Source organism: Burkholderia sp. BCC1999, from assembly GCF_905339975.1.
GTDB lineage: Bacteria > Pseudomonadota > Gammaproteobacteria > Burkholderiales > Burkholderiaceae > Burkholderia.
On the sequence record NZ_CAJPHP010000025.1, the window covers coordinates 55,731 to 112,316 of the forward strand.

Below are 56,586 nucleotides of genomic sequence, written 5' to 3' on the forward strand. Positions count from 1 at the left end.
GCGTCGCGTGCGCGGCCGGCGATGCAGAGCCGCCGCGCTGGGTGTTCAGCTTCCTGCAGAATCTCGCGCGCTACGTGTTCCAGAGCGGCAACGCATTCGACGACGGTCACTGGATGACGGCCAACGGCCCGATCGCGCTCGATACCGGCACGGCGCTCTGCTCGATGGGGTTCGTGTTCGATCCGGAACTGCCGGCGATCGACACGCCGTATGGCCGCCTCGCGTTCCTGCAGGTGGTCGGGCTGACGCTTGACGAAGAGCGTGCCGCGAAGCGCTGGCGCACGCGCGCGCTGCTCGACACGCTGGCGCCGCACATGCCGCTCTGGGTGACCGATCTGGGTCGCGCGTCGCTGCTCGAGCGCGCGGACGTGCGCGAGCAGGTCGACGCTGGCACGCAGCGCGACGGCTCGGCGAGCGGCTACCTGTTCACCGACGTGCTCGGATGGGACACGCGCAAGCGGCTGCTGCGCGCGCCCGTGATCGAGATCACCGTCGGCGCGCGGCAGGTCGAGGAACTCGTCGTGTTGCTGCCGTTGCGGCTGCCGTTCGACCGCCCGTTCCGCCTGGTCGGTCACGATGGCGCGGTGCGGTTCGTGCACGGCGACGCGAACGGCGTGACCGACGAAGACGGCACGCTGACGCTGCGCCTGACCGACGCGACGGTGCAGGCGCTGGCGCGCACGCTGAAGCCGCGCGCCGGCGAGTATGCGATCGACGGGCTCGACGGCGTGCGCTGGCGGGTCGAGAAGACGGTGATCCGCGACGCGAAGGGCAACCCGGTGCAGACGATCGGCTGAGCCGCGGCCGCGCCGTCGCGGGCGCGGCAGCGTCACGTATTCCGCACGAACCAGGTCCGCTTGGCGGTGCCGAGCAGCGCGCGATAGACGACCCACGACGCGACGAAGGTCGCCGGCGCCGACAGCGACGCGGCGAACCCGGTCGCCTGGTTCAGTGCGAGCCCCGCGAACGCGCCCGCGAACCACGCGGTCAGCCCGCCGGGATTGAACACCGGCACATGTGCGTCGCGGCATTCGACATCGTCGCCGACGAGCTGCCCGTAGCGCGCGGACAGAATGTGCGCGAGCGCGACACCGACCCACGCGACGACGAAGATGCCCTGGTACGCGAGCGCCTGCAGGATCCGCGAGAAGATGTCGGCCATCATCAGCGCATAGACGACCGCGCCGACCACGAGCGCCCACACGAACTTCGGCGCGCGCAGCCCGGCGACCTTCTGGAAGAACGCCTGCATGTTGACGGTCGCGAGGTAGTAGTTCGCGGTGTTGATGCGCGACTGCGTGACCCACACGAACAGCAGCCCCCACACGCCCATCAGCTTCAGCAGCGCGAGCACGACCGACACTTCCGACAGCGTGCCGAGCCCGGGAATCGTGCTGACGAGATAGATGCCGGCAGCGCCGTTGACGAGGAACGTGACGAGATAGAACGGCATCCCGAAGTTGAAGCGGCCGTGATAGCGGGCGTCCTCCTTGCGGCCGAAGCGCGCGTAGTCGAACGTGAACATCATCAGCACCCACACGCCCATGTAGTAGACGAAGCACTGCCACCAGCCGCCGGCCGGTGCGCCGCCCGCCGGCCCGAAATCGAGCCATGCGGCGTGATAGCCGTACTCGGCCGTCGCGAGCCCGACCGCCGCGAGCAGCCCGAGCAGGTAGAACGGCAGCAGCACGCCGTTGAACTTGTCGAGCCAGTGCTGCACGCTGCCGAACACGAGCGGCACGCTGTAGCAGACGACGATCAGCGCGGCCCACTTGTAGTCGAGCGACGGAAACTGGTGATGCGCGGCGACCGCGATCACCGAGCCCTCGAACACCGCGTAGTAGATCGCCGTCGCGAAGAAGATCAGCGTCGCGAGCGCGGCCCCCGCGCTGCCGAACAGCACGCGCGAGAACAGTGCGACCGACAGGCCGGTGCGCATCGCATAGCGGCTGATGATCGAATTGACGACGCCGTACGACACCACCGACAGCGCCATGCCGATCAGCGCGTTGCGTGCGCCGTAGGTGAGCGCGAGCGTCGCGCCGACGACGATGTAGAACACCGCGCTGCACACGGCCCACCACGCCATCGTCAGCGAGAAGGGCGGCATGCGCGCGTGATCGGGAATGGCGAGCGTCGACAGGTCGAGATCCTCGTCGGTGCGGGCCTGAGCCAGGTTGGCCATGAGCGTGCTCCTCGATGAGCAAAACAGCGGACGACGTCTGGGCCGCGGCAGGTGCGATCCGCGGGGTTGCCCCGACGTCGGGCGGGCAACCGGTCCGGCAGAAACGGCGCGCGAGCGTCCCCGCCGCGCCGCGCGCGGCCGCACGGGCGGGAAACGAAAGCGAAGGATGAAAGCGGCGGGCGCGAACGGCGCCCGGCACGGTGGCCGGGCGTCCGGCGCTCAGTCCTGCAGCACGGCGCGCAGCAGCGCGAGGCGACGCTGGTACTCGCGGCGCGCCGCGAGCGCATCGGCCATCGTCACGCGCACGAAGCGCGCGCGATGGTTCGGCTGCATCTGGCCGATCAGGTCCATGTCGGCGCTGATGACGGTGCCGATCGTCGCGTAGCCGCCGCCCGACACCGCGTCGCGATGCAGGATGATCGGCTCGAGCCCGGCCGGCACCTGGATCGAGCCGATCGGGTAACACGCGTCGACGATGTTCGACGGATCGGCGCCCGCACCGAACGGCTGTTCGCGCGGCCGGAACTGCAGCGCTCGCCCGTTCTTGTAGCGGTAGCCGATGCGGTCGGCTTCGGGCGCGACCGTCCATTCGTCGTCGAAGAACGTGTGTGCCGATGCGTCGGTGAGCCGGTAGTGGTACAGGCCCGTCAGCACGCGCAGTTCGACCTGGCTGTCGAGCGGCCGGACGACAGCCGCCGGCAGCTCGCGCCCTTCGCGATGCATGCCGCGCGCGGCGCCGATCGGCAGCCGGTCGCCCTTCTGCAGGCGCCGGCCTGCGTGGCCGCCGATCGCGCCGAGTGTGTAGGTCGAGCGGCTGCCGAGCACGACCGGCACGTCGATGCCGCCCGCGACGGCCACGTAGGCCCGTGCACCGCCCTTCACGTAGCTGAACGACAGCACGCTGCCCGCACGGATGCGCAGCGCGATGTTGCAGCACTGCCCGACGCCGTCGATCTTCGGCGTCATCTCGGCGCCCGTGACGGCGATGAGTGCGTCCGTATGGAACAGCAGCTCCGGGCCGAGCAGCGTGCATTCGAGCACGGCCGCCTGTTCGGGATTGCCGACCAGCAGGTTCGCCGCGCGCGACGCGTACTGGTCGAGCGAGCCCGACGGCGGGATGCCGACGTGGTAGTAGCCTTGCCGGCCCGTATCCTGGACCGACGTCGCGAGGCCGGGCTTGATGACCTCGATCAGGTTGTGCGCGTCAGCTGGCATGCAGCACCTCGACGAGAGAACGGTTGACCGCATCGGGATCGCGCAGGAACGCGTCGAGCGAGAATTTCACGGGGCGCACGCGCAGCGAGAACGTGCCCGCTTCGACGGCCGCCACCGCGGCGTCATAGGCGTCGCGATCGATGGGCTGGAACTTCACGATGTCGCCGGGCCGGAAGAACACCATGAAATCGCGCAGGTAGTCGAGCTGCTGCGCGGGATCGAAGATCGGCGCCGGCGTCACGCCGAACATCTGGTAGCCGCCCGCACCGCGTACCGAATAGATGCAGCCGAAGCAGCCGCCGTGGCCGACCGTCAGCTTCGGCGTGTCGGTGCGCGGGCGCAGGTATTTCGGCACTTCGAGCTGGCGTTCGCGCTCGACCATCTGGTACATGAACGGCAGGCCCGCGACGAAGCCGACCATCGACACGAACCACGGCGAACCAGAGTGCGCGGCGATGAAGTCGTCGATGTCGCGCTTGCCGTTGATCCGCGCCGCATATTCGAGATCGGTCGACGACGGGTCCTGGTGACGCTCGCGAAACCGCATCAGCGTCTCGTGTGTCCACGGGTCGTTGTAGAGCACCGGCACCTCGACGATGCGCGTGTCGAGTTCGAGCGGCGCGTCGCCGACCTCGGCCTCGATCGTCTTCAGCAGTGCGACGAGCGCGTCGGGCTCGATCACGTCCGGGTCGTAGCGCACCTGGTAGGACGCGTTCGCCGGGCAGATTTCGGTGATGCCCGGCACCGCGCGCCGCTGCAGCTCGCGCGTGATCGCCGTGCCCTTGAAGAAGGCGTCGAGCGACATCGCCTCGCTGATCTCGACGAACACGAATTCGTCGCCGCCGAACGTATAACGGGTCGTCACAGGGCCTCCCCGACGCGCGCGGCGTCCGCGGTTTCGGGCTGCCGGGCGGCGGCCGTCGCGGCCTCGCGCCATTGCGGCATCCATGCTTCGAGAAAATTCGTGTGATAGCGGCCCGCGCGCACGTCATCGTCCGCGAGCAGCGCGGCGTGCAGCGGCGCGGTGGTCTTCAGGCCGCCGACGTGCAGCTCGCCGAGCGCGCGCGACAGGCGCCGCAGCGCGGCGGCGCGGCTCTCGTCGTGCACGATCAGCTTCGCGAGCAGCGAATCGTAGAACGGCGGCACGACGTAACCCGGATAGAGCAGCGAATCGACGCGCACACCGGGGCCGGTCGGCCACACCAGCTCGTCGATCCGGCCGGGATTCGGGCGGAAATCCTGCAGCGGATCTTCCGCGTTGATCCGGCATTCGAGCGCCGCACCGCGCATCGCGATGTCCGGCTGCGCGAACCGCAGCGGTTCGCCGTCGGCGATGCGCAGCGTCTCGCGCACGAGATCGATGCCGGTGATCGCCTCGGTCACCGGATGCTCGACCTGGATGCGCGTGTTCATCTCGATGAAGTAGAACTCGCCGCGCGCGTCGTCGAACAGGTATTCGAGCGTGCCCGCGCTGCGGTAGCCGACTTCGCGCGCGAGGCGCGTGGCCGACGTGCACAGCGCGTCGCGCTGCGCCGGCGTGAGCGACGGCGACGGCGCTTCCTCGAGAATCTTCTGGCGGCGGCGCTGCAGCGAACATTCGCGCTCGAACAGATGGACGACGTTGCGGCCGTCGCCGAGCACCTGCACCTCGATGTGCCGGGCGCGCGCGATGAAGCGTTCGAGATAGACGCCGCCGTCGCCGAACGCGGCCTGCGCCTCGCGCTGCGCGAGCGGCAGCTCGGCGTCGAGCTGCGCGGCGTCGTGCGCGACGCGGATGCCGCGCCCGCCGCCGCCCGCGGCCGCCTTGATCATGATCGGATAGCCGATGCGCGCGGCGACTGCGCGAGCCTCGTCGAGCGACTGCACGACGCCGTCGCTGCCGGGCACCGTCGGCACGTTCGCACGCCGCGCGGTGTCACGGGCGCGCGCCTTGTCGCCCATCGTCGCGATGACCCGCGAGTCCGGCCCGACGAAGATCAGCCCGGCCGCCTCGACCTGCGCGGCGAACGCGGCATTTTCGGACAGGAAGCCGTAGCCGGGATGGATCGCGTCCGCGCCGCATTGCCGCGCGGCGTCGAGGATCGCGGCAGGATTCAGATAGCTTTTCGCCGCATGCGACGAGCCGATGTGGATCGCCTCGTCGGCCATGCGCGCGGCGAGGCTGTCGCGGTCGGCGTCGCTGACCACGGCGACCGCGCGCATGCCGAGTTCGCGCGCCGCGCGGATCACGCGCACCGCGATCTCGCCGCGATTCGCGACCAGCACGGTCTTGATCCGCGACGGGCGATAGAACGTGTCGGGGGAGGTTGCCGGCTTCATCGCGTCACCCCTCGATCCGCATCAGTACCTGGCCCGCGTCGACCGGTTCGCCGTCTTCGACGAGCAGCTCGACGACGCGGCCGGCCGCGTCGGCTTCGATCTCGGTGAACTGCTTCATCACTTCGACGAGGCCGACCACGGCGCCCGCGGCGACCGTCGCATCGACCGCGACGTAGTAGGCCGCATCGGGCGACGGGCGCCGGTAGAACGTGCCCGGCAACGGGCTGACGATATCGTGCAATGCCATCTGGCGTCTCCTTGAATCGGGTTCAGTGATGGGCGGCGAGCGGTCGCGGGCCCGCGGTCCGGATGCCTTCGCGGACCAGCGCATCGCGCGTCGCGCGGACGAGATCGAGCGCGCCCGGCGTGTCGCTGTGGATGCAGACCGAATCGAAATCGATGTCGATGTCGTCGCCGTCGATCGTGCGCACCTTGCCGTCGATGCACGCGCGCAGCACCTTGTCGGCTATCTGCTGCGGGTCGAGGCGGCCGACGCGGCGCGTGAACACGATCGAGCCGCTGCGGTCGTAGTCGCGGTCGGCGTAGAACTCGCGGATCACCGGCTGTTCGTACTCCATTGCCACGCGATAGGTGACCGATGCTTCCATGCAGTAGAGCCACAGGCCGGGGTCGACGCGCTGCAGTGTCTCGATCAGCAGCCGCGAGAACGCTTCGTTGGATGCCGCATGCATGTAGAGCGCGCCGTGCGGCTTGACGTGCTGCAGGCTCACGCCGTTCAGGCGCGCGAACTCGCGCAGCGCGCCGAGCTGGTACAGGATGTCGTGGACGAGCGCCTGCGGCGTTTCGGCGATCGCGCGGCGGCCGAAGCCGACCAGATCGCGAAAGCCCGGATGCGCGCCGATCCCGACGCCGGCGTCGCGCGCGAGCTGCACCGTGCGCGCCATGATGTTCGGATCGCCGGCATGAAAACCGGTGGCGATGTTCGCCGAGCTGATGAGCGGCATGATCTGCTCGTCGACGCCGTCGCCGATCGTCCACGGGCCGAAACCTTCGCCCATGTCGGAATTCAGGTCGACACTGTGCTTCCTCATACGGTTCGTTCCTCCAGGTTCTCCGGTCTCGTTTGCGCCGGGGCGCGGGCCGAAACCGTGTTGAACGCAGGTTAGCCGTGCGGGGTGCGTCAAAATAGTTCTATTTTTATATGCGACCGTATCGATTTTTCAGATACTGTGCGAATCGGCCGCGCAGCGCCGCCACAGGCCGGTGCGCGCGGGTCGGGCGGCCACCGATTGCCGCCGGCGGGGCGGTTGATATGATGTTTGCCGTGTGCCCATCAGTTTTCCACCGGACATGGCCCTGACTCTCAGACAGCTCAAGTACTTCGTCGCGACCGCCGAGCTCGGACAGATCTCGCAGGCCGCGATCCAGCTCACGATCTCGCAGTCGGCCGTGACGAGCGCCATCAAGGAGCTGGAGGACAGCCTCGGCACGCAGCTGTTCCTGCGCACGTCGGCGGGCGTGACGCTCACGGATACCGGGCGGCGCTTTCTCAATCATGCGTACACGATCCTGTCGTCGGTCGACGAGGCGATGCGGATCCCGAACCTCGAAAGCACGCTGACCGGCACGCTCGCGATCGCCGCGAGCTACACGGTGCTCGGCTACTTCCTGCCGCATCACGTGTTGCGGTTGAAGACGCTCTATCCGCGCCTGACGATCCATCTGCATGAACTGAACCGCGAGTCGATCGAGGAAGGGCTGATCGCCGGCCGCTACGACATGGCCGTGCTGCTCACGTCGAACGTGTCGAATCCCGAGCTCGTGCTGGAGCCGGTGATCCATTCGGTGCGCCGGCTGTGGGTCGGCGCGCATCATCCGCTGCTCAGGCGCGAGAGCGTCACGTTCGCGGAGGTCGCACACGAGCCGTTCGTGATGCTGACGGTCGACGAGGCCGGACAGACGGCGCTGCGCTACTGGAACGAGACGCCGTACCGGCCGAACGTGATCCTGCGCACGTCGTCGGTCGAGGCCGTGCGCAGCATGGTCGCGAACGGCAGCGGCGTCGCGATCCTGTCCGACATGGTGTATCGCCCGTGGTCGCTCGAAGGGCGGCGTATCGAGACGATCGTGCTGCGCGACCCGGTGCCGCCGATGAGCGTCGGCCTCGCGTGGCGCAAGAACATCGAGTTGAGCCCCGCGATGCATGCGGTGCGCGACTATTTCCGGCACACGTTCATGGAGCCGCGCGCGCTGGGCGGCGCGACCTGAATGCGCGGCGAATCCGCATGAAAAAAAGCCGGGACGCATCCCGGCTTTGTTGTGTGGCGGACGAATCCGCCGTGCGTTGCGCTTACGCGCTGGCCGACATCGCGTCCGCGTCGCTCGCGCGGATGCCGAGGCGTTCGAACAGCGCGCGATCCTTCTGCGATTGCGGGTTGCTGGTCGTCAGCAGCTGGTCGCCGTAGAACATCGAGTTCGCGCCGGCGAGGAAGCACATCGCCTGCAGCCCGTCGTCGAGCTGCTCGCGGCCGGCCGACAGGCGCACGACGGCCTTCGGCATCGTGATGCGCGCAACGGCGATCGTGCGCACGAACTCGAACGGGTCGAGCGGCGCGGTGCCTTCGAGCGGCGTGCCTTCGATCGCGACGAGGTTGTTGATCGGCACCGAATCCGGATACGGGTTCAGGTTCGCGAGCTGCGAGATCAGGCCCGCGCGTTCGCGGCGCGATTCGCCCATCCCGATGATGCCGCCGCAGCACACGTTGATGCCGGCGTCACGCACGCGGTCGAGCGTGTCGAGGCGGTCCTGGTACGTACGCGTCGAGATCACCTGGCCGTAGAACTCCGGCGACGTGTCGAGGTTGTGGTTGTAGTAGTCGAGGCCCGCGGTCGCGAGCTGCTGCGCTTGTTCGTCCTCGAGCATGCCGAGCGTCATGCAGGTTTCGAGGCCGAGTTCCTTCACGCCGCGCACCATCTCGGTCAGCGCCGGCATGTGACGCTCCTTCGGGTTGCGCCACGCGGCGCCCATGCAGAAGCGGCTCGCGCCGTTCGCCTTCGCCGCGCGCGCGGCGTCGAGCACCGCGTCGACGTCCATCAGCTTCTCGGCCTTCAGGCCCGTGTCGTGATGCGACGACTGCGAGCAGTAGCCGCAATCTTCCTCGCAGCCGCCCGTCTTGATCGACAGCAGCGTCGACAGCTGCACCGCGTTCGCGTCGAAGTGCTCGCGATGCACCTGCTGCGCGCGGAACAGCAGGTCGTTGAACGGCAGTGCGAACAGCGCGACGACGTCGGCGACGCGCCAGCGCTGCGAGGCCGGTGCAGCCACGGGAATCGCGTCGGGTTGCACGGCGGCGGTCTGGGCTTGGGTCATTTCGGTTTCCTGTCCTGGGCGGGATTGGGGGGTCGGTTGGGTCAATGCTGCGCAGCGCGCAGCGTTTCGACGAGCGCGGCGATGTCGAGCATCGCCGCTGCGGATTCGGGGGTGGCCGGGCTCATGTGCGGAATGCGGCCGAGCAGCGGCGCGCCGTGCTCGCGCGCGAGCCAGTCGCGCATCGTCGCGACGTTCTCGTCGGGGAACGACATGGCCGGGTCGACGTGGTTCGCGACCCAGCCCGCGAGCGTGAGGCCGCGTTGGCGAATCGCGTCGGCGGTGAGCAGCGCGTGGTTGATGCAGCCGAGCCGCACGCCGACCACGAGCACGACCGGCAGGCCGAGCGCGACCGCGAGATCGGCCATGTCCTGCGTGTCGTTCATCGGTACGCGCAAGCCGCCGGCGCCTTCGACGACGACGATATCCGCGCGCGTCAGCGCTTCACGATGGCACCTGACGATCGTGTCGATGTCGAGCGTCACGCCTTCCCGCGCGGCGACGATATGCGGCGCGGCCGGTGCCTTCAGCAGGAACGGTGTGCGCAGCTCCGGCGGCAGCACGACGTTCGCGGCCGCGTCGAGCTGGTCGGCGTCCTCGTTGCGCCAGACGCCGTCGCGTTCGTACGCGCCGGCCGCGACGGGTTTCAGCGCGGCCGCGCGCAGGCCGTGCCGCGCGAAGCCGTGCAGCATCGCGGCCGAGACGAAGGTCTTGCCGATTTCGGTGTCGGTGCCGGTGACGAACAGGGAGAGCGGGGCGGCGTTCATGCTGCGGCCTCGCTGGCTTCGATCAATGCGGCTTCGAGCCGTGCGAGATCGTCGAACGAATGCGCGGCCGACAGCGACACGCGCAGCCGCGACGTGCCGGCGGGCACCGTCGGCGGCCGGATCGCGGGCACCCACAGGCCGTGCGCGTCGAGCGCGCGCATCGCCGTGAGCGTTGCGTCGTTGCTGCCGATCACGAGCGGCTGCACGGCCGTGTGCGAATCGACCGGCTGCCAGCGCGTGTTGCGCAGCAGCGCGCGCGTGCGCTCGATCAGCGCGGCGAGATGCGTGCGGCGCGCGTCGCCTTCGTCGCCGGCGATCACCTTCAGGCTTGCTGACACCGCATGCGCGACGGCTGGCGGTGCGGCCGTCGTGAAGATGTAGCTGCGCGCGCGCTGGATCAGCCATTCGATCACGGTTTCATGCGCGATCACGAATGCACCCGCGACGCCGGCCGCCTTGCCGAGCGTGCCGACGTACACGAGATTCGGCGAACGCAGCGTGGCGGCCGCGAGCGCGCCGCGGCCCTGCGGGCCGAGCACGCCGAAGCCGTGCGCATCGTCGACGACGAGCCACGCACCGTGGCGTTCGGCCAGTGCGACGAGCTCGGCGAGCGGCGCGACATCGCCATCCATGCTGAACACGGTGTCGCTGACGATCAGTTTCGTTTCGGCGTCCGATGCGTCGAGCAGCGCGGCGAGCGCGGCCGTATCCGCGTGCGGATAGACCTGCACGTTCGCGCGCGACAGGCGCATGCCGTCGATCAGCGACGCGTGGTTCAGCGCGTCGGAGAAGATCGTCGCGCCTTTGCCGGCGAGCGCCGTCATTGCGGCGAGGTTCGCCATGTAGCCGGTGCTGAAGTACAGCGCGCGCGGGGCATCGGAGAAGCCGCCCGCGAAGCCCGCGAGTTCGTCCTCGAGCGTGGCGTGCGCGCGCGAATGGCCGCCGAGCAGGTGCGAGCCGCCGCTGCCGGAGCCGTAGCGCTGCGCGCCTTCGGCGAAGGCGGCGACGAGCGCCGGATGCGCGGCGAGGCCGAGGTAGTCGTTGCTGGCGAAGCCGATGATCTCGCGGCCGTTCACGGTCATGCGTGCGTCGCACGCGGTGTCGGCGATGCGGCGCACGCGGCGCAGTCCCTGGGCGTCGAGATCGGCGAGGCCGCGTTGCAGGGTGTCGAGCAGGCTCATCGGCCGATTTCCTCCAGCGTGGCGTCGAGCGTGTCGCGCGTGCGCTGCGCGAGCCATGCGATGTCGTCGTCGCTCATCACGTACGGCGGCATCAGGTACACGGTCGTGCCGATCGGGCGCAGCAGCAGCTCGCGCTCCAGCGCGCGTTCGAAGAAGCGCCGCGAGAAGCCGCGTGCCGCGTCGCTGTCGAGTGCGACGTCGAATGCGAACAGCGTGCCGCGTTCGCGCAGGTGGCGCACCTGTGGATGCGCATCGAGGGAGCCAAGCGCGGCGCGCATCGTTGCCGATTTGCGCGCGTTGCTCGCGAGCACGTCGTCGCGCGCGAACAGGTCGAGCGTCGCGACCGCCGCGCGGCACGCGAGCGGGTTGCCCGTGTACGAATGCGAGTGCAGGAAGCCGCGCGTCGTGTCGTCGTCGTAGAACGCCGCGTACACGTCGTCGCGCGTGAGCACGAGCGACAGCGGCAGGTAGCCGCCGCTGATGCCTTTCGACAGGCACATGAAATCGGGCCAGACGCCGGCCTGCTCGCACGCGAAGAAGGTGCCCGTGCGGCCGCAGCCGACCGCGATCTCGTCGGCGATCAGGTGCACGCCGAATTCGTCGCACAGCGCGCGCAGCCCGCGCACGTACGACGGATCGTGCATCGCCATGCCGGCCGCGCACTGCACGAGCGGCTCGACGATCAGCGCGGCGATCCGGTCGCCGCGTTCGATGAACAGGCGCCGCACATCCTCGAGCGCGCGGCCCGCGACGTCGGCGGCCGTCTCGCCCGGCAGCGCGCCGCGCGCATCGGGCGACGCGACGACGTGCGCGTGGCGGATCAGCGGGTCGTACGCATCCTTGAACAGCGCGACGTCGGTCACGCCGAGCGCGCCGATCGTCTCGCCGTGATAGCTGTTCGCGACGCAGACGAATTCCTGCTTGTTCGCGCGGCCGCGGTTGCGCCACGCGTGGAAGCTCATCTTCAGCGCGATCTCGACGGCCGACGCGCCGTCCGATGCGAAGAACGCGTGGCCGAGCGTGCGCGCGGTGAGTGCGTGCAGCCGCTCGGCGAGCTCGATCGCGGGCTCGTGCGTGCAGCCGGCGAGCATCGCGTGCTCGAGCGTGTCGAGCTGGTCCTTCAGCGCCGCATTGATGTCCGGGTTCGCATGGCCGAACAGGTTGACCCACCACGAGCTGATCGCGTCGAAGTAGCGGCGGCCGTCACGGTCGTACAGCCACACGCCCGCGCCGCGCGCGACGGGGACGAGCGGCAGGCGCTCGTGATGCTTCATCTGGGTGCAGGGATGCCAGACCGCGCGCAGGCTGCGCGCGACCCAGTCGTCGGTGGCTGGCGTACTCAAGGCGACTCCGGGGGGTAAAACGACCGCGCGGCATCGAAGGGATGCCGCGCGGCGGGACACGAAACGCGCTGAGATTAGCGTGTTCCGCGGGACGTTGCACTAGCGGTTACAAACCCCGCGAAGCCTTGCTGGACGGGAGTTCGGTGCAGTTCGGGGGTGCTCGGAACCGAACGCGGCGGATGCGGGGAAATGACCGTAGTTGACGACGTTCGAGTGAGCCCCCCTGACAGAAAAAAATCGCGGGCCGCGCGCCGGCAAGACCGGGAAAAACGGGGATCGAAGGCGGGCGCGGTGGTGCGGGGTGACGTCACACCCGCAAGGCAGCGGCCGAATGGTCTACGGAATCAGGGGCGAAAACGGGCGGCCGGAACGGCAGGCGAGACGGCGCGTGGCGTGGCCGCAAGCGGAAGAAAAGTGGAAGAAGAAACCGGATCGGACGGAAAGTGGCGCAGCGGAGGCCCCGCCGCGCGTCAGCGCGAAGCCAGTGCGTGCATATCGGTGTCGCGGGTGTCGCGCGTGCTGGCGTCGCCGTTGTCGGCCGTCTGCGTCGTGTTCCACACCACACGGTCGTTGACCGCGTACAGCCGGCACGCGCCCGCGCCTTGCTTCGCGCAGTTGTCGAGTGCGAGTGCCATCGGATCGTCGCCGCCTTCAGCCCACGACCAGGCGCCTTCGGACGACACCGCGAACGCGCGGCTCGGATGCTGGTTCAGGAAGCGGCGATAGCCTTCGCGGCCGGCTTCGTCGACATACGGCACCGCGCTGACCGCATCGATCGACGCGTAGCCGGTGGCCTTCGGTTCGTGCGGATTTGCGACCGCATAGTGCACCGAGGTCGGCAGGTTCAGTTGCGCGAGGAACGCGCTGACGGCCGGCCACCACACGGGCACGCCGTCGCGATCGACGATCAGCCGGTGCGCGTCGTCCTTGTAGCGGCCGAAATCGATGAACTGCGCCTGCGTGCCGTGCGACACGTACGCGTCGTGCATTTGTGCGACGAGTGCGGGCGTCCAGACCGAATCGTTGTCGCCGTACAGCCACAGCGACCGCACGGCCGTGTGCGCGCCGTACTGGTCGAACGCATCGACGAGATTGCGCTGCCAGCCGTCGCACAGGTCCTGGCGCAGCCCGCCGGAGAAATTGATGATGCCGCGCACGCCCGGTGCGGCTTCGGTGCCGTACGCGACCGATGCGAGGCCGCCGTGCGACGTGCCGGCGACGACGATGCGCGACGCATCGACGTACGGCTGGTGCGACATGTAGCGTACCGTCGCGTCGACGTCGGCCGCCTGCGCGAGGCCGTTCTTGCCGACGTTGCAGCCTTCTTGCTGGTAGGTGCCGCCCGAGCCGGCGAAGCCCTGGCGGTTCGGCGCGATCACCGCATAGCCGCGACGCACGAATTCGCGCGCGAACGCGAGCGGCCGGCTGCGCGGCTGCAGATGGAGATCGCCGGTGTTCTTGCCGTGATTGAAGACGACGAGCGGGAACGGGCCGGGGCCGTCCGGCTTGAAGAGCGTCGCCTCGAGCGTGATGGAGCCCGAAGCATCGGCCGGGATGCGGAGAATCTGTTCGTTGAGGTCGGCCGCGACCTGCGGCAGGTTCGAGTCGCCGTAATCGAAGCGCTCGGCATGGGCGAGCGACCCGCTGGTGCCCGCACCCGTATTTGCGTTCGGCAGCGTACCGGCCTGAGCGGCCGACAGCGCACAGGCCGCCATCCATCCCACCAATACCTTGCTGAACGCCATTCGTAAGCCCTGCCATGCAACATGACCAATTCGAGGTCATCGTAGCCCGACAAAATCGGGTTGTGCAATGCGGGAATTACCCGGCGTCTGACACAGCAACTATTTGTCAGCGTTCACTTACTTCGCCGTCGACATAGCGCCAGAAACCGTGCTCGTCGCGCTCGAAACGGCTCGTCTCGTGGAGCCGGTAAGCGCGTCCGCCGACCTTGTAGCGGGCCACGAATTCGACCTCCGCGTGGCGTTCGTCGAGCGGCGCATGGCGTTTGACCGCGAGGCCGAGCCAGCGCGGCGCGTCGGGTGCTTCGGGGTCGGTATCGAGATCGGGCGGGCAGGTGCGCGCCGCCCAGGTCGCGCGCAGGTAGTCGGTCGCGCCGAGCACGTACGCGCTGTACCGCGAACGCATCAACTCGAGCGCGGTGGGCGCGGTTTCGCCGCCGTCGATGAAGCGGCCGCAGCAGGCCGCATAGCGCGGCGTCGGCGCTTTGCCGGCGGGCGAGGGGGACGCGCCGCCGCACGGGCACGCGTCAGGTCGGTTCAAGATCATGCGAAACGGGAATTAACGACGATCGGTTGTCGGTTCGGCTCACCAGCTCAGCTCGATGCCGTCGTACTGGAAGAAGCGGCCATTGGCCTGCGACACGTCCGAGCCGGACTCGGCGATCACGCGGCGCATGCCGGTCACGCTGGTTTCCGGGTCGATCGCGGCCTGCGCGCCGCCCATGTCGGTGCGCACCCAGCCGGGATGCAGCGAGATGCACGCGGCATGGCGCGTCTGCAGCGACGCGATGCGCAGCGCGTCGTTCAGCGCGGCCTTGCTCGCGCGGTACAGCCAGCCGGTCGTGCCGGTCGCCTCGGCGATGCTGCCCATCCGGCTCGACACGACGGCCAGCACGCCGCGTGCGTCCTCGACGAGCGGCAGCAGGATCGGCAGCAGCTGCATCGGCCCGCGCACGTTCGTATGCATCACCGCGTCGAAATCCTCGGCGGTGATCGTCTCGACGCCTTCGGTGCGCGGCCCGTACACGCCCGACACGAGCACGGCCGCATCGAGCCGTTCGCCATCGAGCTTCCAGCCGAGCGCCGCGATCTGCTCGGGCTGCGCGATGTCGAGCGCATGCGCCTGTGCACCGAGCGCGCGCAGCGCGTCGAGCGAGGCTTCGTCGCGCGCGGTCGCGATGACGTTCCAGCCGTCGCGCCGGTATTGCCGGACGAATTCGCGGCCGAGGCCGCGCGATGCGCCGACGATCAGTACGGTTTTCATGCCCGTCGCTCCTTTCCGTGGCGCCGCCCTGGCGGTGCCGGTGTCAGATCCGTTCGATGCGTGTCGCGGCCGCATGGCGACGGCCGCCCGCCGGCTTTCGCATTACTTCGCGTCGTCGCACGGCTTCAGCGTGGCGGCGACGGCCTGCGCGACGCCTTCGAGCCGCGCGGCGTCCGCCGCGATCATGTCGTTGTCCGGCGCATGTTCGCCGCCGGCGGTGAGGGCGGCCACGCAGCGCTTGTAGGTCTCGTCGAGCGCTTCGAAGTTCGACACGGCCATCCCGAGGTTGCGCATCCGGCCGTCGTGCACGCCGTACACGAGCCCGTGCACGGTGAGCGACTGGCCGCGGGCCCATGCGTCGTTGACGATCGTCGTGCGGCACACGTTGACGACCTGCTCGATCGCGTTCAGCTCGATCAGGCGGCGATAACGCGCTTCGCCGACCGGCCAGTCGTCGAGCAGCGCCGCGTGGCGCTCGCGCACGTCCTGTACGTGATGCAGCCAGTTGTCCGCGAGGCCGACACGGCGGTTGAGCAGCGCCGCGTTCACGCCCGAGCAGCCGTAGTGGCCGACGACCATGATGTGCTTCACGCGCAGGATGTCGACCGCGAACTGGATCACCGACAGGCAGTTCAGGTCGCTGTGCACCACGACGTTCGCGATGTTGCGGTGCACGAATACTTCACCCGGCGGCAGGCCGATGATCTGGTTCGCGGGCACGCGCGAATCCGAGCAGCCGATCCACAGGTATTCCGGCGCCTGCTGGTCGGCGAGGCGCGCGAAGAACTGCGGATCGTCCTCGAGCTTGCGCTTGACCCAGGCTTCGTTGTTGTCGAACAGATGTGAAAGCGGATTGTCTTGGGTGTTCATCGGTGTGGCTTCCGTTGGCGGAAATCGGGTCTGTATCTGATTCGGTGTCACCGGCGTCAGGCAGCGCGCTGCGCGTCGCCTTCGCCGTCGTTCTGGTCCGTCGCGCCGAAGCGCGCGGGGTAGCGCACGCTGAAGCGCAGCGATGCGTCGTACGGGTAGAAATCGGGCAATTCGCCCTGCAGCAGCTTGTCCTTGCTCGCCTGCCACAGCGCGGGATCGAAAAAGTCCGCGTGATGCTTCATGAACACGCCGCGCACGCGCGGGTCGCCGAGCAGGAACGGTCCGTAGGTCTCCGGAAAGATGTCGTGCGGGCCGACGGTATACCACGGTTCGCCGGACAGCTCGTCTTCCTCGTTGCGCGGCGGCGGCACGCGGCGCACGTTGCAGTCGGTCAGGTACTCGATCTCGTCGTAGTCGTAGAACACGACGCGGCCGTGGCGCGTGACGCCGAAGTTCTTGTACAGCATGTCGCCGGGGAAGATGTTCGCCTTCATCAGCTCCTTCACCGCGTTGCCGTATTCCTTCACGCCATGCTCGACGTCCGCGTCGCTGCCGTTCTGCAGGTACAGGTTGAGCGGCGTCATCCGGCGCTCGATGTACAGGTGCTTGATCACGAGATTGCCGTCCTCGTACTCGAGCAGCGACGGCACTTCCTTCTCGAGCTCGCGCACGAGCGCGTGGTCGAGGCGCGCGAGCGGCAGCGCGACGCTCGAATACTCGAGCGTGTCGGCCATCCGCCCGAGACGGTCGTGGCGTTTCACGAGCTGGTACTTCTCCATGATCTGCGCGCGCGTCGTTTCCTTCGGCGGCGGGAAGTAATCCTTGATGATCTTGAACACGTACGGGAACGACGGCAGCGTGAACACGAGCATCACGAGGCCCTTGATCCCGGGCGCGATGATGAAGCGGTCGCTCGAATGCGACAGGTGGTGCAGCAGGTCGCGATAGAACAGGTTCTTGCCCTGCTTCTGCAGGCCGACCGACGTGTAGATCTCGGCCTTCGGCTTGCCCGGCATGATCGTGCACAGGAAGTCGACGTACGCCGACGGCACGCCCATGTCGACGAGGAAGTACGAGTGCGAGAAGCTGAAGATGATCTGCAGCAGGTCGCGGCGCAGCAGCACCGTGTCGAGCGCGAGCAGGCCCGGCCGCACGTGGCGGATCGGCACCGCGAACGGCAGCACGCGATCGGCATTGATGATGCGGCCGATGATGTACGCGCTCTTGTTGCGGAAGAACAGCGACGACAGCACGTGGATCTGGAAATTCGGCGCTTCGTCGAAGCGGCCGAATTCGTCGTCGATCGCCTGCATCACGCAGCCGATGTCGCGCGGGAGATCCTCGAACGCCGGCTCGAGCTGGAAGTTCGTGACGATGCGCTCGAGCGTGGCGGCGAGCCCGTCGGTGCCCGGATAGTACGCACGGTAGGTCGGCTTCGCGGCCGGCTCGTCGTTCTCCAGATACTCGGTCGAGATCGCCGGGCGCACGAAGATGAAATCGTTGCTGAAGTACGAGCGGTGCAGGATCTTGCAGCACACCGAATTGAAGAAGGTCTCCGCGCACTCGGGCTGGCGGTGCGACGTGAGCAGGCCGATGTAGTGCAGCTTGATCTGTTGCCACACTTCGTCGTCGATGTTCTCCGCGTCGTATTCGTCTTCCAGCACCTCGACGCATTCCTGCACGCGATCGTCGTACGACGTGATCCGCTCGCGCGCGAGCCGCTGCAGCCCGTGCCAGTCGCAATGCTCGTACAGTGTCTTCGCCTCGACCGCCGCTTCGCGGAAGATCCGGTAATGGCGATCGAAGTATTCGAGCATCGTCTGCGCGACGTCGAAACCGATCTGCGACGACAGCAGTTTGGGGAAGTGATTCATTGCGTGCAGGCTCGTTCGGGAGGGGCTGTAAGCACTCGCCATTTTAGCGCCCAAGTCGGCGTTTCAATGACTTTCGGGGTGACGCGCCGGTGGCCGTCAATCGGCGCGTTGTTCGCCGTTGCGTGCGGATCGGTGCATCTTCGCGTAAAGATACGGGTACGGAACCGATTCTGGCACGAACTTTTTTTGACCGCTCGGCCGCCGCCGGGCACGCGTTTCGCGCGACGGCGATAGAATCGACGCAACGCCCGCCGTGCCTGCCGCCGGCGTGCATCCGCACCGATAACGACGAGACGCCCCACCGATGAACGCACTGGAACACCAACTCGATTACCCCTTCGCCGACACGCTGCCCGCCGCGGGCGACACGTTCGAGGTCGCGCCCGGCGTGCGCTGGCTGCGCATGCCGCTGCCGTTCTCGCTCGACCACATCAACCTCTGGCTCCTGCGCGACGAGATCGACGGGCAGGCCGGCTGGACGATCGTCGATTGCGGGATCTCGTCGGACGCGATCCGCACGCACTGGGAACAGATCTTCGACACGCATCTCGACGGCCTGCCCGTGCTGCGCGTGCTCGTCACGCACTGCCACCCCGATCACTTCGGCCTCGCGAACTGGCTGTGCGAAGGCGGTGACCAGGGCCGCTGGAACGTGCGGCTGTGGATGACGCTCGGCGAATACATGTTCGGCTGCCTGATGGCGGCCGGCAACGGCTCGAACGCGGGCGGCGCCGCAGCCGCCGATCACTTCGCGCGCCACGGGCTCACCGATCCGGCCGCGCTCGACAAGCTGCGCAACCGCCGCAACTACTACTCGGATCTCGTGCCGGCCGTGCCGCCGCGCTACCGGCGCCTGCGCGAAGGCGATGCGGTGACGATCGGCGCGCGCACGTGGCGCGTCGTCACGGGCTTCGGCCATTCGCCTGAACATTGCGCGCTCCACAGCGAAGCGGATGGTGTGCTGATCTCCGGCGACATGGTGCTGCCGCGAATCTCGACGAACGTGTCCGTGTTCGACCTCGAGCCGGAAGGAAACCCGCTCGCGCTGTACCTGCAGTCGCTCGGCCGCTACGAGACGATGGCGCCCGATACGCTCGTGCTGCCGTCGCACGGCAAGCCGTTCCGCGGCGTGCGCACGCGCATCGCCCAACTGCGCGAACACCATGACGCGCGGCTCGCGGAAGTGCGCGTCGCGTGCGCGGAGAAGCCGATGAGCGCAGCGGACGTCGTGCCGATCATGTTCCGCCGCCGCGAGCTCGACATCCACCAGATGACGTTCGCGCTCGGCGAGGCGCTCGCGCACCTGAACCTGCTGTGGCTCGCGGGCGAACTCGTGCGCGAGCAGGGCGACGACGGCGTGCTGCGGTTCCGCACGGCCGGCTGACACCGCTTCGTTCTCCTCATGCGACGGGTTCGTAGCGCCACCCGTCGCGATGCCATTGCATCGTGTGCGTCGGGTCGAGCGCCGCGAGAAACGCGGTGTCGTGCGATGCGATCACGATCGCACCGGGGAAGCCGGCCAAGGCGGCTTCGATCGCACGCACCGATTCGAGATCGAGGTGGTTGGTCGGCTCGTCGAGCAGCAGCAGTTGCGCGGGCGTGCCGCGCCACAACGCGCATGCGAGCGCGGCCTTCAGCCGTTCGCCGCCGCTCAGTTGTCGCGTCTGCTGCGTCGCGCGCGCCGCGTCGAGCTGCAGCAGCGCGAGCCGGCTGCGCAGGTCGCCTTCGGCGAGCGGCGTATCGAGCAGCCCCAGTTGCTCGACGATCGAGCGCTCCGGATCGAGCAGTGCGAGCCGCTGGTCGAGATACGCAGCGCGCACGTGCGTCGTGCAGGCGCCCGAGCGCGGCGCGAGCTCGCCTGCGAGCATCCGCAGCAGCGTCGATTTCCCGCAGCCGTTGGGGCCCGTCAGCGCAATGCGCACGGGGCCGCTCGCCGACCACGTGATCGCATCGGCCGCGCCGGCGATGCGCCATGGCAGTTGCGCGCGTTCGAGCGTGAACAGCTGGCGGCGCGCGCTGACCTCGGTGCCCGGCAGCGACACCAGCACGGGCGCATCGGCTTCGACGCGCGCGGCCGCCTGCTGCACGCGTTCGTCGAGCGTTACCTTGAATTCGTTCTGGTGGCGCCGGACCTGCCCCATGATGTTGCGCGCCGCGCCCTTGCGGCTCTGTTTTGCCATCGACGACAGGTTGGCCGTCTTCGCATCGCGCAGCGACGCGGCCGCGTGGCGCTGGATCGTGTCATGTTCCTGTTCGAGCCTGCGCCTGACGCGTCCGCGTTCGGCTCGCGCGTTGTCGAGCGCCGCTTGCGCGGCATCCTGATCCGCGTCGCGCTGCGCGCGGTAGAACGCGTAGTTGCCGCCATACGAGCGCACGCCTTGCGGCGTCAGCTCGACGATGCGCTGCACACCGGCGAGCAGCGCACGATCGTGGCTCACGATGACGAGGCCGCCGCGCCAGCCGTCGAGCGCCGCGCGCAACCATGCACGGCCCGGTGCATCGAGATGGTTGGTCGGTTCGTCGAGCACGAGCAGCCCGGCACCGGACAGCAACGCGCCGATCAGCGCGACGCGCGCGAGCTGGCCGCCGCTCAGTGCGCGTGCGGGCGTGTCGGGTCGGACGTCGTGCAGGCCGGCCGCGTCGAGCGCCGTGCGCAGTCGTTCCGCGAGATCCCAGCGATCGCCGATCAGGTCGAAGTCGTGCGGTTCCGCGCGGCCTTCCGCGAGACGCGCGAGCGCGCCGAGCGGCGCATCGAGCGCGGCGATCTGCGAGACGGTTCGCGGGTTTGCCTTCGCGTTGACGTCGTCGTGCTGCTGCGCGACGTAGACGACGGGCGTGTGCCGCTCGATCGTCCCCGTGCCCGGTGCGCGGCGACCCGCGATCAGTTGCGCGAGCAGGCTCTTGCCGATGCCGTTGCGGCCGACGATGCCGGTCGGCGTGCGATCGACGGACAGGTCGAACGAATCGAACAGCGTGATGCCGTCGTCGAAGCGGAAGGAAACGTGATGAAGCGCGACGAGCGCGCCGGTGGGCGTGGCTGCAGCCATAAGCACCTCCAAAAATGCGTGAAGACCTTCGCGCGCGGCGTGCGTGGCACGGGCGGCGAAAACATTTCGGGAAGGCTTAGTTGTTCACTTTGGCTGGCGTCCGGTATGAGGAATAGGCGCGCAGTGTAGCAAGCGAAACGCGCGGGCTGCAAGCGAGCGGCGCGAACGCCGTCGCTTGCGCGCCACGTGCGGTTACTGTACGGCGACCGTCGTGAAGTTCTGGCGTCCGAACGGACTCACGTGATAGCCGCTCACGTTCGTGCGCGTCAGTGCCGCGGCGGTCGGGTAGCCGAGCGGGATCCACAGCGCCTGGTCGTGGATGATCTTCTGCGCCGATTCGTACAGCTTCGCGCGCTTGGCCTGGTCGGCGGTCGACTTGCCGTCGGCGATCAGCTTGTCGAGTTGCGCATCGCAGAAGCGCGCGAAGTTGATGCCCGACTTCACCGCGTTGCAGCTGAACAGCGGCGACAGGTAGTTGTCCGGATCACCGTTGTCGCCGGCCCAGCCCATGAACAGCATGTCATGCTGGCCGAGCTTCGCCTGCTTGATCAGTTCGCCCCATTCGATCACTTTCACTTCCGCCTTCACGCCGATCTTCGCGAGGTCGGCCTGCAGCAGTTCCGCGCCGACCTTCGGGTTCGGGTTCAGCACGCTGCCGGTCGGGCGCGTCCAGATCGTCGTCGAAAAGCCGTTCGGGAAGCCGGCCTGCGCGAGCAGCTGCTTCGCCTTCGCGGGATCGTACGCATACGGCGAGACGTCCTTTGCGTAGCTCCACGTGTTCGGCGGATACGGGTTGTTCGCGGCCGTCGCGGTGTTGTCGAACACGACCTTCAGGTAGGTCGCGCGGTCGAACGCGAGGTTCAGCGCCTCGCGCACCTTGTCGTTGTCGAGCGGCTTCTTCTGCGTGTTCAGCGCGACGAACGCGGTCATGAACGCGGGCGTCTGCACGACCTTCAGCGCGCTTTCGCCCTTCGCGGCGAGCACATCCTGCGGCTTCGGCGACAACGCGATCTGGCATTCGCCGGCCTTCACCTTCTGCAGGCGCACCGACGGGTCGGGCGTGATCGCGTAGATCAGCCGGTCGACCTTCGGCTTCGCGCCCCAGTACGCCGGATTCACGTCGTAGCGGATCAGCGCGTCCTTCGTATAGCTCTTCAGCACGAACGGGCCCGTGCCGACCGGCTTCGCGTTCAGGTCGGCCTGCTTGCCGGCCTTCAGCAGCTGGTCCGCGTATTCGGCCGAGTAGATCGAGGCGAAGCCCATCGTCAGGATCGGCACGAACGTCGCGTTCGGCTCGTTCAGCACGAACTTCACCGTGCTGTCGTCGACCTTCGTGACCGATTTGACGAGCTTCACGAGGCCCATCGACTGCGCGTGCGGGAAGCCGCTCGCGCCGGCCACCTTGTGCCACGGGTTCGAATCGTCGAGCATCCGCGTGAACGTGAACACGACGTCGTCCGCATTCAGCGTGCGGCCCGGCTTGAAATAGTCGGTGGTCTGGAACGCGACGTTCGGGCGCAGGTGGAACGTGTACGTGAGGCCGTCGGCGCTCGCTTCCCATTTGTCGGCGAGCGCGGGTACGACCTTCTTCGCGGCTTCGTCGTAGGACACGAGCGTGTTGAAGATCACGTCGGCCGACGCGTTGGTCGTGACGAGCGAGTTGTACTGCACGACGTCGAAGCCGTCCGGGCTCGATTCCGTGCAGACGGTGAGCGGCTTGGCGGCGGCGAGGCCGGGGGCGGCGAGGGCGGCGGCGAGCGTGGCCGCGGCGAACAGCTTGACCTGCATAGGATCTCCCACGTGGCTTGTGTTTTTTGCTGGGTGACGGGATGCGGGCGCGGCCCGGAAACGGGTGGGGCCGGCGCGGCTGGCGAATAGCATACCGTCAAAGCGCGCGGCGCGTGAAAAAAGGCGACGGAACGCGGGTAATTGACCGAAAAACGGCTGCGTTCGCGACGGAATGGGTGTTCGGGCGGCGAGCGGGGGTAGGCGGCGGTGAGCGCAGGCGCATCGGCGCCGGGGGCGCCGGACAGCAGCGCGGCGGGGAGAGCGCGGGAGCGGCGCGGGCGTGCCGCGAATCGAAGTGTCGAAGCCGTCAGGCGTCGGTGAGGAGAAGCCGGGAAGCGGCCCGCGATGCTTCGCGCGGGCCGGTTGGCCGATCAGTGCGCGCCGGCCTTCGGCTTGCGCGGCGCCTTCTCGAACAGGCGATCGTACAGCCAGCGCGGCAGCACGTGCAGCACCTTCGCGACGACGCCCATCTGCCACGGAATCACGCGGAACGCGTGCTGCCGCGCGATTGCGCGCGCCGCGCGTGCGGCGAAGCGGTCGGCGTCCATCAGGAACGGCATCCGGTACGGGTTGTGCGCGGTCATCGGCGTGCGGATGTAGCCGGGCGCGATCGTCACGACGCCGACGCCGGCCGGGCGCAGCTCGACGCGCAGCGCTTCGAGATACCTGATCGCGGCCGATTTCGACGCGCTGTACGCGCCGGAGCCCGGCAGGCCGCGCACGCCGGCGACACTCGCGACGCCGACCAGCGTGCCGTGGCGCGCGGCCGTCATCGGGCCGACGAACGGCTCGAACGTCGCGACCATCCCGTAGTAGTTGATGTCCATCACGTCGCGGAACGTCGCGAGATCGCCCTGGCCCGTGACGGCGCCCTGGCTGATGCCCGCGTTCGCGATCACGACGTCGGGGCAGCCGTGCGTCGCGATGAACGACGCGGCGGCCGTCGCGAGCGCGTCGGCATCGCGCACGTCGGCGGAATAGACGGAGATGGACAGCTTGGGGAATCGCCGCGCGAACGCATCGAGTGCATCGGTGCGTCGCGCGACGAGGGCGAGCGTGGCGCCCTGGCGGGCGTATTCCTCGGCCATCGCGAGGCCGAGGCCGCTCGACGCACCGGTGATGAAGACTTTCAGCGGAGTAGTCATGCCGGTGCGCGGACGGGGATCAGAGCTTCTTGTCCTGAACCTGCTTCACGAGGAAGTCGAGCACCTGGGCCGTGCCGGGGATGCTGTTCGTGTAAGCGGGGCCCGTCTTGTACTTGCCGTTGACGACGACCGTCGGCACGCCGTCGATCGCGTAGTCCTTCAGCAGCTTGGCCGACTGGTTCACCTCGCCCTGCACGCTGAACGAGTTGTACGCGTCCATGAACTGCTTCTTGTCGACGCCCTGCGTGGCCAGGAAGTCGGCCTGCGCCTGCGGCGTCAGCAGGTAGTTCTTCTGCTTGTGGATCGCGTTGAAGATCGCCGGCGTGACCTTCTCGGAGATGCCGAGCGCGGACACCGCGTAGTACAGCTTCGAGTGCGGGACGAAATCGTCGCGGAAGGCGACCGGCACGCGCTTGAAGTCGATGTTGTTGCCCTGCTTCTTCACCCAGGCCTCGATCGTCGGCTCGAATTCGTAGCAGTGCGGGCAGCCGTACCAGAAGAACTCGATCACCTCGACCTTGCCGGCCGGTGCGGACACCGGCTGCGGCGACTTCATCACCTCGAAGTCCTTGCCGGCGACCGGTGCGGCGGGCGAAGCCTGGGCCAGGCCGGCAGCCAGGCCCAGGGACAGAAGGAGCGTGCTAAGCAGTTTTTTCATGTTGTGAACGTCGAATCAGTTGCTCGGGTTACGGAACGTAACGGGTTCTGCGTGGGCTCGGCCGGTTGGCTTACTGCTTCGTGAAGCGGATCACCGCCGTGTCGACACCTGCATCGGACAGGCGCTGACGGGCCGAGTTCATCTCCTCGAACTTCGAGAACGGGCCGACACGCACGCGGAAATAGGTCACGCCGCTGACGTCGCGCTTCGATACCTTCGACTCGAAGCCCTGGAAGCCGAGGCGCGCGCGCTGCTGCTCGGCGTCGCCTTCGGTCTTGTAAGCGCCCACCTGCAGGAAGTAGCCGGTGTTCGCGTCGTTCGCGGTCGGCGGCTTCGCTGCTGCCGCGGCAGCCGACGACGTCGGCTTCGGCGTGTTCGCGGCCAGCTGCTGCTGTTGCTGCTTTTGCGCGGCAGCCTGCTGCGCCTGCTTCTGCGCGGCGAAGCGTGCGAGATCGTCCTCGCCGCCTTGCTGCTGTTGCTGCTGTTGCTGCGCCTGTTGCGTCTTCTTCGGCGGCGGCGTGGTGTCGGCCGGCTTCGGTGCGACGGCGACGCCGTTGCCCGACGACGTATTGTTCGACGCGGTCGTGTTGCTCGAGCTGCCGGTGTTGTTCGAGCCGCTCGACCCGTTGGCCGACGGCGGCACTTCGACGATCTGCGGCTCGGGCAGCAGGCCGCCCTGGGTCTGGTTCGCGGCCTGGCCGGGCGCGGTGTTCGGCGGCGCGGGCTGCGCGGCCTGCGGCACCGGCTGGCCGGGCGTCTTGCCCTGCAGCGCGCGGTTCGGGTCGAACTGCTGCGGCTGGCTCGCGCCGTTGTCGGCCGGCGGCGGCGCGACCTTCGACACGAACGGCGACGGCGAGCGCGTGATGTAGAGCGCCACCACCACGGCGATCGCGAGGCCGACAATCAGGCCCAGCACGATTCCAAGAAATGTCCCTCCGGCTTGTTTCGATTGCTTCGAAGTTCGGCGTGGTTGTGCCATTGCTTGAGTTACCTGCAAAAAGAATCGTGAAAGGGCCGCGGCGGGCGCGCCTGTGGCGGGCGCTGCCGCGGCCATTCGCTGCCCGGATCGGGCCGCTTACATCGTTACATCTTGGCGGGCGCGGATACGCCGAGCACCGCCAGACCGTTCTCGAGCACCTGCCGGGTCGCGGCGAGGAGCGCGGCGCGCGCATTGCGCGGCGCTTCGTCGTCGACCAGCACGCGCTCCGCATTGTAGAACGAGTGGAATTCGCCAGCGAGGTCGCGCAGGTAGAACGCGACCGCGTGCGGCGCCAGCTCGTTCGCTGCGTGCGTGAGCATGTCCGGATACTCGGCCAGCTTCTGCATCAGCGACGTCGCCTGCGCGCTCGTCAGCTGCGACAGGTCGGCGCCCGGCAGCTGCGCGACGTCGACGTTGTAGCGCGACTTCAGTTCGTTGAGCACCGAGCAGATCCGCGCATGCGCGTACTGGACGTAATAGACCGGGTTTTCGTCGTTCTGTTTCAGCGCGAGGTCGATGTCGAACACGAACTCGGTATCGGCCTTGCGCGAGATCAGGAAGAACCGCACCGCGTCACGGCCGCGCGTGATGGTCGCCTCGTCGATCAGGTCGGGTGCCGCTTCCTGGCCCGCCGCCGCGCCGCCCGACCATTCGATCAGGTCGCGCACCGTCACGTAGCTGCCCGCGCGCTTCGAGATCTTTACTTCCTGGCCGTCGCGCATCACGGTGACCATCTTGTGCAGCACGTAGTCGGGGTAGCCCTTCGGAATCCCGATGTGCAGCCCCTGCAGGCCGGCGCGCACGCGCGCGATCGTGCCGTGGTGGTCCGAGCCCTGGATGTTGATCACCTTCGTGAAGCCGCGCTCCCACTTGGTTACGTGGTATGCGACGTCCGGCACGAAGTACGTGTACGTGCCGTCCGACTTGCGCATCACGCGATCCTTGTCGTCGCCTTCGTCGGTCGTGCGCAGCCACAGCGCGCCGTCCTGTTCGTAGGTCATGCCGGCCTTGACCAGCGCGTCGACCGTCTTCTCGACACGGCCTTCGCTGTACAGCGACGACTCGAGGTAGTACTGGTCGAACTTCACGCCGAACGCCTGCAGGTCCATGTCCTGCTCGCGACGCAGGTAGGTAACCGCGAACTTGCGGATCGCGTCGAGATCCTCGACGTCGCCCGTGCCCTTGACCGGCTCGCCGTCCGATGCGGCGACCGTTTCGCCGGCCAGGAAGTCGCGCGCGATGTCGGCGATGTATTCGCCGTTGTACGCGGCTTCCGGCCAGCCCGCGTCGCCCGGCTTCAGGCCGCGTGCGCGGGCCTGCGTCGAGATCGCGAGGTTGCCGATCTGCACGCCCGCGTCGTTGTAGTAGAACTCGCGGTGCACCGCGTAGCCCTGGCTCGCGATCACGTTCGCGAGCACGTCGCCGAGCGCGGCCTGGCGGCCGTGGCCGACGTGCAGCGGGCCGGTCGGGTTCGCCGACACGAATTCGAGCAGCACCTGCTTGCCTTTCTCGCGATCCGACGTGCCGAACGCGCGGCCCTGGTCGAACACGGCGGCGATCACCGCCTGCTTCGCGGCGGCCGACAGGCGCAGGTTGATGAAGCCGGGGCCGGCGATCTCGGCGGCTTCGACGAGGCCTTGCGCGCCCGGCTGGGCGGTGAGCGCCGCGACGATCTGCTCGGCGAGCTGGCGCGGGTTCGTGCCGAGCGGCTTGGCGAGCTGCATCGCGACGTTGCACGCGACGTCGCCGTGCGCGGCGACTTTCGGGCGCTCCAGCGTGATGGTCGGGGCGACGGACGCCGCGTCGGCGCCTTTCAGCGCGTGTGCGACCTGCTTGACGCTATCCGCGAGCAGGGCTTCGAGGGTCTGTTTGTGTGCTGGCAGCATGCTGGTAGAAGGCTTCGTTGGTGGCGGCCGGAAACGCCGGCCCGCCGGCGCGCTTTTTAAGCGCGCGTTTCAGGGATCGCAGAATTTTAACAGGTGCTAATATGCCGCTCAGGCGGCCCGCGTCCGCGAGGCCGGACGCCGGTCTGCCGGCGTTCCCCAACCGCGCCGCGCAGGCACAACAAGATGAAAAGGGAATTGTCATGATTACGTTCAAGAGCAAGGCGGCACAGGATCTCGACGTGCTGAAGGATTTCGCCGTGTATGTGCTGGGTCTCGTCGGCAAGCAGCTGGGCGAGCGCGGTGTGATTACGCACGACGAGCTGGACCACGCGATCGCCAAGCTGGAAGGCGCCGTTGCGCAGGCGAAGCAGGAACGCGCCGAGCATGCCGGCCATTTCCACGAGGACGAAGCCGACCACGCGCATCACGAAGTGCCGCCGAGCCTGGCACAGCGCGTCGCACCGTTCCTCACGATGCTGCGCGAAGCGAAGGCCGGCGAGGCCGACGTGCACTGGGGCTTCTGAGCTTCCTTGCCTAGCAGTTCGAGAGATTGGTAGGACAAGAAAAAGCCCGCTTCCGAGCGGGCTTTTATTTTGTCTGACAAAACAGTGGCGGCGAACGATCATGGGTCCGATAACGAGCCGTCCGCAGCTCGCCCGCATTGACGGAAAGAGCAGAATTTCCTTATAATTCAACGCAAGACTATGTGAAAGCGGGTGCGAAAACATAGCGCCGCCCGAGTTCTCGGGCCCCACCTGGAGTGGGTACTCCGTCGAGAGGCGGAAAGAGAATCCCGCATGCGACGGCTGCCGAGAGGCAGCCGTTGGTTTTTCTACGCCCGGATCTTGCGGCCTTCCAGGCTCGCGCGCAGCAGCGTGCGCAATGTCACCTTCCGGGCTTCCCGCTGGCGTCTCGTCAGGTCGCCATCCAGCATGTACGCAGACTGCACCCGCAGGATGAGCCGGCGTTTTCTGGCGCGGTCCTTCGAAACCTCGAAGAACACCGCGTACACGCGTGGCATACCGTCCGACGACACTGCCTCCACCGTCACGAAATTGGGTTGCCGTTCGTTCGCAACGACGATCCGTCGCGTCGCCAGCCCGGTAATCACGTCACGCAACAGTTGCCGCGATGCCCGATACCGATCCGCGCAGAGCACGCGCACTTCGCGGCCGTCGTCGTAGATCTCGTCGGCCGGAATGGCGTCGCGGGTACGCGGGTCCCACTTGAAGCTGCGCGTGAAGCAGTGGCAGGAGAACAGGACAAGGACCGTCACGTCGAATCCGGTTTCCAGGTCGCACGTGAAGGTCAACGGACGCAAGTGGCTCAGATCCCAGCGTTCGCCACGGTAGCGCATCGGCGGGAATGGAACGGTCTCGTCGATTGGTGTTTCGGTGATCCGGATCTCGAAGGTCTGCATGGCGGGGCGAGGTTCGGGCTGGGGACGCAGCATCGATGCGTCCGCGCTAGAGAGCCCGACGCTTCTGCGGTGACGATGCCGATTATTGAGATTAGTTATCCTGATTGATTGTCGTGTTGTGCAACACGCCCCATGACCGGGGCGCGTTGTGGTGGGGGGCGGCGCAGGCGCCGCGGTTCCGTCGGTTACAGCTGCGGCGCGAGCGCGCGGCGCGCGTCGTCGAGCGACAGCGCCATGCGCTGCGCGTAGTCCTCGAGCTGATCCTGCCCGATTTTGCCGACCGAGAAGTACGTGCTGTCCGGATGCGCGAGGTAGAAGCCCGACACGCTTGCGGCCGGCAGCATCGCCAGCGAATCGGTCACGCTCATGCCGATCTCGTCCGCGTGCAGCACGTCGAACATGTCGCGCTTTACGAGGTGGTCGGGGCAGGCCGGGTAGCCGGGCGCCGGGCGGACGCCCGCGTACTTTTCCGCGATCAGCGCGTCGTTGTCGAGCGTCTCGCCGCTCGCGTAGCCCCACAGCTCGCGGCGCACGCGTGCGTGCATCGCTTCGGCGAACGCTTCCGCGAAGCGGTCGGCGAGCGCCTTCAGCATGATCGCGCTGTAGTCGTCGTGATCGGCTTCGAACTGCTTTTCCTTTACGTCGACACCCAGGCCGGCCGTCACCGCGAACATCCCGATGTAGTCGGCGACGCCCGATTCCTTCGGCGCGATGAAGTCGGCGAGCGAGCGGTTCGGCCGCATCACGCCGTCGACCACCGGGCGCACGCTCTGCTGGCGCAGGTTGCGCCACGTCATCAGCACTTCCGAGCGCGATTCGTCGCTGTAGATCTCGATGTCGTCGTCGTTGACGGTGTTCGCCGGCAGCAGCGAGATCACGCCGTTCGCGGTCAGCCAGCGGCCCTGGATCAGGCGCGCGAGCATCGATTTCGCGTCGGAGAACACGCGTCGCGCCGATTCGCCGACGATCTCGTCGTTCAGGATCGCCGGGTACGGGCCCGCGAGATCCCAGGTCTGGAAGAACGGGCTCCAGTCGATGTAGTTCGCGAGTTCGTTCAGGTCGTAGTTCTTGAACACGCGGCGGCCGATGAACTTCGGCTTCACGGGCCGGTAGCCCGCCCAGTCGACCTTCGTCTTGTTCGCGCGCGCCTGCTCGAGCGTGACCATTGGCTGCGCCTTGCGGTTCGCGTGCTGGTCGCGGATGCGTTCGTAGTCGGACTTCAGCTCGTCGAGGTACTTCGCCGCGCCTTCGTCGGACAGCAGGTTCGACGCGACCGACACCGAGCGCGATGCGTCGGGTACGTAGACGACCGGGCCTTCGTAGTGCGGCGCGATCTTCACGGCCGTGTGCACGCGCGACGTCGTCGCGCCGCCGATCAGCAGCGGAATCTTCTTCACGCGGAAGTAGTCGTCGCGCTGCATTTCGGATGCCACGTACGCCATTTCCTCGAGGCTCGGCGTGATGAGGCCCGACAGCCCGATAATGTCCGCGCCCTCGACCTTCGCCTTCGCGAGGATCTCGTTGCACGGGACCATCACGCCCATGTTGACGACTTCGAAGTTGTTGCACTGGAGCACGACCGACACGATGTTCTTGCCGATGTCGTGCACGTCGCCCTTCACGGTCGCGATGACGATCTTGCCCTTCGCGCGCACGTCGCCGCCCGCTTCCGCGAGCAGGCGCTTTTCTTCCTCGATGAACGGGATCAGGTGCGCGACGGCCTGCTTCATCACGCGCGCCGATTTCACCACCTGCGGCAGGAACATCTTGCCCTGGCCGAACAGGTCGCCGACGATGTTCATCCCGTCCATCAGCGGGCCTTCGATCACGTTGATCGGACGGCCGCCGGCCGCGTCGATCTTCGCGCGCACTTCTTCGGTGTCCTCGACGATGAAGGTCGTGATGCCGTGCACCAGCGCATGCGAGAGCCGCTTCTCGACCGGCTGGTTGCGCCACTCGAGGTTCTCTTCCTTCTTCGCGCCGCCCGCCTTGAACTTGTCGGCGATCTCGAGCAGGCGGTCGGTGGAATCCTCGCGACGGTTCAGGATCACGTCCTCGACGCGCTCGCGCAGTTCGGCGTCGAGATCGGCGTACACGCCGAGCTGGCCCGCGTTCACGATGCCCATGTCCATCCCGGCCTGGATCGCGTGATACAGGAACACGGTGTGGATCGCCTCGCGCACCGGGTCGTTGCCGCGGAACGAGAACGACACGTTCGACACGCCGCCGCTCACCTTCGCGTACGGCAGGTTCTGCTTGATCCAGCGGGTCGCCTCGATGAAGTCGACAGCGTAGTTGTTGTGCTCCTCGATGCCCGTCGCGACCGCGAAGATGTTCGGGTCGAAGATGATGTCTTCCGGCGGGAAGCCGACTTCGTTCACGAGGAAGTCGTACGAGCGCTTGCAGATTTCGGTCTTGCGTTCGTAGGTATCGGCCTGGCCGGTCTCGTCGAACGCCATCACGACGGCGGCCGCGCCGTAGCGGCGGATCAGGTTCGCGTGGTGGCGGAACGCTTCCTCGCCTTCCTTCAGCGAGATCGAGTTCACGATCGCCTTGCCCTGCACGCACTTGAGGCCGGCCTCGATCACGTCCCACTTCGACGAGTCGATCATGATCGGCACGCGCGCGATGTCCGGCTCCGATGCGATCAGGTTCAGGAAGCGCACCATCGCCGCCTTCGAATCGAGCATCGCCTCGTCCATGTTGATGTCGATCACCTGCGCGCCGTTCTCGACCTGCTGGCGCGCGACGGCGAGCGCCTCGTCGAACTGGCCGTTGAGGATCATCCGTGCGAACGCCTTCGAGCCGGTGACGTTGGTGCGTTCACCGACGTTGATGAAGAGCGTCCCGGACGTGACGTTGAACGGCTCGAGGCCGGCAAGGCGCATCATGTGATCGGTCATGGCGGTGCGAATTCTTTTGATGAAGGACGTGGGGCGGTCGGGTCAGGCGTTGTCGCTGTACTGGTTCGGCCAGCGGCGCGGCTTCACGTCGGCGAGCGCCTTCGCGATTTCGGCGATGTGTTCGGGGGTCGTGCCGCAGCAGCCGCCCGCGAGGTTCACGAGCCCGGCCTGCGCGAATTCCTTCAGCAGGCCCGACGTGACGTCCGGCGTTTCGTCGAAGCCCGTGTCGCTCATCGGGTTCGGCAGGCCCGCGTTCGGGTAGCACGACACGTAGGTGTCGCACAGTTTCGCGAGCTCGGCGATGTACGGGCGCATCAGCGCCGCGCCGAGTGCGCAGTTCAGGCCGAACGTGAGCGGCTTCGCATGGCGCAGCGAATTCCAGAACGCCTCGACCGTCTGGCCCGACAGGATCCGGCCCGATGCGTCGGTGACGGTGCCCGAGATCATGATCGGCAGGCGCTCGCCGGTGTCCTCGAACAGCTCGTCGAGCGCGAACAGCGCGGCCTTCGCGTTCAGCGTGTCGAAGATCGTCTCGACGAGGAACAGGTCGACCCCGCCGTCGAGCAGCGCCTTCGCCTGCTGGTAGTACGACGTGCGCAGCTCGTCGAACGTGACGTTGCGCGCGCCCGGATCGTTGACGTCCGGCGAGATGCTGGCCGTCTTCGGCGTCGGCCCGATCGCGCCCGCGACGAAGCGCGGCTTGTCCGGCGTCGCGTATTTCGCGGCCGATTCGCGCGCGAGCTTCGCCGATTCGACGTTCATCTCGACGACGAGATCTTCCATCCCGTAGTCGGCCTGCGCGACGGTCGTCGCGCCGAACGTGTTGGTCTCGACGATGTCGGCGCCGGCCGCGAAGTACTGATCGTGGATCTCGCGGATGATCTGCGGCTGCGTGATCGACAGCAGTTCGTTGTTGCCCTTGATGTCGCGCGGGAAATCCTTGAAGCGCTCGCCGCGATACGCGGCTTCGTCGAGCTTGTAGCGCTGGATCATCGTGCCCATCGCGCCGTCGAGGATCAGGATGCGCGATTTCAGCAGCGCGGGCAGGGCGGCGCCGCGCGTGTAGGGCGCGTCGAGCGGGGCGGAAGCGGCGAGAGGAGTCGCAGACATGGGCGAAGGACCGGCGAAGACGGGAAAACCGCCATTGTAGCCGGTGCGCCTGGGTGCCGCCCGGCCTTGCGCGGCGCCAGCCCGCCCGCCAAATGAAAACCCCCGCCGGCGGACCGGGCGGGGGTGTGATCGGAGTGCTCGCGGCGCCGCGTCGGTGCGCGGCGAAAGGCCCGGCCGCACGAGGCGCCGGGCAACGGGTCGTCAGTGCAGCACGACGGGCATCATCATCAGGCTGTCGAATTGTCCGAGGAATTCGTCGACTTCGTCGAGCGACGGCTCATCCTCGATCAGCTGTTTCACGTGCGCGCGGAATCGTTCGGCAAGTTCGCCGTCGATGAAGATCTCGCGCTGCGCGTTCTTGTCGACGATTTCGTATCCGCCGGCATTCATCAGGTGATGACCGGCCTGCGGCGCAAATTCGACGACGCAGTAGTTGGGGCTGTTGTAGATCATTTGCATGGCGGCACTCCTCTTCGCAGTGGCATCTGGCCTTGTTGTCCCCTAGGTGGGGCGAGCCTTGCCGGTTTCAAGGGGCTTGCGCTGCACACCCCGTTCCCGTTTGCGTGGGGTGTATCGGTTAGAAGCCGATGTCTATGAAACGTTTCTCATTGTCTGCCGGTGGACGGAAATAGTTGTTAAAGAGTGTCATCGGCCATTTCAAGGAAATCTGTAGTCGGTCGAAATTGCCGAATCGTGCGCGTTCACGCGCGAGTTCACTGTGTGACAGTCGAAGATGCCGGCGGTGCAGCCGGTTGTGCAGTTGGTTGTGCGGGCGGTTGCACGGCGGCCGGCGGCGCGGGTTGTGCCGGTTCCGCGGCCGGTGCGGCCGATGCATCGGCCGCCGGTGCGCCGGCGGGCGCGTTCGTTGCGCCGCCTGCAGGCGCGACGTCGGCAGGCACGTTCGGCGCCGCCAGGCGGCCATGCCACACCAGTTCGATCTGCGCGCCGCTCGGCTCGGTCTGCATGAGTCGCGCGGGCAGCCAGCCCAGCGAGGGTGCGAGCCACATGTCGATGCGGCGCGTGTCGCCGTCGCGGCGCGGCAGGCGCATGAAGTGCCGTGCGTCGATGATGCCGGCCTGCGTCTGCACCTGCTCGTCGCCGATCACCGCGATCGGCCAGGTCTCGCCGCTGTTGTTGTCGATCACGAAAAACTGCTGCGTGACGCCCGGCTTGTACGCGGACGGATTGCCGCGTACGAGCCCCGACAGCTGCATCAGCATGCTGAAGCGGTCCTGCACGCCGTCGGGCAGCGGCGCGTTGTTCGGCGTGCGCGTGAACACGACCTGCCGGATCTCGCGGTTGAAGATCGCGATGTCTTCCGGCCGCTTGCCGCGCTTCTCGACGTAACGGTCGGGCGCGACGCCGAATGCGTCGATGCGGCCTTCGCTGCGATAGGTGAACGGGCCGACGAACGGCACGGGCATCGACACCGACAGGTCGTACGTATGCCCGTCCGTGCGCCAGCGGATCGTGCCGATCGTGTTCTGCATGCCGTTGTAGAACGTGTCGTACTGCAGGTCGCCGGACGGCGGCGCGGCGAATTTCACGCCGCTCGTCGCGGGGCCGGGCGTGGCGGCGCTGCTGGCGCCGGCGGCCGACGCGGCGTGCGCACCCGATGCGCCGGTTGCGCCCGATACGCCGCTCGCGGCGGAGGCGGCAGCCGGCGGTTCGCCGTGCTCGGCCGTCTGCGTCGACGTGAGGACCGGCTCGGGCTTCGGTTCGGGCTTTGGCGCGGCGGCCTTGGGGGCGGCCGGCGCAGGTGCGGCCGGATGCTCGACCGGCTTGGGAGCAGGCGGCGCGGGCTGGCGCTCGATCGGTTGCGCTTTCAGCAGTTCGATCTGGACGGGGATCTCGGCCGGCGGCGGCGTGAATGCATCGCGGTTGCGCATCAGCCAGAACGCGGCAAGTGCGTGCAGCACCAGCACGACGACGAGCGCGACGGCCACGCGCAGCCAGCGGCGGGGCAGGGCGTGACTCGGGCGGATGTCGGCAGGCGGCATGGGCATCGGAACAGGATCGGGGCGGTCGCGTGACGTCGGGCGCACGGCGCGCCACAGGAATCGGACCGCCGGATGCGCCGCGCGTTCGCGCTGCTTGACGTGGGGCGAGTCGGTGGGGCGAATCCGGTGCGTCAGGCGTCGCGTGCGTCGGGACTATAGCCGAGTTCGTAAGACAGTTTTTGCGCGCATGCGCGCAGCGCGGTGTCGATCTCTCCGCCCCACGCGATGTCGAACGAGCCTTCCTGGCCGAGCGCGACGATCGCGAGCGCGAGTTCGCCGACCGCATCGAACACGGGCATGCAGAACGCGTGGATCGTCGGCAGCAGCATCCCTTCGACGCGTGCGGCCTCGTGCTTGCGCACGTCGGCAAGCACCGCGTCGACCTCGTCGAGCGTGCGCGGGCCGCCGTGGTGCGGCGAGCGGCGCGTGTCGGCGAGTTCGCGCTCGAGCATCGCGGCGGTCTTGCTGCGCGGCAGGTACGCGGCGAACAGCAGGCCGGTTGCCGAGCCGAGCAGCGGCATCACGTCGCCGAGCTTCAGCGACGCCTTCGCCGGGTGGCTCGACTCCATCCAGTGCACGATCGTCGGCCCCTGGTTGCCCCACACCGCGATGCCGACCGTCTGGTCGAGGCGGTCGCGGAATTCGGTCAGCGCGATCCGCGCGAGCTTCACGCCGTCGACGCGAGCGAGTCGCGCGAGCCCCATCTGCAAGGCGAAGCCGCCGAGCTCGTAGCGCCCGGAAACGGGGTCTTGCGACACGACGCCGAGCCGCGAGAAGCTGACGAGGTAGCGGTGCGCCTTCGCGGGACTCATGCCCGCGCGCTGCGCGAGATCGCGCAGCATCATCGCGCGCGGCTCGCTCGTCAGCACGTCGAGCAGGCGAAAGCCGACCTCGATCGACTGAATGCCGGAACGGACCTTCTCGCCGTTCTCGCCGGAGGTGGCGTCGTCGGTGTCGGAGTCGGCGAGATCGTCGTCGGGAAGCGGGTTGGCGGGCATGGGCAGCGGGTGCGCGAGAATGCGGCAGGAATCGGGGTGAAAACGGCAGGCGCGATCGTCGCGCGCCGCATGGATTCACCATCGTAAAATAGATTCCCTCCATCGTCACTACAACGCCAGAGTCCCCCTATGAAACTTGCTTCGCTGAAGGACGGCACGCGCGACGGCCAGCTGATCGTCGTGTCGCGCGACCTGCACACCGCGGCGATCGCCGATGCGATTGCGCCGACGCTGCAGCGCGTCCTCGACGACTGGGCGTTCTACGCGCCGCAGCTGCGCGAACTGTACGACGCGCTGAACCACGGCCGCGCGCGCAATGCATTCGCGTTCGATCCGGCCAACTGCATGGCGCCGCTGCCGCGCGCGTTCCAGTGGGCCGACGGCTCCGCGTACGTGAACCACGTCGAGCTCGTGCGCCGTGCGCGCGGCGCGGAGATGCCGCCCGAGTTCTGGACCGACCCGCTGATGTACCAGGGCGGCAGCGACGATTTCCTGGGGCCGCGCGACGACGTCGTGTGCCCGTCGGAGGAATGGGGCATCGATTTCGAGGCGGAAGTCGCGGTGATCACCGGCGACGTGCCGATGAGCACCTCGCCCGACGCCGCGCTGAAGGCCGTGCGCCTCGTCACGCTCGTGAACGACGTGTCGCTGCGCAACCTGATTCCGGCCGAACTCGCGAAGGGCTTCGGCTTCTTCCAGAGCAAGCCGGCCACCGCATTCGCACCGGTCGCCGTGACGCCCGACGAGCTCGGCGACGAATGGCGCGAAGGCCGCGTACACCGGCCGATGATCGTCCACTGGAACGGCAAGAAAGTCGGCCAGCCCGATGCGGGCACCGACATGGTGTTCCACTTCGGCCAGCTGGTCGCGCACGCGGCGAAGACGCGCAACCTGCGTGCCGGCTCGATCGTCGGCTCGGGCACGGTGTCGAACAAGGACGCGAAGCGCGGCTACTGCTGCATCGCCGAGAAGCGCTGCCTCGAGACGATCGAGCACGGTGCGCCGCAGACCGAATTCATGCGCTACGGCGACACCGTGCGCATCGAGATGTTCGACGCGGCCGGCAAGTCGATCTTCGGCGCGATCGAGCAGTCGGTCGCCCCGCCCGACGGCACGGCGTAAGCCGCGCGGCGCACGCGACGTACCGCGAAACCCGGCTTCGGCCCGCGCGCCGGGTTTCGCCTGATGTTTGGCCGCGCGGGCTTGGCTACACTCGACTCGAGAGCCTCGAACAAGGAGCGGCACATGGCCGATCTCGCCGCGTACGGCGGTTACGAAGCATTGAAGGTGACGCGCCGCGACCACGGCGTGCTCGACATCGTGATGAGCGGCGAGGGCGCGAACCGTAGCGGCCTCGCGACCGCGAACGCGCGCATGCATCGTGAGCTCGCCGATATCTGGCGCGACGTCGATCGCGATCCCGACACGCGCGTCGCGGTGATCCGCGGCGAAGGCAAGGGCTTTTCGGCGGGTGGCGATCTCGCGCTCGTCGAGGACATGGCGAACGACTTCGACGTGCGCGCCCGCGTGTGGCGCGAGGCGCGCGACCTCGTCTACAACGTGATCAACTGCAGCAAGCCGATCGTGTCGGCGATGCATGGCCCGGCCGTCGGCGCGGGGCTCGTCGCCGGGTTGCTCGCCGACATCTCGATCGCCGCGCAGGACGCGCGCATCATCGACGGCCATACGCGGCTCGGCGTCGCGGCCGGCGACCACGCGGCGATCGTGTGGCCGCTGCTGTGCGGGATGGCGAAGGCGAAGTACTACCTGCTGCTGTGCGAGCCCGTGAGCGGCGCGGAGGCCGAACGGATCGGGCTGGTCTCGCTTGCGGTCGAGCCGGCCGACCTGCTGCCGAAGGCGTACGAGGTGGCCGAGCGGCTCGCGCACGGTTCGCAGTCGGCGATCCGCTGGACCAAGTACGCGCTGAACAACTGGCTGCGTTCGGCCGGGCCGACCTTCGATACGTCGCTCGCGCTCGAATTCATGGGCTTCGCGGGGCCCGACGTGCAGGAAGGCATCCGTTCGCTGCGCGAGCGGCGCCCGCCCGCGTTCCCCGGCGACGCGCCGTTCTGACGCGCGCTATGATCGAACCACGCGCGGCTGCGCGACGCATGGCGGCCGCCTCGCTCCCCCAGTCAACCAGGATGCCCGTATGACGACCGATGCCTCCGGCGCCAACCCTTTCGCCGGTTTTGCCGGCTTCAAGCCCGCCGACATGATGGACCGCATGTGGGACATGGTCCGGATGTCGCCGTTCGGCGGGATGACGCCGTTCCCGGGCGCCACGCAAGGGCTGCCGCCGTCGCTGTCGAGCATGTCCGACATGATGTCGCCGCTCACGAACGTCGAGGAGCTCGACAAGCGGATCACCGATCTGCGCGCGGTCGAGCAGTGGCTGAAGCTCAACCTCGGGATGCTGCAGTCCGCGATCCAGGCGCTCGAGGTGCAGCGTGCGACGCTCGCGACGCTGCGTGCGTTCGGCGCGTTCGCGCAAAGCTCGATGTCGGCGGCCGAGGAAGCGGCCGTTGCCGCCGCGCAGGCGGCGAAGGCCGCGCCGTCCGGCGACGCGTCGCCGGCGCCGGATGCCACCGATGCGTCCGCGGGCGACGCCACGCAGCAGGCGTTCGACCCGGCCGGCTGGTGGAACCTGTTGCAGTCGCAGTTCAACCAGCTCGCGAGCCTCGCGATGGCGCAGCCGGGCATGCAGCCTGCGGCGCCGGGCGACGCGCAGCCGGACGCGGCCGCCGCACCGGAGCCGGCCGCGAAGCCGGCGCCGGCCGCCGCCGCGCCGCGCAAGCCCGCCGCGAAGCGCGCGAAGCCGTCCGGTTCGGCCGCCGCGCGCGCAGCCGCCGCTTCGTCGCCCGAAACGCGTCCGCCGAAGCGCTCGACGTGACGCGGCGCAGGTAGCAGGTCGATCATGCGGCTCGCGCTCGTTCTGATGGGGGGCGGTGCGCGTGCCGCCTACCAGGTCGGCGTGCTGAAGGCGCTGGCCGAGATCGCACGCGAAGCCGATCCGCAGCGGCACACGCTGCCGTTCGCGGTTGTTTGCGGCTCGTCGGCCGGCGCGATCAACGCGACGTCGCTCGCGAGCCACGCGGACGATTTCTCTCACGGCGTGCGGCGCCTGCTCGAGTTCTGGGAGCCGCTGCGCGCCGATTACGTGTATCGCAGCGACTGGCTCGGCATCGCGGCCGCCGGCGCGCGCTGGCTCGCGGCGATGACCTTCGGCTGGGCGGCCCGCCGCTCGCCGCGCGGGTTGCTCGACAACACGCCGCTCGCGCACCTGCTGCAGCGCGAGCTGAGCTTCCACCGGATCGAGCAGATGCTCGAGGCGCGCCTGCTGCATGCGCTTTCCATTACCGCGCTCAGCTATTCGAGCGGCCGGCACCTGACGTTCTACCAGGCGGCGCAGCCGATCCAGGCGTGGCGGCGCGCGCAGCGCACCGCGCGGCTCGTCGACCTGTCGGCGTCGCACCTGCTCGCGTCGTCGGCCATCCCGTTCGTGTTCCCGGCCGTGCCGCTCGTGCTCGACGGGCAGATCGAATACTTCGGCGACGGGTCGATCCGGCAGATCGCGCCGCTGTCGCCGGCGATCCACTTCGGCGCGGACCGGATCGTCGTCGTCGGCGCGGCCGACCCGCGGCCCGAGATCCCGGCCGCGAACGGCGCCGGGCTGGTGCGGGGCTACCCGACGCTCGCGCAGATCGGCCAGCAGGTGCTCGCGAGCGTGTTCCTCGACTCGATCGGCTCGGACATCGAACGCATCGAGCACATCAACCGGATGATCGAGCACCTGCCGCACCAGGTCGAGGTCGACAGCGGCTGGCGGCACGTCGACGTGCTCGCGATCGCGCCGTCCGAGCGCATCGAGCTGATCGCCGCGAAGCACCTGAAGCAGATGCCTGCGACCATGCGCGGGCTGCTCGGCGCGATCGGCGGCAGCCAGCCGGCCGGCGCGTCGTTCGCGAGCTACCTGCTGTTCGAGGAGGCGTTCACGCGCGAGCTGATCGAACTCGGCTACGTCGACGGGCGCGCGCAACGCGACGCGCTGGCCGGCTGGATCGCGCAGGCGGACGGCGGCAGCGCGCCGGCGGCCGGCAGGCCCCCGGAGGACGGTCTTGCCGCCGGCAAAATACGGGTCTGACACGCGCAGGAGAATGTAAGGTTGCGTTTTCGCGACGGTTGCCCGCGACCGATCGCCGCACCGCGGATGGCGGCGCGCGACCGGGCCGCCGTCTCGGAACCGTCATTCACGCGTGCTATCATGGCCGCCGCCGTATACACCATATCGAGCAGCCCGCCGATCCGGCATCCGCACGGGACCCTCCGGGGAACCCGCCTGGGGCAGGGGACGGGCGCGCCAACGAGCCGGCCGGCGCCGGTCCCCAACTCAGGCAAGCGTGGCCGGCTCCGTCCGAACGGAGCGTGGCTGCGGCATGTCCAACGGCGGCGACGCGGCCGCCCGGCTGCCGGACGAGGAATCAGCGTCCGGCGGGTCGGTTTCCCGCGTAAAATTAGAGTCTTGGCTGCAAAAAGCGCGCGTGGTGCGCTTGCGCGGCAACAGTCACGTTTAGAGAAGTCGCATTGCGCAGAACAGGGGTGGGACCATCATGAACACGATGCTTTATCCGGAACTTTACAGGTCGCTCGAAGCCGTCCGCTGGGACATGGAGAAGGACATTCCGTGGGACAAGTTCGACGCTTCGCTGCTCACCGACGAACAGGCGAAGACGATCAAGATGAACGCGATCACCGAATGGTCGGCGTTGCCCGCGACGGAAATGTTCCTGCGCGACAACCAGCACGACAGCGACTTTTCCGCGTTCATGAGCGTGTGGTTCTTCGAAGAGCAGAAGCATTCGCTCGTGCTGATGGAATACCTGCGCCGCTTCAAGCCGGACATGGTGCCGACCGAAGAGGAACTGCACGCGGTGCGCTTCCAGTTCGACCCGGCGCCGCCGCTCGAGACGCTGATGCTGCACTTCTGCGGCGAAATCCGCCTGAACCACTGGTACCGTTGCGCGGCCGACTGGCACACCGAGCCCGTCATCAAGCAGATCTACGAAACGATTTCGCGCGATGAAGCACGTCATGGCGGTGCGTACCTGCGCTACATGAAGAAGGCGCTGAACAACTGCGGCGACGTCGCCCGTGCCGCGTTCGCGAAGATCGGCGTGCTGATGGCGTCGGCGCGCCGCACCGAGAAGCCGCTGCACCCGACCAACCTGCACGTGAACCAGGCGCTGTTCCCGCGCGACACCGTGCAGTCGCGCCTGCCCGATCCGGAATGGCTCGAGCGCTGGCTCGACGAGCAGATCCGTTTCGACGGCGAGTGGGAAAAGAAGGTCGTGGAGCGCATCCTGCACAACCTGTCGATCCTGTTCGAGCGCACGTTCGCGACCGCGCAGGAACTGAACCGCTACCGCAAGGAAGTCACCGGCCGCCTGCAGGCCGAAAGCGGCCCGTCGTCGGCCGCCCAGCCGGCCTGAGGCCGGCAGGCCCCGCCGCCGGCGTGAATCGCGCCGGCCGGGTGCCGCCGCAGTGCCGTGTCCGTTGCATGAAGCCCGCCTGGCCAGCCCGGCGGGCTTTTTATCTGGTGCCGCCGTCGCGTGCGCCGTTGCCCATTCCGTCCGATCTCCACCATGTCCGCTACCTTCGAACGCAAGCTGATCACCCGTGATGCTCTCGTCGCGCTGCGCGCGTCGCTGCCGTCGCCCGTCGTGTTCACCAACGGCGTCTTCGACATCCTGCACCGCGGCCACGTCACGTATCTCGCCGATGCGAAAGCGCTCGGCGCGTGCCTGATCGTCGGCGTGAACAGCGATGCGTCGGTGCGCATGCTCGGCAAGGGCGACGACCGGCCGATCAACCGAGAAGAAGACCGCGCGGCACTGCTCGCGGCGCTGGAAAGCGTCGACTGGGTCGTGACGTTCGGGGAACAGACGCCGGTGTCGCTGATCGAGGCCGTCCGTCCGGACATCCTCGTGAAGGGCGGCGACTACGACATGGATGCGCTGCCGGAATCGGCGCTCGTGCGCGGCTGGGGCGGCCGTGCGCTGGCGATTCCGTTCGAGCACGACCGCTCGACCACCGCGTTGTTGAAGAAGGTGCGCGCGCAGCAGTCCTGAGCGCGGCCCGGCGCCGTCAGGGCGCGGATGCCGCGAGCGGCGCGGTCGTGATGGCTGGCGGCGCGATCGGGCCACCGACGACGGGTTGGTCGGTCGCCTGCGCGAGCGGCGTCACGCGCAGCGCATCGGGCCGGACCTGCCGCGACAGCACGCCGGGTTCGCGCGGGCCGGCCGACGGCAGCGGCCCGAACACGCCGCGCGCCACCACGAACGCGAGCATGTTGGCGAGAAAGAGAACAGCGATCAGCCAGCGCAGCATCGTCGAAACTCCTTGTCGTCATCGACGTCGTTCACGTCATTCAGTCGAGCCGGCCGCGTGGCCGGCTTTTTCATGGCTTCCGCCGGTCGATTGCGCGGGCTGTTGCAGCCGCCCCGCGCATCTCGCTTCGTCAGCGTGCCGCATGTCCGTCCGGACCCGCGTCGCCACGCACCGGCGCGATGCCCGCGCCTGTTCCGTCAATCCTGCGCGGCTTCGGCCGCGATCAACGCGAGCCCGGACAGGATCAGTGCATCGTGCCGCGTATGCGGGACCGTCAGCGCGCGCGCGACGTCGTCCGCCGCGCCGCCGGCCAGCACGAGTCGCACGGGCGCCTGCCACGCTTCGGCAAGGTCGCGCCAGGCGCGTTCGATCAGCCCGGCCTGCGCATACAGGCAGCCGGCCGACAGCGAGCGTGGCGTATCGACCTGGAACGGCTCGGTCTGCGCGCCCGCGAGCAGGCCGCTCGCGATATCGGTGGTCAGCGTCGGCAACTGCGCGGTGTGCGTGCCGAGCGCGCGCATCATCAGCGCCCAGCCCGGCGCGATCAGCCCGCCCGTGAAGCGGCCGTCCGCGCGCAGCGCCTCGAGCGTCGTCGCGGTGCCGAACGTCGCGATCAGCAGATGCTCGCCCGGAAATGCTGTATGTGCGCCGATCAGGCCGGCCCAGCGATCGCTGCCGAGCTGCTCGGGCGTCGTATAGCCGTTCGTCACGCCGCATTGCGTGGGCCGCGAGCGGATCGTCGTACGTGGCAGCCCCGGCCAGCGCGCATCGAGCAGCGCGTCGATCCGCGCGGCGACGTCGGCGCCCGCGACGTTCGAGATCCAGGCGCCGCGCGGCTGCGGCAGATGCGACCAGTCGGGATCGGCGCCGCCATCGCGCGCGTGGCCGAACGCGCCCGTGTCGACGAGCGTGCGCTGCGCGTCGGCGAGCGCCCACTTGATCCGGCTGTTGCCGGCGTCGATCAGCAGGTGCGGCTCGCTCATTGCGCTTCGCGCAGCGACACGTCGCCGGCCGCGATCGTCTGCACGCCGTTCGGCGTGTCGAGCAGCAGTTGCCCGGTCGCATCGATGCCCGTCGCGATGCCGCGCGCGCGTTCGACGCCCTGTTCGAGCAGCACGACTTCGCGGCCTGCGTATGCGTGCAGCGCGTGCCAGCGCGGCAGGAACGGCGCGAGGCCGTCGGTGCCGAACTGCGCGAGTGCGGGCGTGAGTGCGTTCAGCGACGCGGCGAGCGTATCGGTGAGGTTGGCCGACGCGCACGCGATCGACAGCGCGGCCGGCGGCAGCCCGCTCGCGAGCGTCGCTTCGCGCGCACGCAGCGCATCGACCTGCGCGGCGACGGCCTCCGCGCCGCGCACGTTGATGCCGAAGCCGATCACGACGGCGGTGGCGTCGGCGGTGGTCCAGACGGTTTCGATCAGGATCCCGGCGAGCTTGCCGACGATGCGCGGCGCGCCGTCGTCGGTGGCCGTCAGCAACAGGTCGTTCGGCCATTTGAGCGCCACGCGCGAGCGGGCGTCGAGCGGCAGCGCAGCCAGCCCTTCGGCGAGCGCGACGCCGATCGCGATGCTGAGGCCGCCGAGCGCGTCGACGGGGCGCGGCACGATGCAGCCGACCGAGCACAGCAACGCATTGCCGGGCTGCGCGAACCACGGGCGGCCCTGCCGGCCGCGGCCGGCCGTCTGCTCGAACGCGACGCGTACGAGCGGCGCGGGCAGTGCCTTTGCGTTGCGCGGCAGCGCCTTGAGCCGCGTCGCGACGTCGGCGTTGGTCGAGCCGGTGGCGGCGACGATGTCGAGCGGCCACGCGCGCGGCGCGGCGTCCAGATGGGCCTCGAGCCGGTTGCGCGCGATGTGCGCGTCGCCGGATTCGGGCGTGTCGGAGGAGGTGGGGGCGTTCATGGCGCCTATTGTAGCGACAGGGGGCGCTGGCAGGCGCCGGACGCCGCGCGCAACCAGCGGGGCGGCGCGCGCCGCCGCGCGGCTCAGTGCTGTTCCATCCGCTCCAGCGCCTTGATGTCTTCCTCGGTCGTCATTTCGCACGCGAGCAGCGTCTTGCCCTTCAACGCCGGGCCCTGACGGGCCGACACGAGGATCAGCGCGCCACCCGGGCCGCGGACGCTCAGCCGGCGCGAATAGCCGACGGACGACGCGCCCAGCAGGTGACCCTTCTCTAGCGTGAGCTGGTAGCGCTCGGCGAGCCGGCCGGCGACTTCACCGTCGACGAGCACGCCGATGCCGGTACTCAAGAACACGACGTGCTGGGTCGTGAAGCCGTCGCGGCGGATCGGTTCCGGCAGACGATAGACGTCGGCGCCGAGCATCGACTGGTCCGGCTTCGGATCGGCCGCCTTCGCGGTGTTGTAGATCGAATCCATCAGGTCCGACGTGAACGGCGGCTTGCAGAGCGCGGCGTTGAAGATGTCGTAGTGGGCGGGCGGTGCGGCGAGTGCCGCGAGCGGGGCGGCCGCGACGGAAATGACGGCCAGGCCGAGGGCGGCGCGAAGCCGCGACAGGCGATCGGACATGATGCAGTTCTCTCGGGTTTTATTGTGAGGCTGCATGTTAAGGCATTGCGGCGAGCGTATCGCGCCAGCGCCCCGCGACCGATTCCGTTTCCGGACGATCGATGCGCGGGGCGTCGGGTCAAGCGTGTCGCGGAAGACCTGCCGTCACGGCGCGACGACCGGGTGCTTAAGCGCATGCGCGGTCTCGATCCACTGCGCGTGGAACTCGTCCGCGTCGGGCTTGAGCCCGAGCTCGCCGTTGCGATAGGCCATCGCGAGCGTCTGCACGGCTTCCGGCAATTCGTGCTCGGCCGCCCGGCGATACAGCGCCAGTGCGCGCGCGTCGTCGCGCGGCACGCCGCTGCCGTCGCGGTACGCATTGGCGAGCATGAAGTCCGCGGCCGGGATGTCGGCTTGCGACGCGACCTCGAACCAGTGCGCGGCCTGCACCGGATCGGCGGCGATGCCGTAGCCGCTGCGATAGATCAGCCCGAGGTAATACGCCGCGGCCGGGTCGCCCTGTCCGGCCGCTTCGCCGAGCAGCGCGCGGGCGCGCACGTAATCCTTCGGGATGTCGCCGCTGCCGAGCAGCATCGCCTTGCCGAGCGCGAGCTGCGCGCGCCGTGCGGCCGGCGCGTCGGCCTTGCTGTCGGCCGTCGCGGCGGTTTCCAGCCAGCCGCGCCCTTCGTCGCGCAGCCCTGGTTCGCGCGCGTCGACGAGCGCGATGCCGAGCGCCGCCTGCGCGGCGCCCGAGCCGCGGCGCGCGAGCGTGCGCAACTGCGCCAGCGCGTGCGGCTCGGTGGCCTGCGTGACCATCGCCTGCCACTCGTCGAGCTGCGCGGCGCTCGGCGCGGGGCCGGTGCCGCGCAGGCCGGTCGCAGCGACCACGGCCGCGACGGTTACGGCCGCCGCCGCGAGCAGCGCGGCCGGCGGGAGTTTCGTGCGCAGCACGCGCCGCGCGGCGGCGGCGAGGCCGGGTTCGGCCGGCCGCATCGTCCGGATCGGTTGCATCGCGTGTCTCATTGCGTGAGGTCGATCTCGTAGGTGGCGAGGTTCTTGCCCGAGCCGTCGTCGGCCGCGACCTGCGTGATGCCGGTGAGGCCGGCCGCTGCTGCGTCGCCCAGACGGTTCTGCGCGGACGCGAACTGCACGTGCGCGACCGAGCTCGCGAGCTTCGTGAAGCGCCAGCTGCGCTGCGCGCCGTCCGCCGTGCGCGTGATCGCGCCTCGTTTCTTGATGAACGAGATCAGCACGTCGCGGTTCGCATCGGGCGACGCGAAGATCGTCTTGCTGCCGTCGAGGCCCGGGAAGTTGCCGCCGCCGCTCGCGCGGTAGTTGTTGGTCGCGACGATGAACTGCGCGTTCGGATCGATCGGCGCGCCCTTGTACGTCAGGTTCTTGATGCGGCTGCCGAGCGGCTGCGTGACGTCGATTTCATACGCGAGATCGGCCGACGTGAACATGTCGAAGTTGTAACCGGGGAAGGTGCTGACGAGCGGCTGCACGGTCGCCTTGGTCGGGTCGATCCGGTTGAAGCGCTTCGCGGCCGTCTCGAGCCAGTTCTTGACGTCGGCGCCGCTCACCTTCACCGCATAGACGGTGTTCGGATACAGGTACAGGTCGGCCGCGTTGTTGATCGCGAGCGCGCCCGGCGCGACGTCCGTATAGTCGGTGCCGCCGCCGAAGCCGCTCTTGAACGGCGCGCTGACCGACAGCACCGGCAGCGACGCGTACTGCGGCAGGTTCGCCTGCACGTAGGTCTTCACGTAGTCGGCCTGCGCTTCGTTGACGATCTGGATCGCGCCCGGATCGCCGACATCCGCGAAGTACGAGTTCATCCGGTAGTCGGTCGAGCCGATCGGCGTCTTCACGTAGTCGATCGTCGCCTGGTGCTCGGCGGCGATCGCGGCGGAAACCGACGGGTCGGCCGCGACGTAGCTCTTGTCGGCGTTCTGGGTCGAGCGCGCCTCGACGGTCGTCTGCGACTTGTCGACGCTCCACGTCTTGCCGTCGAACTTCAGGCCGAGCTTGATCACACCGAGGTGCTTGCCCCAGTAGTTGGCCATCACGGTCGGCACGCCGTTGACGGTGCCCTTGACCTTGTCGACGCCCGGCAGGTTGAACTGCGACACGGTGCTGTTCGCGTCCGGGAACACCTGGTGCGAGTGGCCGATCAGCATTGCGTCGATGCCCGTCACCTTCGACAGCCACCAGCTGCCGTTTTCCATCGTCGGCGAGTACGCGGAATTGTCGAGGCCGCCATGCGAGATCGCGACGACGAGATCGGCACCCTTCGCGCGCATTTCCGGAATGTACTTCTCGGCCGCTTCCTTCAGGCCGGTCGTGTAGACCTTGCCGTCGAGCCAGCGCTTGTCCCAGTTCATGATCGCGGGCGGCGTGAAGCCGATGATGCCGATCTTCACGGGCGCGCTGACCGTCTTGCCGTCCGGCGTCGTGGCCGTCACGGTGCGGGTCAGGATCGTGTACGGCGTGAACAGCGGTGCGTTGGTCTTCGCGCTGATCACGTTCGCGAGCACCTGCGGGAAGTTCGGGCCCGCGCACTTCTTCTGCTGGGCCGGCGCCGGCAGGCCGTCGACCTCGAACGTGTTGCCGGTCACCTGCGACAGGTACGGCAGCCCGTAGTTGAATTCGTGGTTGCCGATCCCGCCGCCGTCGAATTTCGCGGCGTTCATCACCTTGTAGATCGCGAGCGTCTGGTCGCAGCCGACCGGCTTCACGAGCGCCTGGTAGTCCGACAGCGCGGTGCCCTGGATCGTGTCGCCGTTGTCGAGCAGCAGCGTGTTCGGGTACTGCTTGCGCGCCTGGGCGATCAGCGTCGACACGCGCTCGAAACCGAGCGAATTGTCGGCGGCGAGTTTGAAATAGTCATACGACAGCACGTTGGTGTGCAGATCGGTCGTCTCGAGCAGCGCGAGCGTGGCCGTCGTGCCGACGGGCGCCTGGGCCTGCGGCTGCGACGGTGGCGTGGCGGTGACGTCGTCGCCGCCACAGCCGGCGAGGGTGAAGGCGAGGCTGGCGAGCGCGGCGGCGGCCGGTACGTGCCGGCGGGAAAGCGGGGGGAAACGCATCGGTTGTCCTGTTCGGTGTTCTGTTTTATGAATCGCGAGGGATGCAGCGAATGGCGGCGCGGGGCGCCGACGGCCTGATGTGCGGCGCGTGAGAGTATCGAAAGGAAACGTGACGGAAGAATGAAAGGTCGCGAAGCAGGCAACGTCCCGTCGGCGCGGCCCCGGCGCCCTGGCTGCGTGCCCCGTGCCGGGCGCCCCGGCTGTGCGCCCCGGCGAAAATCCTCACGTCGCGGCTCCGGGCGGTTCGCTACAATGGCCGCTGTCATCCTTTTGCAAACAACCTGCCCTTGGACTTCGAGACTCCTCCCGGCCTGTCGGTCGACGCCGGCGGTCAGGGCCAGACGGTGCGCCTGTACGGCCAGTGGACCGCGCTCGCGCTTGCGCGCAATCGCGGCGCCGTGGCGCGCCGCGTCGCGAGCATCGCCACCGGGCGCGTGAGCGATTGGGATCTGTCCGGCATCGAGCGGCTCGACCACGTCGGCGGCCAGGCGCTGTGGCGCGTGTGGGGCCGCAAGCTGCCGGCCGGCGTCGAGCTGAGCGCCACGCAGCGCACGATCTTCGAGCGCATCGAACGGCTCGACAGCGAGCGCGAGGCGCCGGAGCGCGTCGTGCGCTTCGATCCCGTCACGCGGCTCGGCCAGGCGATCTTCGCGTTCGGCGAGCACCTGCAGGGCGGCATCGCGATGTTCGGTCTCGTGATCCTCGATGCGCTGTCGGTACTGCGCCGCCCGAAGACGATGCCGTGGAAGGAAACCTCGGCGAACATCTACAGCGCCGGCGCGCAGGCGCTGCCGATCACCGCGCTCGTCGCGTTCCTGATCGGCATCGTGCTCAGCTACCTGTCCGCACAGCAGTTGCAGATGTTCGGCGCGAACCGCTACATCGTGAACATCCTCGGGTTGTCGGTGATCCGCGAGCTCGGCCCCGTGCTGTCGGCGATCCTCGTCGCGGGCCGCTCAGGCTCGGCGATCACCGCGCAGATCGGCGTGATGCGCGTGACCGAGGAGCTCGACGCGATGCGCGTGATGGGCATCCCGCACGGGCTGCGGCTGATCCTGCCGCGCGTGCTCGCGCTCGGCGTTGCAATGCCGCTGCTCGTGATGTGGACCAACATCATCGCGCTGACGGGCGGCGCCCTTGCCGCGAAGCTCGTGCTCGGGATCGACGTCAACTATTTCGTGCGCTCGCTGCCGGGCGTCGTGCCGATCGCGAACCTGTACATCGGCGTCGGCAAGGGCGTCGTGTTCGGCATGTTGATCGCGCTGGTCGCATGCCATTTCGGCTTCCGGATCAAGGCGAATTCGCAGAGCCTCGGCGAAGGCACGACCACGTCGGTCGTGTCGTCGATCACGGTCGTGATCCTCGCCGACGCGGTGTTCGCGATCCTGTTCCAGAACGTGGGGCTCGGATGAACGCATCGAACGAAACGTCCGCGCATGCGGCGGTCGTCGGCGCCGGTTCAGGCGGCACGCAGCCGGCCGCGGGGGCCGATGCCGGCGACCTCGTGATCGAGGTGCGCAACCTGACCAAGCGCTACGGGCGCAACATCATTCACCAGAAGCTCGACTTCGACGTGCGGCGCGGCGAGATCGTGGCGATCGTCGGCGGCTCGGGCTCCGGCAAGACCACGCTCGTGCGGCAGATCCTCGGCCTCGAGCGGCCGACGTCGGGCACGATCAAGGTGTTCGGCGAAGATACCGCGACGATCGACGACGCGAGCGCGCGGATGATGCGCACGCGCTCGGGGATGCTGTTCCAGCAGGGTGCGCTGTTCTCGTCGATGACGGTGTTCGACAACGTCGCGCAGCCGCTGCGCGAGCTTGGCCGCGTGCCGCCGGACCTGCTGCACGACATCGTGATGCTGAAGCTCGAGATGGTCGGCCTGCCGTGCAAGCATGCGTCGAAGATGCCGGCCGCGCTGTCGGGCGGGATGGTGAAGCGGGTCGGCATCGCGCGCGCGATCGCGCTCGAGCCCGAGCTGCTGTTCCTCGACGAGCCGACGGCCGGCCTCGATCCGCAGGCGTCGGACGAATTCGTCGAGCTGATCGCGACGCTGCACCGCACGCTCGGGCTGACCGTCGTGATGGTGACGCACGACCTCGACACGATGGTCGCGCTGTCGACGCGTGTCGCGGTGCTGGCCGACCGCAAGGTGCTGGTCGCCGCGCCGGTCGAGGAGGCCGCGAACGTCGACCACCCGTTCATCCACGAATATTTCCTGGGGCTGCGCGGGCGCCGCGCATTGCAGGCGCTGCCGCCCGAACGGCGCGCGAAGCTGCCGAAGGCGGCCCTCGAACCGGCGCTGTCGAGCGTCGAGCTGTAGGAACGAAGGAATCCGCGAATGGAAAACAAATCACATGCGTTCTGGGCCGGCCTGTTCACGATCGCGCTGACGCTCGCGATCGCGGGCACCGTGTTCTGGTTCAACGTCGACCGCACCGTGCGCGTGCCGTACGACCTGCTCGCGCGCACCAACGTGACGGGGCTGTTCCCGGACGCGGCCGTGCGCTTTCGCGGCCTCGATGTCGGCAAGGTGCAGTCGATCGGCTTCGATCGCACGCATCCGGGCCAGATCCGGATCCGCATCCTCGTCGATCACGACGCGCCGATCACGCAGTCGACCTACGGCAGCCTCGGCTTTCAGGGCGTGACGGGGATCGCGTTCGTGCAGCTCGAGGATACGGGGCGCGACCTGGCGCCGCTGCCGTCGTCGACGAAGTCGATTGCGCAGATCCCGATGCGGCCGAGCCTGTTCGACCAGATCCAGGAGCGCGGCGACGTGCTGCTGCGGCAGCTCGAACTGGCGGCCAAGAGCGCGAATGCGCTGATGTCGCCCGAGATGCGCGAGCAGTTGCGTGCGACGGCCGAGAGCCTGCAGCACGCGGCCGACGGCGCGACGACGCTGACGAAGCAGCTCGGCCCGGCAGTCACCGCGCTGCCGGAAACGATGCACGAGGTGAATCGCGCGATGGCGTCGGCAAACACGCTGCTGCAGCCGAACGGGCCGCTCGTGTCGAACCTGAACAAGGCCGGCACTGCCGCCGAGCAGGTCGGCGTCGCGCTGAACGATCTCAACGCGCGCGTGCAGTACGACACGCTGCCGCGTTTCAATACGCTGGCCGGCAGCGTCGGCGACGCGTCGCGACAATTGAAGGACGTGGCCGGTGAACTCGGCCGCAACCCGCGCAGTCTGTTGTTCGGTTCGCCCGGCGCGGCGCCGGGGCCCGGCGAAGCGGGCTTCGTCTGGCCCGGTGCGACGGCCGGGAAGTGAAGCGCAAACCCATCGATCGTCCGGCCGGAAACGGCCGGGTCATGACGCCCATCGAAACCGGAAACATCATGCAGGAACACGCCATGCCACGAATCCTTGACCGCGCGCTGCGTCCCGCCGCGGCCGCGCTTGCCGTGCTGACGCTCGCGCTGGCGGCCGGCTGTGCCGGCAACGGCGCGGTGCTGTCGAATGTCCGCTACGACCTCGGGCCCGCCTCATCGGTCGTGACGGCCGGTTCGGGCCCCGCGCTGAAGGTGCTCGACGTCGCCGCACCCGACGCGCTCGACTCGGACAAGTTCGCGTACCGCCTCGCGTACGCGGACGCGCAGCATGTGGCCGTCTATCGCGACAGCCGCTGGACCGCGCCGCCCGCGCAACTGCTCACGCAGCGGCTGCGCGGCGCGTTGTCGTCGCGCGGCGCGGTGCTCGAAGGGTCCGACGGCGTACGCGCGCCGACCCTCAAGGTCGACCTGAACGAATTCGAGCAGGTGTTCGACGGGCAGTCGCAGAGCCACGGCGCCGTCACCGCGCGCGCGACGCTGACGCTCGACGGCAAGGTGCTCGGTCAGCGCACGTTCGTCGCGCGCGCCCCGTCGAGCACGCCGGACGCGGCCGGCGGCGCACGCGCGCTCGCGACCGCGAGCGACGAGCTCGTGTCGCAGATCGCCGCGTGGGTCGGCATGCAGGCGTACGCGGGCACCCCGTGACGCGCGCCGCGCAGCCGCGATGAACGCGGCCGGCACGCATCGCGCATCGCCGCTCGCGCGGCAGGCCTTTGCCGCTTACGCGGCGCTCATCGTCTACGCGTCGCTGTATCCGTTCGAAGGCTGGGTGTCGCTCGGCATCGGGCCGTTCGATTACCTGTTCGCGCCGATGCAGCGCTACGTGACCGCGTTCGATGTAGTCACGAACGTGCTCGGCTATCTGCCGTTCGGCGCGCTCGGCGTGCTCGCGCTGCACCCGCGCTGGCGCGGCGTGGCCGCGACGCTGATCGCGGGCGGGCTCGGCGTGCTGCTGTCGGGCTCGATGGAAGCGCTGCAGACCTACCTGCCGACGCGGGTCGCGTCGAATCTCGATCTTGGCGCCAACGCGCTCGGCGCGCTGCTGGGCGCGGCGCTCGTCGCGCCGGCCACGGGCGCGCTGCTCGACCGCGGCGCGCTGCGCCGGCTGCGTTTCGCGTGGTTCGAGGCCGACGGCGCGACGCCACTGCTGCTGGCCGCGCTGTGGCCGTTCGCGATCCTGTTTCCGTCGCCGTTCCTGTTCGGCATCGGCGACTGGCCGGCCGCGCTGTGGGAGCGTGCCGACGCGTCGATGCAGGGCACGCTGCTCGCGTGGCTGCCGGCTGCCTGGCGCGTGAGCGAATGGCCCGAGCGGGTCGACGGCTGGCTGTCCGATTCCGCGTGGGAGGCCACGCTCGGCGGGCTGATGCTGTTCGCCGCGCTGACGATCGCGTCGCTCGCGATGCGGCCGCGCGCGCCGCGCATCCGGCTGCTGATCGCGCTGGTGGCCGCCACGCTGGTGCTGAAGGCTGCCGCGACGTTCATGCAGTCGGCCACCGGCCTCGTCGTCGTGTGGGCGACGCCCGGCGCGCGGCTCGGCATCGAGCTCGGCTTCGCCGCGGCGCTCGTTGCGCTGCGCGTGCCGCAGACGTGGCGTGCGACGCTCGCGGCGCTTGCGCTGCTGGCCGGCGTGGCGCTCGTGAACCTGCTGCCGGTCAATCCGTTCTTCGACTTCACGCTGTCGGGCTGGCGGCAGGGACGTTACGTGCACTTCAACAGCATCGCGCGCTGGCTCGCGTGGATCTGGCCCTATGCGGCGCTGATCTGGCTCGGCCAACGCGTCGAGCACGCTTGGCTGCCGGCTGCGCTGCGCCGCTGACGCGATGGTCCGGGCCACACGGCGGCGGCCGTATCGCGGGCAGCCGTGCGCGCCGGTCGCTATAATCTTCGGGATGAATGCAGTGTTCGGCACCAATCGGCACTGGTGTGCGGCGCCTTCGCACCCGTGGCCGCGTTGCAGATCTTCGCGAGGCCACCCGGCATCGCTGCGGTTTGCGCGTTGCCACGAGCACGAGTCCGCTGGCACATAAGCGCCGCCTGGGCACCGAACACGACACGCCCGTCGCCCCGCGCGACGGCAATCGCTCCTCTTTCCGCACGGCCTCGCGCCGGGCCGCTCGCCACCATCATGGATTCCTACTACCAGCACCACGTCTTCTTCTGCCTGAACCAGCGCGAACCCGGCGCCGAACGCCCGAGCTGCGCGCAATGCGACGCGCAGACCATGCAGGAATACGCGAAAAAGCGCGTGAAGGAACTCGGCCTCGCGGGGCCCGGCAAGGTTCGCATCAACAAGGCCGGCTGCCTCGACCGCTGCGAGGAAGGGCCCGTGATGGTCGTGTATCCGGAAGGCACGTGGTACACGTACGTCGACCAGGCCGACATCGACGAGATCGTCGAATCGCACCTGCGCGACGGCAAGGTCGTCGACCGCCTGAAGATCTGAGCGGGCCGGCCGAATGAACGTACATACGCAGAAATCGCTGATCGCGGGTCCGGTCGGGCAGATCGAAATCGCGGTCGACCTGCCGGACGCCATGCGCGAAAGCGGCGCCGCACCGCGGGGCATCGCGCTGGTCGCGCATCCGCATCCGCTGTTCGGCGGCACGATGGACAACAAGGTCGCGCAGACGCTCGCGCGCACGCTCGTGCAACTGAACTACGTCGTCTACCGGTCGAACTTCCGCGGTGTCGGTGCAACCGAAGGCGTGCACGACAACGGCACCGGCGAAGCCGACGACCTCGTGGCGGTGCTCGCGCACATGCGCGCTCAGCCCGCTTATGCGGACCTGCCGCTCGTGCTCGCGGGCTTCTCGTTCGGCACCTTCGTGCTGTCGCACGTCGCGAAGCGGCTGCGCGACGCGGGCGAGTCGATCGAGCGGATGGTGTTCGTCGGCACGGCCGCGAGCCGCTGGCAGGTGGCCGACGTGCCCGAGAACACCCTCGTGATCCACGGCGAAACCGACGACACGGTGCCGATCGCGTCGGTGTACGACTGGGCGCGGCCGCAGGAGCTGCCGGTCGTCGTGATCCCCGGCGCCGAGCATTTCCTCCATCGCAAGCTGCACGTGCTGAAGCGCATCATCGTCGACGCATGGCGCTGACCGGCATGCGGGCGCCGGCGTAAGCGTCGGCGGCCCGTCCCGCGCACCGGCACCCGGCCGGACGCGCGACCCTTCCCGAACCCTCGCGCGACATCGGGCCGCACCACGCGGCGCGGCGCCTGCCGCACGACGGCGCAACCCCACTTGCACACCGCCTGCACGCGCCTTTCGCGCGGCTTCGAGTGCGCCTGCCCGCCGCATGCGCGCGCTATGCTCCCGAAGCCGGTGTGTGGCCGTCCGGCGCCAGGTTCGCGAAAACGCCCTGCGCGGCCACGTATAATGGCCGCATTCCGCGTCGCCCGCGGCCCGGCTGGGCCCATGCGGCGCTCGTTTCGCCGCCTGTCCGCCCGCTCGCGACGGCCGCGAACCGAACGCGTCCGCACGAGTCCAACCGGCGCGTTTCGCGCCGCCCGACGATGTCGGGCGCGTGCCCGGAACGCCCGCCGCCTTGCCGTTCAACCCTGCGCGTTTCGCACCGCACTTTCTGCCATCAGCCTGAATCGATCATGCGTCTGTCTCCCCAAGGCCTCAAGTCCCTCGCTTCCTCCATCGCCTTCGGCACCGCCGCGCGCAACGTCGCGCTCGGCGTGATGCTGCCCGTCGCGCTCGCGTCGACGATCGTCGTCGCCGAGGCGAAGCCGGCCGCCAAGGCCAAGGCCGCGCATGCGGCGCCGGCCGCCGAGCAGTTCACCGGCGCGCCCGCAACCTACATGCCGGGTGCGGTGCCGCCGCCGGGCGTGAACGCACGCTCGTGGGTGCTCGTCGACGCGACCAGCAACACGGTGCTCGCATCGGGCAATGCCGACGAACGTGTCGAGCCCGCGTCGCTGACGAAGCTGATGACGGCGTACCTCGTGTTCGAGGCGCTCGACAAGAAGAAGATCTCGATGGAGCAGATCGTCACGCCGAGCGACGCCGTGCGCCGCGTCGGCCGCGACGAATCGCGCATGTTCATCGAGGCGAACAAGCCGGTGTCCGTGCATGACCTCGTGTACGGGATGATCATCCAGTCGGGCAACGATGCCGCGATCGCGCTGGCCGAACTCGTCGGCGGCAGCGAAGGGCAATTCGTCACGCTGATGAACGACGAGGCGCAGCGCCTCGGCATGAAGGGGACGCACTTCGCCGACGTGAACGGCATGCCCGACCCGAACCACTACACGACGGCCGGCGACCTCGCGAAGCTGTCCGCACACCTGATCCGCGATTTTCCGCAGTACTACAGCATCTTCTCGGAGAAGGAATTCAAGTACAACAACATCCGCCAGGGCAACCGCAACCGCCTGCTGTGGCTGGATCCGACGGTCGACGGCCTGAAGACGGGCCATACGCAGGCGGCCGGCTATTGCCTGATCGCGTCGGCGAAGCGCGCGATCCCGGGTGTGGATGGCCAGCGCCGCCTGGTGTCGGTGATGATGGGTGAGCAGAAGGAAGGCGAGCGCACGCAGGACAGCATGAAGATGCTGAACTACGGCTACAGCGCGTTCGATTCGGTGCGCCTGTTCAAGGGCGGCCAGGCGATGTCGACGCCGCGCATCTACAAGGGCAAGGAAAACACCGTACAGGTCGGCGTGAAGGGTGACCAGTGGGCGACCGTGCCGCGCGGCCTCGGCGACAAGGTCAAGACCGAAGTCGACGTGAACGCGCCGCTGATCGCGCCGCTCGCGGAAGGCCAGCAGGTCGGCACCGTGAAGATCGTCGCCGACGGCAAGACGCTGTCCGAATTCCCGGTCGTCGCGCTGCAGGCGGTGCCGGAAGCGGGTATCTTCGGGCGTATCTGGGACTCGATCCTGCTGATGTTCAGCAAGAAGAAGTAAGCCCGACGGGCCTTTGTTTTTACGACTTCATCCCCATCTGTCATCACTATGAGCCAAGCCGAATTCGAACCGATCGTCTACCTCAGCGTCTCGGCGCAGGAGGAAATGGTGCCGCTGTCGGAAGCCCGTGTCCCGGTGCTCGACCGCGGGTTCATCTTCGGCGATGGCGTGTATGAAGTCGTCCCCGTTTATGCGCATGACGGCGCGCACGTACCGTTCCGGATCGACCAGCATCTGGCACGGCTCGCGCGCAGCCTGAAAAAGATCGGCATCGACGATCCGCACGACGCGGCCGGCTGGCGCGCGCTGATCGAGCGCGTGGTCGAGGCCAA

At 68.4% G+C, this 56,586-nt stretch carries 52 protein-coding genes (2 of these 52 running past the window's edge); 19 read left to right on the forward strand and 33 right to left on the reverse strand.

Going from position 1 to position 56,586, the window contains the following annotated elements; all coding sequences use genetic code 11:
* Positions 1–797 carry the 3' portion of a suppressor of fused domain protein gene (locus U5809_RS28935; RefSeq protein ID WP_322089027.1) on the forward strand. The gene continues 292 nt to the left of window position 1, outside the view, so only the last 797 of its 1,089 coding nucleotides appear in the window; its start codon lies off the left edge, out of view; it ends in the stop codon at positions 795–797.
* A gap of 32 nt (positions 798–829) precedes the next feature.
* Here U5809_RS28935 and U5809_RS28940 read toward each other — a convergent pair whose 3' ends face one another.
* The 6 genes from U5809_RS28940 to U5809_RS28965 form a co-directional block, all read right to left on the reverse strand.
* Positions 830–2,185 carry an allantoin permease gene (locus U5809_RS28940; protein ID WP_322089028.1) on the reverse strand — a complete coding sequence of 452 codons (1,356 nt, stop codon included), beginning with the start codon at positions 2,183–2,185 and terminating at the stop codon, positions 830–832.
* A 219-nt stretch (positions 2,186–2,404) separates the two neighbouring features.
* Complete coding sequence (locus tag U5809_RS28945) at positions 2,405–3,400, reverse strand: biotin-dependent carboxyltransferase family protein (RefSeq protein WP_322089029.1); 996 nt, start codon at positions 3,398–3,400, stop codon at positions 2,405–2,407.
* Positions 3,390–4,265 carry a 5-oxoprolinase subunit B family protein gene (locus U5809_RS28950; RefSeq protein WP_176049531.1) on the reverse strand — a complete coding sequence of 292 codons (876 nt, stop codon included), beginning with the start codon at positions 4,263–4,265 and terminating at the stop codon, positions 3,390–3,392. Before U5809_RS28950 ends, U5809_RS28945 begins: the two co-directional genes overlap by 11 nt.
* Positions 4,262–5,719, reverse strand: a complete 1,458-nt coding sequence (locus U5809_RS28955) for an acetyl-CoA carboxylase biotin carboxylase subunit (protein ID WP_322089030.1) — start codon at positions 5,717–5,719, stop codon at positions 4,262–4,264. Before U5809_RS28955 ends, U5809_RS28950 begins: the two co-directional genes overlap by 4 nt.
* 4 nt (positions 5,720–5,723) lie before the next feature.
* Positions 5,724–5,966 (reverse strand): acetyl-CoA carboxylase, encoded by a 243-nt coding sequence (locus U5809_RS28960; RefSeq protein ID WP_129513097.1) that lies wholly within the window; start codon positions 5,964–5,966, stop codon positions 5,724–5,726.
* Between the two features lie 22 nt (positions 5,967–5,988).
* Positions 5,989–6,771: a 5-oxoprolinase subunit PxpA gene (locus U5809_RS28965; RefSeq protein ID WP_322089031.1), complete on the reverse strand. Its 783-nt coding sequence runs from the start codon at positions 6,769–6,771 to the stop codon at positions 5,989–5,991.
* A 259-nt stretch (positions 6,772–7,030) separates the two neighbouring features.
* On the opposite strand from U5809_RS28965, the gene U5809_RS28970 reads away from it, so the two are divergent.
* Positions 7,031–7,948: a LysR family transcriptional regulator gene (locus tag U5809_RS28970; protein ID WP_176049534.1), complete on the forward strand. Its 918-nt coding sequence runs from the start codon at positions 7,031–7,033 to the stop codon at positions 7,946–7,948.
* 82 nt (positions 7,949–8,030) lie between these two features.
* Here U5809_RS28970 and bioB read toward each other — a convergent pair whose 3' ends face one another.
* From bioB to aceK, 9 genes are all read right to left on the reverse strand, one after another.
* Positions 8,031–9,050, reverse strand: a complete 1,020-nt coding sequence (gene bioB, locus U5809_RS28975; protein ID WP_322089032.1) for a biotin synthase BioB — start codon at positions 9,048–9,050, stop codon at positions 8,031–8,033.
* 41 nt (positions 9,051–9,091) lie between these two features.
* Positions 9,092–9,814 (reverse strand): dethiobiotin synthase, encoded by a 723-nt coding sequence (gene bioD, locus U5809_RS28980; RefSeq protein ID WP_322089033.1) that lies wholly within the window; start codon positions 9,812–9,814, stop codon positions 9,092–9,094.
* On the reverse strand, positions 9,811–10,995 hold the full coding sequence (gene bioF, locus U5809_RS28985) for an 8-amino-7-oxononanoate synthase (RefSeq protein WP_322089034.1): 1,185 nt from the start codon (positions 10,993–10,995) through the stop codon (positions 9,811–9,813). Before bioF ends, bioD begins: the two co-directional genes overlap by 4 nt.
* Entirely contained in the window at positions 10,992–12,338 is a 1,347-nt protein-coding gene (gene bioA / locus U5809_RS28990) for an adenosylmethionine--8-amino-7-oxononanoate transaminase (protein ID WP_322089035.1), read from the reverse strand. The genes bioF and bioA overlap by 4 nt, the downstream gene beginning before the upstream one ends.
* Before the next feature lie 470 nt (positions 12,339–12,808).
* Positions 12,809–14,083 (reverse strand): dienelactone hydrolase family protein, encoded by a 1,275-nt coding sequence (locus tag U5809_RS28995; RefSeq protein ID WP_322089036.1) that lies wholly within the window; start codon positions 14,081–14,083, stop codon positions 12,809–12,811.
* A 106-nt stretch (positions 14,084–14,189) separates the two neighbouring features.
* A complete protein-coding gene (locus tag U5809_RS29000; RefSeq protein ID WP_282506082.1) occupies positions 14,190–14,627 on the reverse strand; it encodes a YchJ family protein in 438 nt (145 codons plus the stop codon).
* Between the two features lie 39 nt (positions 14,628–14,666).
* Entirely contained in the window at positions 14,667–15,344 is a 678-nt protein-coding gene (locus tag U5809_RS29005; RefSeq protein ID WP_175847367.1) for an SDR family oxidoreductase, read from the reverse strand.
* A gap of 102 nt (positions 15,345–15,446) precedes the next feature.
* Positions 15,447–16,214 carry a carbonate dehydratase gene (gene can, locus U5809_RS29010; RefSeq protein ID WP_176049541.1) on the reverse strand — a complete coding sequence of 256 codons (768 nt, stop codon included), beginning with the start codon at positions 16,212–16,214 and terminating at the stop codon, positions 15,447–15,449.
* 56 nt (positions 16,215–16,270) lie between these two features.
* Positions 16,271–18,088, reverse strand: coding sequence for a bifunctional isocitrate dehydrogenase kinase/phosphatase (aceK, locus tag U5809_RS29015; protein WP_322089037.1), 1,818 nt, complete (start codon positions 18,086–18,088; stop codon positions 16,271–16,273).
* Between the two features lie 304 nt (positions 18,089–18,392).
* Here aceK and U5809_RS29020 point away from each other — a divergent pair, with 304 nt between their 5' ends.
* The gene (locus U5809_RS29020) at positions 18,393–19,472 is read left to right on the forward strand and encodes an MBL fold metallo-hydrolase (RefSeq protein WP_322089038.1); all 1,080 of its coding nucleotides are present in this window, start codon (positions 18,393–18,395) and stop codon (positions 19,470–19,472) included.
* A 16-nt stretch (positions 19,473–19,488) separates the two neighbouring features.
* On the opposite strand, the gene U5809_RS29025 is transcribed toward U5809_RS29020, so the two are convergent.
* From U5809_RS29025 to argS, 6 genes are all read right to left on the reverse strand, one after another.
* Positions 19,489–21,135: an ABC-F family ATP-binding cassette domain-containing protein gene (locus U5809_RS29025; RefSeq protein WP_322089039.1), complete on the reverse strand. Its 1,647-nt coding sequence runs from the start codon at positions 21,133–21,135 to the stop codon at positions 19,489–19,491.
* A gap of 192 nt (positions 21,136–21,327) precedes the next feature.
* The gene (locus U5809_RS29030) at positions 21,328–22,923 is read right to left on the reverse strand and encodes an ABC transporter substrate-binding protein (RefSeq protein ID WP_322089040.1); all 1,596 of its coding nucleotides are present in this window, start codon (positions 22,921–22,923) and stop codon (positions 21,328–21,330) included.
* Between the two features lie 371 nt (positions 22,924–23,294).
* Complete coding sequence (locus tag U5809_RS29035) at positions 23,295–24,068, reverse strand: SDR family oxidoreductase (RefSeq protein ID WP_322089041.1); 774 nt, start codon at positions 24,066–24,068, stop codon at positions 23,295–23,297.
* 19 nt (positions 24,069–24,087) lie between these two features.
* Positions 24,088–24,726 carry a thiol:disulfide interchange protein DsbA/DsbL gene (locus tag U5809_RS29040; protein ID WP_176049547.1) on the reverse strand — a complete coding sequence of 213 codons (639 nt, stop codon included), beginning with the start codon at positions 24,724–24,726 and terminating at the stop codon, positions 24,088–24,090.
* Between the two features lie 70 nt (positions 24,727–24,796).
* A complete protein-coding gene (locus U5809_RS29045; protein ID WP_322089042.1) occupies positions 24,797–25,705 on the reverse strand; it encodes an SPOR domain-containing protein in 909 nt (302 codons plus the stop codon).
* 104 nt (positions 25,706–25,809) lie between these two features.
* Complete coding sequence (gene argS / locus U5809_RS29050; protein ID WP_282506075.1) at positions 25,810–27,591, reverse strand: arginine--tRNA ligase; 1,782 nt, start codon at positions 27,589–27,591, stop codon at positions 25,810–25,812.
* A 200-nt stretch (positions 27,592–27,791) separates the two neighbouring features.
* Between argS and U5809_RS29055 the strand changes: the two genes are divergently transcribed.
* Entirely contained in the window at positions 27,792–28,115 is a 324-nt protein-coding gene (locus U5809_RS29055) for a DUF1840 domain-containing protein (RefSeq protein ID WP_011353361.1), read from the forward strand.
* A 308-nt stretch (positions 28,116–28,423) separates the two neighbouring features.
* On the opposite strand, the gene U5809_RS29060 is transcribed toward U5809_RS29055, so the two are convergent.
* From U5809_RS29060 to U5809_RS29085, 6 genes are all read right to left on the reverse strand, one after another.
* Entirely contained in the window at positions 28,424–29,044 is a 621-nt protein-coding gene (locus tag U5809_RS29060; RefSeq protein WP_322089043.1) for a hypothetical protein, read from the reverse strand.
* 152 nt (positions 29,045–29,196) lie between these two features.
* Positions 29,197–31,926: a methionine synthase gene (gene metH, locus U5809_RS29065; protein WP_415877968.1), complete on the reverse strand. Its 2,730-nt coding sequence runs from the start codon at positions 31,924–31,926 to the stop codon at positions 29,197–29,199.
* Positions 31,927–31,956: 30 nt separating this feature from the next.
* The gene (locus U5809_RS29070; protein ID WP_176049552.1) at positions 31,957–33,024 is read right to left on the reverse strand and encodes a homocysteine S-methyltransferase family protein; all 1,068 of its coding nucleotides are present in this window, start codon (positions 33,022–33,024) and stop codon (positions 31,957–31,959) included.
* Positions 33,025–33,225: 201 nt separating this feature from the next.
* Entirely contained in the window at positions 33,226–33,483 is a 258-nt protein-coding gene (locus tag U5809_RS29075; RefSeq protein WP_006477667.1) for a DUF3567 domain-containing protein, read from the reverse strand.
* 254 nt (positions 33,484–33,737) lie between these two features.
* On the reverse strand, positions 33,738–35,030 hold the full coding sequence (locus U5809_RS29080; protein WP_322089044.1) for a DUF3108 domain-containing protein: 1,293 nt from the start codon (positions 35,028–35,030) through the stop codon (positions 33,738–33,740).
* Positions 35,031–35,155: 125 nt separating this feature from the next.
* The gene (locus U5809_RS29085; protein ID WP_282506071.1) at positions 35,156–36,022 is read right to left on the reverse strand and encodes an IclR family transcriptional regulator; all 867 of its coding nucleotides are present in this window, start codon (positions 36,020–36,022) and stop codon (positions 35,156–35,158) included.
* Positions 36,023–36,151: 129 nt separating this feature from the next.
* Here U5809_RS29085 and U5809_RS29090 point away from each other — a divergent pair, with 129 nt between their 5' ends.
* The 6 genes from U5809_RS29090 (at position 36,152) to rfaE2 (ending at position 42,150) form a co-directional block, all read left to right on the forward strand.
* Entirely contained in the window at positions 36,152–37,144 is a 993-nt protein-coding gene (locus U5809_RS29090; protein ID WP_322089045.1) for a fumarylacetoacetate hydrolase family protein, read from the forward strand.
* Positions 37,145–37,267: 123 nt separating this feature from the next.
* Positions 37,268–38,095, forward strand: a complete 828-nt coding sequence (locus U5809_RS29095; protein WP_322089046.1) for an enoyl-CoA hydratase/isomerase family protein — start codon at positions 37,268–37,270, stop codon at positions 38,093–38,095.
* Positions 38,096–38,174: 79 nt separating this feature from the next.
* Positions 38,175–38,915 carry a PhaM family polyhydroxyalkanoate granule multifunctional regulatory protein gene (locus U5809_RS29100; RefSeq protein WP_322089047.1) on the forward strand — a complete coding sequence of 247 codons (741 nt, stop codon included), beginning with the start codon at positions 38,175–38,177 and terminating at the stop codon, positions 38,913–38,915.
* 24 nt (positions 38,916–38,939) lie between these two features.
* Positions 38,940–40,166 carry a patatin-like phospholipase family protein gene (locus U5809_RS29105; protein ID WP_282506068.1) on the forward strand — a complete coding sequence of 409 codons (1,227 nt, stop codon included), beginning with the start codon at positions 38,940–38,942 and terminating at the stop codon, positions 40,164–40,166.
* A gap of 466 nt (positions 40,167–40,632) precedes the next feature.
* Positions 40,633–41,511 (forward strand): diiron oxygenase, encoded by an 879-nt coding sequence (locus tag U5809_RS29110; RefSeq protein ID WP_034189181.1) that lies wholly within the window; start codon positions 40,633–40,635, stop codon positions 41,509–41,511.
* 153 nt (positions 41,512–41,664) lie between these two features.
* Positions 41,665–42,150 (forward strand): D-glycero-beta-D-manno-heptose 1-phosphate adenylyltransferase, encoded by a 486-nt coding sequence (gene rfaE2, locus U5809_RS29115; RefSeq protein WP_176049559.1) that lies wholly within the window; start codon positions 41,665–41,667, stop codon positions 42,148–42,150.
* A gap of 16 nt (positions 42,151–42,166) precedes the next feature.
* Here the strand turns inward: rfaE2 and U5809_RS29120 are convergent, their stop codons facing one another.
* From U5809_RS29120 to U5809_RS29145, 6 genes are all read right to left on the reverse strand, one after another.
* Complete coding sequence (locus U5809_RS29120; RefSeq protein ID WP_136472664.1) at positions 42,167–42,409, reverse strand: hypothetical protein; 243 nt, start codon at positions 42,407–42,409, stop codon at positions 42,167–42,169.
* Between the two features lie 197 nt (positions 42,410–42,606).
* Positions 42,607–43,392: a type III pantothenate kinase gene (locus U5809_RS29125; protein ID WP_322089048.1), complete on the reverse strand. Its 786-nt coding sequence runs from the start codon at positions 43,390–43,392 to the stop codon at positions 42,607–42,609.
* Entirely contained in the window at positions 43,389–44,309 is a 921-nt protein-coding gene (locus tag U5809_RS29130; protein ID WP_282506065.1) for a biotin--[acetyl-CoA-carboxylase] ligase, read from the reverse strand. The genes U5809_RS29125 and U5809_RS29130 overlap by 4 nt, the downstream gene beginning before the upstream one ends.
* Before the next feature lie 83 nt (positions 44,310–44,392).
* Entirely contained in the window at positions 44,393–44,935 is a 543-nt protein-coding gene (locus U5809_RS29135; protein ID WP_322089049.1) for a hypothetical protein, read from the reverse strand.
* A gap of 144 nt (positions 44,936–45,079) precedes the next feature.
* Positions 45,080–45,925: a tetratricopeptide repeat protein gene (locus U5809_RS29140; protein ID WP_322089050.1), complete on the reverse strand. Its 846-nt coding sequence runs from the start codon at positions 45,923–45,925 to the stop codon at positions 45,080–45,082.
* A gap of 8 nt (positions 45,926–45,933) precedes the next feature.
* Complete coding sequence (locus U5809_RS29145) at positions 45,934–48,003, reverse strand: bifunctional 2',3'-cyclic-nucleotide 2'-phosphodiesterase/3'-nucleotidase (protein ID WP_282506062.1); 2,070 nt, start codon at positions 48,001–48,003, stop codon at positions 45,934–45,936.
* A gap of 287 nt (positions 48,004–48,290) precedes the next feature.
* Here U5809_RS29145 and U5809_RS29150 point away from each other — a divergent pair, with 287 nt between their 5' ends.
* The 9 genes from U5809_RS29150 to U5809_RS29190 all read left to right on the forward strand — a co-directional run.
* Positions 48,291–49,415, forward strand: a complete 1,125-nt coding sequence (locus U5809_RS29150) for an MlaE family ABC transporter permease (RefSeq protein WP_176049566.1) — start codon at positions 48,291–48,293, stop codon at positions 49,413–49,415.
* Positions 49,412–50,326, forward strand: coding sequence for an ABC transporter ATP-binding protein (locus U5809_RS29155; RefSeq protein ID WP_322089051.1), 915 nt, complete (start codon positions 49,412–49,414; stop codon positions 50,324–50,326). Before U5809_RS29150 ends, U5809_RS29155 begins: the two co-directional genes overlap by 4 nt.
* An 18-nt stretch (positions 50,327–50,344) precedes the next feature.
* Positions 50,345–51,274 (forward strand): MlaD family protein, encoded by a 930-nt coding sequence (locus U5809_RS29160; protein WP_282506060.1) that lies wholly within the window; start codon positions 50,345–50,347, stop codon positions 51,272–51,274.
* Positions 51,275–51,342: 68 nt separating this feature from the next.
* Entirely contained in the window at positions 51,343–51,981 is a 639-nt protein-coding gene (locus U5809_RS29165; protein WP_415877966.1) for an ABC-type transport auxiliary lipoprotein family protein, read from the forward strand.
* Positions 51,982–52,000: 19 nt separating this feature from the next.
* Positions 52,001–53,152: a VanZ family protein gene (locus U5809_RS29170; RefSeq protein WP_322089053.1), complete on the forward strand. Its 1,152-nt coding sequence runs from the start codon at positions 52,001–52,003 to the stop codon at positions 53,150–53,152.
* Positions 53,153–53,461: 309 nt separating this feature from the next.
* A complete protein-coding gene (locus tag U5809_RS29175) occupies positions 53,462–53,779 on the forward strand; it encodes a (2Fe-2S) ferredoxin domain-containing protein (RefSeq protein ID WP_011694422.1) in 318 nt (105 codons plus the stop codon).
* Positions 53,780–53,792: 13 nt separating this feature from the next.
* On the forward strand, positions 53,793–54,437 hold the full coding sequence (locus tag U5809_RS29180) for an alpha/beta hydrolase (protein ID WP_176049571.1): 645 nt from the start codon (positions 53,793–53,795) through the stop codon (positions 54,435–54,437).
* 506 nt (positions 54,438–54,943) lie between these two features.
* Positions 54,944–56,254, forward strand: a complete 1,311-nt coding sequence (locus U5809_RS29185; protein ID WP_176049572.1) for a D-alanyl-D-alanine carboxypeptidase family protein — start codon at positions 54,944–54,946, stop codon at positions 56,252–56,254.
* A gap of 48 nt (positions 56,255–56,302) precedes the next feature.
* Positions 56,303–56,586 carry the beginning of a D-amino acid aminotransferase gene (locus U5809_RS29190; protein ID WP_282506056.1) on the forward strand. 643 nt of this gene lie beyond the right edge of the window, so only the first 284 of its 927 coding nucleotides appear in the window; it begins with the start codon at positions 56,303–56,305; its stop codon lies beyond the right edge, outside the window.

What these genes read in the sequence shown, in the direction of transcription:
- U5809_RS28940 (WP_322089028.1), bottom strand. Translation starts at nt 2,185, where the DNA reads ATGGCCAACCTGGCTCAGGCCCGCACCGACGAGGATCTCGACCTGTCG.
- rfaE2 (WP_176049559.1), top strand. Translation starts at nt 41,665, where the DNA reads ATGTCCGCTACCTTCGAACGCAAGCTGATCACCCGTGATGCTCTCGTC.
- U5809_RS28955 (WP_322089030.1), bottom strand. Translation starts at nt 5,719, where the DNA reads ATGAAGCCGGCAACCTCCCCCGACACGTTCTATCGCCCGTCGCGGATC.
- U5809_RS29055 (WP_011353361.1), top strand. Translation starts at nt 27,792, where the DNA reads ATGATTACGTTCAAGAGCAAGGCGGCACAGGATCTCGACGTGCTGAAG.
- aceK (WP_322089037.1), bottom strand. Translation starts at nt 18,088, where the DNA reads ATGAATCACTTCCCCAAACTGCTGTCGTCGCAGATCGGTTTCGACGTC.
- U5809_RS29165 (WP_415877966.1), top strand. Translation starts at nt 51,343, where the DNA reads ATGCAGGAACACGCCATGCCACGAATCCTTGACCGCGCGCTGCGTCCC.
- can (WP_176049541.1), bottom strand. Translation starts at nt 16,214, where the DNA reads ATGAACACCCAAGACAATCCGCTTTCACATCTGTTCGACAACAACGAA.
- U5809_RS29160 (WP_282506060.1), top strand. Translation starts at nt 50,345, where the DNA reads ATGGAAAACAAATCACATGCGTTCTGGGCCGGCCTGTTCACGATCGCG.
- U5809_RS28965 (WP_322089031.1), bottom strand. Translation starts at nt 6,771, where the DNA reads ATGAGGAAGCACAGTGTCGACCTGAATTCCGACATGGGCGAAGGTTTC.
- U5809_RS28995 (WP_322089036.1), bottom strand. Translation starts at nt 14,083, where the DNA reads ATGGCGTTCAGCAAGGTATTGGTGGGATGGATGGCGGCCTGTGCGCTG.
- U5809_RS29155 (WP_322089051.1), top strand. Translation starts at nt 49,412, where the DNA reads ATGAACGCATCGAACGAAACGTCCGCGCATGCGGCGGTCGTCGGCGCC.
- U5809_RS29170 (WP_322089053.1), top strand. Translation starts at nt 52,001, where the DNA reads ATGAACGCGGCCGGCACGCATCGCGCATCGCCGCTCGCGCGGCAGGCC.
- bioB (WP_322089032.1), bottom strand. Translation starts at nt 9,050, where the DNA reads ATGACCCAAGCCCAGACCGCCGCCGTGCAACCCGACGCGATTCCCGTG.
- U5809_RS29020 (WP_322089038.1), top strand. Translation starts at nt 18,393, where the DNA reads ATGAACGCACTGGAACACCAACTCGATTACCCCTTCGCCGACACGCTG.
- U5809_RS29180 (WP_176049571.1), top strand. Translation starts at nt 53,793, where the DNA reads ATGAACGTACATACGCAGAAATCGCTGATCGCGGGTCCGGTCGGGCAG.
- U5809_RS28945 (WP_322089029.1), bottom strand. Translation starts at nt 3,400, where the DNA reads ATGCCAGCTGACGCGCACAACCTGATCGAGGTCATCAAGCCCGGCCTC.
- U5809_RS29040 (WP_176049547.1), bottom strand. Translation starts at nt 24,726, where the DNA reads ATGAAAAAACTGCTTAGCACGCTCCTTCTGTCCCTGGGCCTGGCTGCC.
- U5809_RS28970 (WP_176049534.1), top strand. Translation starts at nt 7,031, where the DNA reads ATGGCCCTGACTCTCAGACAGCTCAAGTACTTCGTCGCGACCGCCGAG.
- U5809_RS29070 (WP_176049552.1), bottom strand. Translation starts at nt 33,024, where the DNA reads ATGTCTGCGACTCCTCTCGCCGCTTCCGCCCCGCTCGACGCGCCCTAC.
- U5809_RS29145 (WP_282506062.1), bottom strand. Translation starts at nt 48,003, where the DNA reads ATGCGTTTCCCCCCGCTTTCCCGCCGGCACGTACCGGCCGCCGCCGCG.
- U5809_RS29120 (WP_136472664.1), bottom strand. Translation starts at nt 42,409, where the DNA reads ATGCTGCGCTGGCTGATCGCTGTTCTCTTTCTCGCCAACATGCTCGCG.
- U5809_RS29185 (WP_176049572.1), top strand. Translation starts at nt 54,944, where the DNA reads ATGCGTCTGTCTCCCCAAGGCCTCAAGTCCCTCGCTTCCTCCATCGCC.
- U5809_RS28960 (WP_129513097.1), bottom strand. Translation starts at nt 5,966, where the DNA reads ATGGCATTGCACGATATCGTCAGCCCGTTGCCGGGCACGTTCTACCGG.
- U5809_RS29060 (WP_322089043.1), bottom strand. Translation starts at nt 29,044, where the DNA reads ATGCTGCGTCCCCAGCCCGAACCTCGCCCCGCCATGCAGACCTTCGAG.
- U5809_RS29005 (WP_175847367.1), bottom strand. Translation starts at nt 15,344, where the DNA reads ATGAAAACCGTACTGATCGTCGGCGCATCGCGCGGCCTCGGCCGCGAA.
- argS (WP_282506075.1), bottom strand. Translation starts at nt 27,591, where the DNA reads ATGCTGCCAGCACACAAACAGACCCTCGAAGCCCTGCTCGCGGATAGC.
- U5809_RS29075 (WP_006477667.1), bottom strand. Translation starts at nt 33,483, where the DNA reads ATGCAAATGATCTACAACAGCCCCAACTACTGCGTCGTCGAATTTGCG.
- U5809_RS29105 (WP_282506068.1), top strand. Translation starts at nt 38,940, where the DNA reads ATGCGGCTCGCGCTCGTTCTGATGGGGGGCGGTGCGCGTGCCGCCTAC.
- U5809_RS29095 (WP_322089046.1), top strand. Translation starts at nt 37,268, where the DNA reads ATGGCCGATCTCGCCGCGTACGGCGGTTACGAAGCATTGAAGGTGACG.
- U5809_RS29035 (WP_322089041.1), bottom strand. Translation starts at nt 24,068, where the DNA reads ATGACTACTCCGCTGAAAGTCTTCATCACCGGTGCGTCGAGCGGCCTC.
- U5809_RS29030 (WP_322089040.1), bottom strand. Translation starts at nt 22,923, where the DNA reads ATGCAGGTCAAGCTGTTCGCCGCGGCCACGCTCGCCGCCGCCCTCGCC.
- U5809_RS29110 (WP_034189181.1), top strand. Translation starts at nt 40,633, where the DNA reads ATGAACACGATGCTTTATCCGGAACTTTACAGGTCGCTCGAAGCCGTC.
- U5809_RS29140 (WP_322089050.1), bottom strand. Translation starts at nt 45,925, where the DNA reads ATGCAACCGATCCGGACGATGCGGCCGGCCGAACCCGGCCTCGCCGCC.
- U5809_RS29080 (WP_322089044.1), bottom strand. Translation starts at nt 35,030, where the DNA reads ATGCCCATGCCGCCTGCCGACATCCGCCCGAGTCACGCCCTGCCCCGC.
- U5809_RS29000 (WP_282506082.1), bottom strand. Translation starts at nt 14,627, where the DNA reads ATGATCTTGAACCGACCTGACGCGTGCCCGTGCGGCGGCGCGTCCCCC.
- U5809_RS29090 (WP_322089045.1), top strand. Translation starts at nt 36,152, where the DNA reads ATGAAACTTGCTTCGCTGAAGGACGGCACGCGCGACGGCCAGCTGATC.
- bioF (WP_322089034.1), bottom strand. Translation starts at nt 10,995, where the DNA reads ATGAGCCTGCTCGACACCCTGCAACGCGGCCTCGCCGATCTCGACGCC.
- U5809_RS29125 (WP_322089048.1), bottom strand. Translation starts at nt 43,392, where the DNA reads ATGAGCGAGCCGCACCTGCTGATCGACGCCGGCAACAGCCGGATCAAG.
- U5809_RS29130 (WP_282506065.1), bottom strand. Translation starts at nt 44,309, where the DNA reads ATGAACGCCCCCACCTCCTCCGACACGCCCGAATCCGGCGACGCGCAC.
- U5809_RS29175 (WP_011694422.1), top strand. Translation starts at nt 53,462, where the DNA reads ATGGATTCCTACTACCAGCACCACGTCTTCTTCTGCCTGAACCAGCGC.
- U5809_RS29045 (WP_322089042.1), bottom strand. Translation starts at nt 25,705, where the DNA reads ATGGCACAACCACGCCGAACTTCGAAGCAATCGAAACAAGCCGGAGGG.
- bioD (WP_322089033.1), bottom strand. Translation starts at nt 9,814, where the DNA reads ATGAACGCCGCCCCGCTCTCCCTGTTCGTCACCGGCACCGACACCGAA.
- U5809_RS29085 (WP_282506071.1), bottom strand. Translation starts at nt 36,022, where the DNA reads ATGCCCGCCAACCCGCTTCCCGACGACGATCTCGCCGACTCCGACACC.
- U5809_RS29025 (WP_322089039.1), bottom strand. Translation starts at nt 21,135, where the DNA reads ATGGCTGCAGCCACGCCCACCGGCGCGCTCGTCGCGCTTCATCACGTT.
- U5809_RS29135 (WP_322089049.1), bottom strand. Translation starts at nt 44,935, where the DNA reads ATGTCCGATCGCCTGTCGCGGCTTCGCGCCGCCCTCGGCCTGGCCGTC.
- U5809_RS29100 (WP_322089047.1), top strand. Translation starts at nt 38,175, where the DNA reads ATGACGACCGATGCCTCCGGCGCCAACCCTTTCGCCGGTTTTGCCGGC.